Origin of the sequence: Kitasatospora sp. NPDC127111, from assembly GCF_042677465.1 — a bacterium.
GTDB lineage: Bacteria > Actinomycetota > Actinomycetes > Streptomycetales > Streptomycetaceae > Kitasatospora.
This window is the reverse complement of the sequence record NZ_JBHXTG010000001.1, coordinates 1-51720: the sequence shown is the minus strand read 5'-3', so window position 1 is coordinate 51720 and position 51720 is coordinate 1. Positions and strand designations below refer to the sequence as shown.

57 protein-coding genes are annotated in these 51720 nt (G+C 73.5%); 21 read left to right on the top strand and 36 right to left on the bottom strand.

Annotation, left to right across the window (positions count from 1 at the left end; genetic code table 11):
- Window positions 1–93: 93 nt before the first annotated feature.
- From ACFVHB_RS00285 to ctaD, 5 genes are all read right to left on the bottom strand, one after another.
- A complete protein-coding gene (locus ACFVHB_RS00285; RefSeq protein WP_380313988.1) occupies window positions 94–1332 on the bottom strand; it encodes a hypothetical protein in 1239 nt (412 codons plus the stop codon).
- Window positions 1333–1334: 2 nt separating this feature from the next.
- Window positions 1335–2159 carry a hypothetical protein gene (locus ACFVHB_RS00280; protein WP_380313987.1) on the bottom strand — a complete coding sequence of 275 codons (825 nt, stop codon included), beginning with the start codon at window positions 2157–2159 and terminating at the stop codon, window positions 1335–1337.
- An 88-nt stretch (window positions 2160–2247) separates the two neighbouring features.
- Complete coding sequence (locus ACFVHB_RS00275; RefSeq protein ID WP_380313986.1) at window positions 2248–3207, bottom strand: M56 family metallopeptidase; 960 nt, start codon at window positions 3205–3207, stop codon at window positions 2248–2250.
- A gap of 16 nt (window positions 3208–3223) precedes the next feature.
- Entirely contained in the window at window positions 3224–3646 is a 423-nt protein-coding gene (locus tag ACFVHB_RS00270; protein ID WP_380313985.1) for a BlaI/MecI/CopY family transcriptional regulator, read from the bottom strand.
- A gap of 77 nt (window positions 3647–3723) precedes the next feature.
- On the bottom strand, window positions 3724–5382 hold the full coding sequence (gene ctaD / locus ACFVHB_RS00265) for a cytochrome c oxidase subunit I (protein ID WP_380314252.1): 1659 nt from the start codon (window positions 5380–5382) through the stop codon (window positions 3724–3726).
- A 321-nt stretch (window positions 5383–5703) separates the two neighbouring features.
- Here ctaD and ACFVHB_RS00260 point away from each other — a divergent pair, with 321 nt between their 5' ends.
- The gene (locus ACFVHB_RS00260; RefSeq protein ID WP_380313984.1) at window positions 5704–6171 is read left to right on the top strand and encodes a hypothetical protein; all 468 of its coding nucleotides are present in this window, start codon (window positions 5704–5706) and stop codon (window positions 6169–6171) included.
- 153 nt (window positions 6172–6324) lie between these two features.
- Here the strand turns inward: ACFVHB_RS00260 and ACFVHB_RS00255 are convergent, their stop codons facing one another.
- Window positions 6325–7269: a DMT family transporter gene (locus ACFVHB_RS00255; RefSeq protein ID WP_380313983.1), complete on the bottom strand. Its 945-nt coding sequence runs from the start codon at window positions 7267–7269 to the stop codon at window positions 6325–6327.
- Here ACFVHB_RS00255 and ACFVHB_RS00250 point away from each other — a divergent pair.
- Complete coding sequence (locus tag ACFVHB_RS00250) at window positions 7268–8722, top strand: PLP-dependent aminotransferase family protein (RefSeq protein ID WP_380313982.1); 1455 nt, start codon at window positions 7268–7270, stop codon at window positions 8720–8722. The genes ACFVHB_RS00255 and ACFVHB_RS00250 overlap by 2 nt on opposite strands.
- Window positions 8723–8741: 19 nt before the next feature.
- Here the strand turns inward: ACFVHB_RS00250 and htpX are convergent, their stop codons facing one another.
- The 11 genes from htpX to ACFVHB_RS00195 all read right to left on the bottom strand — a co-directional run bounded on the left by htpX (window position 8742) and on the right by ACFVHB_RS00195 (window position 19881).
- Window positions 8742–9605, bottom strand: coding sequence for a zinc metalloprotease HtpX (htpX, locus tag ACFVHB_RS00245; RefSeq protein WP_380313981.1), 864 nt, complete (start codon window positions 9603–9605; stop codon window positions 8742–8744).
- A gap of 189 nt (window positions 9606–9794) precedes the next feature.
- The gene (locus ACFVHB_RS00240; RefSeq protein ID WP_380313980.1) at window positions 9795–11408 is read right to left on the bottom strand and encodes an NADH-quinone oxidoreductase subunit N; all 1614 of its coding nucleotides are present in this window, start codon (window positions 11406–11408) and stop codon (window positions 9795–9797) included.
- Window positions 11409–11410: 2 nt separating this feature from the next.
- Window positions 11411–12967 carry a NuoM family protein gene (locus tag ACFVHB_RS00235; RefSeq protein WP_380313979.1) on the bottom strand — a complete coding sequence of 519 codons (1557 nt, stop codon included), beginning with the start codon at window positions 12965–12967 and terminating at the stop codon, window positions 11411–11413.
- Between the two features lie 72 nt (window positions 12968–13039).
- Window positions 13040–15091, bottom strand: coding sequence for an NADH-quinone oxidoreductase subunit L (locus ACFVHB_RS00230; RefSeq protein ID WP_380313978.1), 2052 nt, complete (start codon window positions 15089–15091; stop codon window positions 13040–13042).
- The gene (nuoK, locus tag ACFVHB_RS00225) at window positions 15088–15459 is read right to left on the bottom strand and encodes an NADH-quinone oxidoreductase subunit NuoK (RefSeq protein WP_380313977.1); all 372 of its coding nucleotides are present in this window, start codon (window positions 15457–15459) and stop codon (window positions 15088–15090) included. The genes ACFVHB_RS00230 and nuoK overlap by 4 nt, the downstream gene beginning before the upstream one ends.
- A complete protein-coding gene (locus tag ACFVHB_RS00220; RefSeq protein WP_380313976.1) occupies window positions 15459–16154 on the bottom strand; it encodes an NADH-quinone oxidoreductase subunit J in 696 nt (231 codons plus the stop codon). Before ACFVHB_RS00220 ends, nuoK begins: the two co-directional genes overlap by 1 nt.
- Window positions 16151–16708: an NADH-quinone oxidoreductase subunit I gene (locus ACFVHB_RS00215; protein WP_360190153.1), complete on the bottom strand. Its 558-nt coding sequence runs from the start codon at window positions 16706–16708 to the stop codon at window positions 16151–16153. The genes ACFVHB_RS00220 and ACFVHB_RS00215 overlap by 4 nt, the downstream gene beginning before the upstream one ends.
- On the bottom strand, window positions 16705–17658 hold the full coding sequence (gene nuoH, locus ACFVHB_RS00210; RefSeq protein WP_380314251.1) for an NADH-quinone oxidoreductase subunit NuoH: 954 nt from the start codon (window positions 17656–17658) through the stop codon (window positions 16705–16707). The genes ACFVHB_RS00215 and nuoH overlap by 4 nt, the downstream gene beginning before the upstream one ends.
- Before the next feature lie 2 nt (window positions 17659–17660).
- Window positions 17661–18833 (bottom strand): NADH-quinone oxidoreductase subunit C, encoded by a 1173-nt coding sequence (locus tag ACFVHB_RS00205; protein WP_380313975.1) that lies wholly within the window; start codon window positions 18831–18833, stop codon window positions 17661–17663.
- Entirely contained in the window at window positions 18830–19474 is a 645-nt protein-coding gene (locus ACFVHB_RS00200; protein WP_380313974.1) for an NADH-quinone oxidoreductase subunit B, read from the bottom strand. The genes ACFVHB_RS00205 and ACFVHB_RS00200 overlap by 4 nt, the downstream gene beginning before the upstream one ends.
- On the bottom strand, window positions 19465–19881 hold the full coding sequence (locus ACFVHB_RS00195; RefSeq protein WP_380313973.1) for an NADH-quinone oxidoreductase subunit A: 417 nt from the start codon (window positions 19879–19881) through the stop codon (window positions 19465–19467). The genes ACFVHB_RS00200 and ACFVHB_RS00195 overlap by 10 nt, the downstream gene beginning before the upstream one ends.
- Before the next feature lie 382 nt (window positions 19882–20263).
- Here ACFVHB_RS00195 and ACFVHB_RS00190 point away from each other — a divergent pair, with 382 nt between their 5' ends.
- Complete coding sequence (locus ACFVHB_RS00190; protein ID WP_380314250.1) at window positions 20264–21403, top strand: sensor histidine kinase; 1140 nt, start codon at window positions 20264–20266, stop codon at window positions 21401–21403.
- Between the two features lie 187 nt (window positions 21404–21590).
- Here the strand turns inward: ACFVHB_RS00190 and ACFVHB_RS00185 are convergent, their stop codons facing one another.
- Complete coding sequence (locus ACFVHB_RS00185) at window positions 21591–22661, bottom strand: S1C family serine protease (RefSeq protein WP_380314249.1); 1071 nt, start codon at window positions 22659–22661, stop codon at window positions 21591–21593.
- Window positions 22662–22857: 196 nt separating this feature from the next.
- On the opposite strand from ACFVHB_RS00185, the gene galE reads away from it, so the two are divergent.
- Window positions 22858–23844, top strand: a complete 987-nt coding sequence (gene galE / locus ACFVHB_RS00180; RefSeq protein ID WP_380313972.1) for a UDP-glucose 4-epimerase GalE — start codon at window positions 22858–22860, stop codon at window positions 23842–23844.
- A 117-nt stretch (window positions 23845–23961) separates the two neighbouring features.
- On the opposite strand, the gene ACFVHB_RS00175 is transcribed toward galE, so the two are convergent.
- On the bottom strand, window positions 23962–26385 hold the full coding sequence (locus ACFVHB_RS00175) for a PQQ-binding-like beta-propeller repeat protein (protein ID WP_380313971.1): 2424 nt from the start codon (window positions 26383–26385) through the stop codon (window positions 23962–23964).
- A 396-nt stretch (window positions 26386–26781) separates the two neighbouring features.
- Between ACFVHB_RS00175 and ACFVHB_RS00170 the strand changes: the two genes are divergently transcribed.
- Window positions 26782–27429, top strand: a complete 648-nt coding sequence (locus ACFVHB_RS00170; protein ID WP_380313970.1) for a TetR family transcriptional regulator — start codon at window positions 26782–26784, stop codon at window positions 27427–27429.
- Between the two features lie 227 nt (window positions 27430–27656).
- Here ACFVHB_RS00170 and ACFVHB_RS00165 read toward each other — a convergent pair whose 3' ends face one another.
- The 6 genes from ACFVHB_RS00165 to ACFVHB_RS00140 all read right to left on the bottom strand — a co-directional run bounded on the left by ACFVHB_RS00165 (window position 27657) and on the right by ACFVHB_RS00140 (window position 33772).
- Window positions 27657–28601, bottom strand: a complete 945-nt coding sequence (locus ACFVHB_RS00165) for a beta-ketoacyl-ACP synthase III (RefSeq protein WP_380313969.1) — start codon at window positions 28599–28601, stop codon at window positions 27657–27659.
- A gap of 119 nt (window positions 28602–28720) precedes the next feature.
- A complete protein-coding gene (locus ACFVHB_RS00160; RefSeq protein WP_380313968.1) occupies window positions 28721–30148 on the bottom strand; it encodes a L,D-transpeptidase family protein in 1428 nt (475 codons plus the stop codon).
- Between the two features lie 127 nt (window positions 30149–30275).
- A complete protein-coding gene (mqnE, locus tag ACFVHB_RS00155) occupies window positions 30276–31439 on the bottom strand; it encodes an aminofutalosine synthase MqnE (RefSeq protein WP_380313967.1) in 1164 nt (387 codons plus the stop codon).
- 84 nt (window positions 31440–31523) lie between these two features.
- The gene (locus ACFVHB_RS00150) at window positions 31524–32486 is read right to left on the bottom strand and encodes a threonine/serine dehydratase (protein ID WP_380313966.1); all 963 of its coding nucleotides are present in this window, start codon (window positions 32484–32486) and stop codon (window positions 31524–31526) included.
- A gap of 14 nt (window positions 32487–32500) precedes the next feature.
- Window positions 32501–32962: an Lrp/AsnC family transcriptional regulator gene (locus ACFVHB_RS00145; RefSeq protein ID WP_380313965.1), complete on the bottom strand. Its 462-nt coding sequence runs from the start codon at window positions 32960–32962 to the stop codon at window positions 32501–32503.
- A 129-nt stretch (window positions 32963–33091) separates the two neighbouring features.
- On the bottom strand, window positions 33092–33772 hold the full coding sequence (locus tag ACFVHB_RS00140; RefSeq protein WP_380313964.1) for a UbiX family flavin prenyltransferase: 681 nt from the start codon (window positions 33770–33772) through the stop codon (window positions 33092–33094).
- A gap of 66 nt (window positions 33773–33838) precedes the next feature.
- Here ACFVHB_RS00140 and ACFVHB_RS00135 point away from each other — a divergent pair, with 66 nt between their 5' ends.
- From ACFVHB_RS00135 to ACFVHB_RS00120, 4 genes are all read left to right on the top strand, one after another.
- Window positions 33839–34582 carry a cyclase family protein gene (locus ACFVHB_RS00135; protein ID WP_380313963.1) on the top strand — a complete coding sequence of 248 codons (744 nt, stop codon included), beginning with the start codon at window positions 33839–33841 and terminating at the stop codon, window positions 34580–34582.
- 109 nt (window positions 34583–34691) lie between these two features.
- Window positions 34692–35408: an MOSC domain-containing protein gene (locus tag ACFVHB_RS00130; RefSeq protein WP_380313962.1), complete on the top strand. Its 717-nt coding sequence runs from the start codon at window positions 34692–34694 to the stop codon at window positions 35406–35408.
- Between the two features lie 134 nt (window positions 35409–35542).
- On the top strand, window positions 35543–36595 hold the full coding sequence (locus tag ACFVHB_RS00125; RefSeq protein WP_380313961.1) for a helix-turn-helix domain-containing protein: 1053 nt from the start codon (window positions 35543–35545) through the stop codon (window positions 36593–36595).
- Window positions 36596–36621: 26 nt separating this feature from the next.
- A complete protein-coding gene (locus ACFVHB_RS00120; RefSeq protein WP_380313960.1) occupies window positions 36622–37002 on the top strand; it encodes a peptidoglycan-binding protein in 381 nt (126 codons plus the stop codon).
- 82 nt (window positions 37003–37084) lie between these two features.
- Here ACFVHB_RS00120 and ACFVHB_RS00115 read toward each other — a convergent pair whose 3' ends face one another.
- A complete protein-coding gene (locus tag ACFVHB_RS00115) occupies window positions 37085–37456 on the bottom strand; it encodes a VOC family protein (RefSeq protein ID WP_380313959.1) in 372 nt (123 codons plus the stop codon).
- A gap of 94 nt (window positions 37457–37550) precedes the next feature.
- Between ACFVHB_RS00115 and ACFVHB_RS00110 the strand changes: the two genes are divergently transcribed.
- A complete protein-coding gene (locus ACFVHB_RS00110) occupies window positions 37551–38132 on the top strand; it encodes a hypothetical protein (protein ID WP_380313958.1) in 582 nt (193 codons plus the stop codon).
- An 89-nt stretch (window positions 38133–38221) separates the two neighbouring features.
- On the top strand, window positions 38222–38614 hold the full coding sequence (gcvH, locus tag ACFVHB_RS00105; RefSeq protein WP_380313957.1) for a glycine cleavage system protein GcvH: 393 nt from the start codon (window positions 38222–38224) through the stop codon (window positions 38612–38614).
- On the opposite strand, the gene ACFVHB_RS00100 is transcribed toward gcvH, so the two are convergent.
- Window positions 38604–39476: a RimK family alpha-L-glutamate ligase gene (locus tag ACFVHB_RS00100; protein WP_380313956.1), complete on the bottom strand. Its 873-nt coding sequence runs from the start codon at window positions 39474–39476 to the stop codon at window positions 38604–38606. The two genes, gcvH and ACFVHB_RS00100, sit on opposite strands and share 11 nt — an antisense overlap.
- 66 nt (window positions 39477–39542) lie before the next feature.
- On the opposite strand from ACFVHB_RS00100, the gene ACFVHB_RS00095 reads away from it, so the two are divergent.
- Window positions 39543–40046 carry a GNAT family N-acetyltransferase gene (locus tag ACFVHB_RS00095; protein WP_380313955.1) on the top strand — a complete coding sequence of 168 codons (504 nt, stop codon included), beginning with the start codon at window positions 39543–39545 and terminating at the stop codon, window positions 40044–40046.
- A 5-nt stretch (window positions 40047–40051) separates the two neighbouring features.
- Here ACFVHB_RS00095 and ACFVHB_RS00090 read toward each other — a convergent pair whose 3' ends face one another.
- The gene (locus ACFVHB_RS00090) at window positions 40052–40678 is read right to left on the bottom strand and encodes a DJ-1/PfpI family protein (protein WP_380313954.1); all 627 of its coding nucleotides are present in this window, start codon (window positions 40676–40678) and stop codon (window positions 40052–40054) included.
- 97 nt (window positions 40679–40775) lie between these two features.
- Complete coding sequence (locus ACFVHB_RS00085; RefSeq protein ID WP_380313953.1) at window positions 40776–41636, bottom strand: hypothetical protein; 861 nt, start codon at window positions 41634–41636, stop codon at window positions 40776–40778.
- A 172-nt stretch (window positions 41637–41808) separates the two neighbouring features.
- On the opposite strand from ACFVHB_RS00085, the gene ACFVHB_RS00080 reads away from it, so the two are divergent.
- Entirely contained in the window at window positions 41809–42249 is a 441-nt protein-coding gene (locus tag ACFVHB_RS00080; protein WP_380313952.1) for a DUF5959 family protein, read from the top strand.
- A 55-nt stretch (window positions 42250–42304) separates the two neighbouring features.
- The gene (tsaA, locus tag ACFVHB_RS00075; RefSeq protein ID WP_380313951.1) at window positions 42305–42709 is read left to right on the top strand and encodes a tRNA (N6-threonylcarbamoyladenosine(37)-N6)-methyltransferase TrmO; all 405 of its coding nucleotides are present in this window, start codon (window positions 42305–42307) and stop codon (window positions 42707–42709) included.
- A gap of 33 nt (window positions 42710–42742) precedes the next feature.
- On the opposite strand, the gene ACFVHB_RS00070 is transcribed toward tsaA, so the two are convergent.
- Genes ACFVHB_RS00070 through ACFVHB_RS00060 form a run of 3 tightly spaced genes read right to left on the bottom strand, consistent with a single transcriptional unit; the run spans window position 42743 to window position 44208 of the window.
- A complete protein-coding gene (locus ACFVHB_RS00070; RefSeq protein ID WP_380313950.1) occupies window positions 42743–43222 on the bottom strand; it encodes a diadenosine tetraphosphate hydrolase in 480 nt (159 codons plus the stop codon).
- 51 nt (window positions 43223–43273) lie between these two features.
- The gene (locus tag ACFVHB_RS00065) at window positions 43274–43717 is read right to left on the bottom strand and encodes a MarR family transcriptional regulator (protein ID WP_380313949.1); all 444 of its coding nucleotides are present in this window, start codon (window positions 43715–43717) and stop codon (window positions 43274–43276) included.
- On the bottom strand, window positions 43714–44208 hold the full coding sequence (locus ACFVHB_RS00060; RefSeq protein WP_380313948.1) for a MarR family winged helix-turn-helix transcriptional regulator: 495 nt from the start codon (window positions 44206–44208) through the stop codon (window positions 43714–43716). Before ACFVHB_RS00060 ends, ACFVHB_RS00065 begins: the two co-directional genes overlap by 4 nt.
- A gap of 153 nt (window positions 44209–44361) precedes the next feature.
- Between ACFVHB_RS00060 and ACFVHB_RS00055 the strand changes: the two genes are divergently transcribed.
- The 3 genes from ACFVHB_RS00055 to ACFVHB_RS00045 all read left to right on the top strand — a co-directional run bounded on the left by ACFVHB_RS00055 (window position 44362) and on the right by ACFVHB_RS00045 (window position 45870).
- The gene (locus ACFVHB_RS00055) at window positions 44362–45156 is read left to right on the top strand and encodes an alpha/beta fold hydrolase (RefSeq protein ID WP_380313947.1); all 795 of its coding nucleotides are present in this window, start codon (window positions 44362–44364) and stop codon (window positions 45154–45156) included.
- Window positions 45157–45223: 67 nt separating this feature from the next.
- Window positions 45224–45472 carry a hypothetical protein gene (locus ACFVHB_RS00050; protein ID WP_380313946.1) on the top strand — a complete coding sequence of 83 codons (249 nt, stop codon included), beginning with the start codon at window positions 45224–45226 and terminating at the stop codon, window positions 45470–45472.
- Window positions 45469–45870 carry a DNA-binding protein gene (locus ACFVHB_RS00045; RefSeq protein ID WP_380313945.1) on the top strand — a complete coding sequence of 134 codons (402 nt, stop codon included), beginning with the start codon at window positions 45469–45471 and terminating at the stop codon, window positions 45868–45870. Before ACFVHB_RS00050 ends, ACFVHB_RS00045 begins: the two co-directional genes overlap by 4 nt.
- Window positions 45871–45925: 55 nt before the next feature.
- Here ACFVHB_RS00045 and ACFVHB_RS00040 read toward each other — a convergent pair whose 3' ends face one another.
- Window positions 45926–46123 carry a DUF397 domain-containing protein gene (locus ACFVHB_RS00040; protein ID WP_380313944.1) on the bottom strand — a complete coding sequence of 66 codons (198 nt, stop codon included), beginning with the start codon at window positions 46121–46123 and terminating at the stop codon, window positions 45926–45928.
- Window positions 46110–46943 carry a Scr1 family TA system antitoxin-like transcriptional regulator gene (locus ACFVHB_RS00035; RefSeq protein WP_380313943.1) on the bottom strand — a complete coding sequence of 278 codons (834 nt, stop codon included), beginning with the start codon at window positions 46941–46943 and terminating at the stop codon, window positions 46110–46112. The genes ACFVHB_RS00040 and ACFVHB_RS00035 overlap by 14 nt, the downstream gene beginning before the upstream one ends.
- Before the next feature lie 169 nt (window positions 46944–47112).
- Between ACFVHB_RS00035 and ACFVHB_RS00030 the strand changes: the two genes are divergently transcribed.
- Window positions 47113–47751 (top strand): DUF998 domain-containing protein, encoded by a 639-nt coding sequence (locus tag ACFVHB_RS00030; RefSeq protein WP_380313942.1) that lies wholly within the window; start codon window positions 47113–47115, stop codon window positions 47749–47751.
- 50 nt (window positions 47752–47801) lie between these two features.
- A complete protein-coding gene (locus ACFVHB_RS00025; RefSeq protein ID WP_380313941.1) occupies window positions 47802–48014 on the top strand; it encodes a DUF4287 domain-containing protein in 213 nt (70 codons plus the stop codon).
- Window positions 48015–48031: 17 nt separating this feature from the next.
- Here ACFVHB_RS00025 and mqnP read toward each other — a convergent pair whose 3' ends face one another.
- The gene (gene mqnP / locus ACFVHB_RS00020; protein WP_380314248.1) at window positions 48032–48940 is read right to left on the bottom strand and encodes a menaquinone biosynthesis prenyltransferase MqnP; all 909 of its coding nucleotides are present in this window, start codon (window positions 48938–48940) and stop codon (window positions 48032–48034) included.
- The gene (locus ACFVHB_RS00015; protein ID WP_380313940.1) at window positions 48937–50394 is read right to left on the bottom strand and encodes a menaquinone biosynthesis decarboxylase; all 1458 of its coding nucleotides are present in this window, start codon (window positions 50392–50394) and stop codon (window positions 48937–48939) included. The genes mqnP and ACFVHB_RS00015 overlap by 4 nt, the downstream gene beginning before the upstream one ends.
- Window positions 50395–50508: 114 nt before the next feature.
- Between ACFVHB_RS00015 and ACFVHB_RS00010 the strand changes: the two genes are divergently transcribed.
- Together ACFVHB_RS00010 and ACFVHB_RS00005 are read left to right on the top strand one after the other, a co-directional pair.
- Entirely contained in the window at window positions 50509–50916 is a 408-nt protein-coding gene (locus tag ACFVHB_RS00010; protein ID WP_380313939.1) for a PLD nuclease N-terminal domain-containing protein, read from the top strand.
- A gap of 439 nt (window positions 50917–51355) precedes the next feature.
- The coding region (locus ACFVHB_RS00005) for a carboxyl transferase domain-containing protein (protein ID WP_380313938.1) at window positions 51356–51720 on the top strand (365 nt) is incomplete at its 3' end.

Genomic DNA, 51720 nt, shown 5'->3' with positions numbered 1-51720 from the left:
GCGCGACGGCCCGCTTTCGGCCAATCCCTGCGCCCCCGGGGCCCGTCTTCGAACTCCCGCCGTCCGCCCGGCAGGCGGGAGTTCGAAGACGGGCTAGAACCCGAGGGCCGCGAGCAGCGCCCGGCCGGCCGCCGCGTCGCGCTCCGGGGCGTCCGCGCTCCCGGCCCGGCCGGCCGACCGCGCGGTGTCCGGGCGCAGGGCGAGCACCTCGGTGAGCACCCGCTCGTCCACCCTCGCCCGCAGGTGACCGGCCGGGTCCCGGCGGAACGCGGTGGCGGCGGCGGCGAGCACCCCGCCCACCGTCGCACCGCCGCTGGACCGGCCCGCCAGCAGCCGCGCGGCGCCCTCGTCGGCGTCGCCCGGGGCCGGCCCGATCACCTCGTCCAGCCGGAGCCCGCCGAACTGCGGATAGCCCTCGGTCAGCAGCGCCGCGGCCACCGCGGCCGGCTCCCCCGCCCCCGGGCCGGGCGCGGGCCCGCCGCCGGCGACCAGGCGGCAGAACGCGACGCGCAGCGCCGGCGGCGGGTGCGGGCCCTCGCCACCGTCGTCCGGCAGCCCGGCCAGCCGGTCCTCCAGGACGTCCGCGAAGGCGGCCCCGCAGGCCAGCGCCCCGCAGGCGTCGGCGAACACCTCCCCCGCCCAGCGGGCCCAGTGCGCGGCCCGGTCGCCCGGCAGGCCGGCGCCGGCGATCCGGGCGGCGAGTTCGCCGGTGAGCCCGAAGTCGTCCTCCAAGTGGTGTCCGGCCTCGTGCGCGACGGTCAGCACGGCGGGCAGGTGCCCCTGGTACCACCAGGGCACGTCGATCACCGGGAACGGCAGCCGGGCCACCAGGTCCCGCCCGGCCCGGGTGTGGACGCCGCCGCGCGGCAGCAGTTCGCGGTACTGCTCGCCGCGACGGTGGGCGAGCGGCGCGACCGCCCGGCCGAAGCCCGTCAACGGCGGCTCGCGGGGCGGCATCCGGCCGGCCGCCGCGTCCAGGGCGGGCCGGTACACGGCCCAGGCCAGCTCGTCCGCCGCCTCCAACCAGCGCCGATGGGCACGGGTCTGACGTAGCGTCAATTTGTTGCGGAAGAAGTCCCAGACGTGGAAGAGGTCCTGGACGAGCACCAGCACCCCGTCCGCACCCGTCCCGCCCGCGCCCTCCTCGATCGCCGCCTCCGCGCGGGCGACGGCCGGGGCGAGCATGGCCAGGACCGCGTCCACCTGGCTGCCGTGCCCGGGCAGCGAGGCGCCGGGCCGGGTGAGCAGCCGCCAGTGCTCGGCGTCGGCGCGCAGCCCGGCCAGCGCCCGCCGGCGCTCCGCCCGCCGGCGCTCGGCCGGCTCCGGCGCCATGCTCAGCCCGCGGCGGGCAGCGGCCCGGGCTCCGCCGGGCCGACGGCCTCCAGGACGGCGCGCGGGTCCTCCGCGGCCTCCTCCAGCAGCAGCGGCGGGACGGACGCCCCGGCCAGCCCCCGCCCGGGCTGCACCGGCCCGTACTCGGCCTCGACCCCCCGCAGCCAGCGCTCGCGCAGTCGCACCACCCGGTAGAACGGCGTCACCGGCCCGGAGACCCACCGCAGGCCGAGGTTGCGGGACGCGGCCAGCGCCACCCCGCCCGCGAGATCGGCCAGCCCCGGCGCCCCGGCCCCGGCGGCGGCCGTGATCGAGAGCTCGGCCGCGGCCTCACCCCCGGCGGCCACCAGCACGGTGCCGGACTCGGCCCGGGCGGCCTCCGTCACCGCCAGCAGTTCGCGCTCCCAACGCCCGAGCGCGTACTGGCGGACCAGCTCCCCGGCCAGCCGGCGCGTGTCGGCCAGGCCCCGGGTGGTGATCCCCCGGTAGACGACCAGCACCCCGGAGCCCGCCCCGAACCGGACCAGCGCCCCGGCCTCGGCCGCCGCGACCGAGGAGAAGGCCGGGTCGGTGGCGCCCGCGGCCTTGAAGCGCAGCTCCACCCCGCCGGCCGCGTCGTAGGTGTAGTCGCCCCGGCGGCCGGGCCGGCCCGGTTCCACGGCGACGCCGCGGTCGGCCAGGGTCCCGGCGCTGCGCACCGCGTCGCCCTGGGCGAGCAGCACGTCGCCGAGCCCGACCGGCTCGGTCAGCGGCCAGGTCGCCCACCAGTCGCGCCAGACGTCGGCCACTGCTGCCCGGTAGGCCCGGTAGACCTCAACCATCGACACCCGCCCGTGAGTCGGACCGCCAGAGGGCCTCCACCGTAGCAGCGGCCGCGCGCCGACTGACCGTCATCATCCTTGCGGCGCCGGAGCGTTACAGCGGCGTGACCGCCTTCAGCACCAGCAGCAGCGCCACCGCCGCGTTGAGCGCGCAGAGCGCCGACGCCGCCGTGCCGATCGCCGCCACCATCGCGGCCAGACCCGCCGGGGTGTGCGCCGGCGGCCAGTTCCGCTCGGCCGGGACGGGCCCGAGCAGCGCGGCCACCCGCCGCGGCACCGGGCCCGGTGCGGCGGCCGGCGCGGCGAAGGCGGCGAACCCGGGCGCCGGGGCCCGGTGCGAGACCAGCGCCGCCCGGGCCACCGCGCGGGCCGTGATCCGCCGGTCGCCGACCGCCCGGGCCGACTCCTCGTCCGCCCAGCGCTCCGCGCTGTACGCCACGGCGTGCTGCAGCGGCCGCAGGAACGGGTTGACGCAGCCGGCGAGTTGGGTGACCAGCAGGTAGCGGTGGTGCCGGTGGGCCAGGTGCGCGCGCTCGTGGGCGAGCAGCGCCTCGCGTTCGTCGGCGGCCAGCCCGGCCAGCATGCCGGTGGAGACGACGACCCGCCCGGGGGTGCCGGGCAGCGCGTAGGCGTACGCGGTGTCGTCGGGCAGCACCGCCACGTCGGCGTCGGGCCGGCGGGGGTCCAGCAGGTCGCGGCCGAGCGCCCGCCGGGCCCGGGCCCGGACCCGCAGGTGCCGCAGCACCGTGCGCAGCCCGGCCACCGCCACCGCCGCCAGCAGGCAGATCGCCGCCGTCCCGACCGTCTCGTGGCAGGGCAGCGCCGCCCGCACCTCCGGGTCGGACCAGCTGTCGGGCAGCGGGTTGCCCGGGATCTGGGCGGTGCCCACCACGCCGGTCAGCCCCAGGCAGACGGCGCTGCACAGCGCCATCACCGCGCTGATCACGGTCAGCAGCCGGGCCGTTCCGCGCGGGTGCAGGTGCTGCTCGGCGAGGCGGGCGATCGGTACCGCGGTCAGCGGCAGGACGAGCGGGAGGAAGACGAAGACGCCCACGGTGCGGTTCTCGGGTTCAGTTCTGGCGGTCGGGCGTCGAGGGTTCGGCGGCGCTGTCCAGCAGCGCCCGCAGCAGCTCCTCGTCGTGCGGGAGCAGGGCGGTGACGAAGCTGGCCAGCACCGCGTCCCGGTCCGGCTCGCCGTCGAGCATCCGGCGCATCCGCAGGGCCGCCAGTCCGGCGGCGTCGGAGTCGGCCTGCCACAGGTAGGCGCGGCCGGAACGCGTCCTGGAGACGGCGTTCTTGGCGTGCAGACGGGAGAGGATGGTCATCACGGTGGTGTACGCGAGGTCGCCGTCCAGCCGCTCCTGCACCCAGCCGGCCGTGGCCGGGCCGGGCGCGCGCTGGAGCACCGCGAGCACCTGCGCCTCCAGTTCGCCCTGGCCGCGCCGCCGGGCGCGCGGGTCCCCGGCCGTCGGGGAGTTGGTGTCCTCTGCCATGACCGCCATCCTAACGAGCAGGTAAAGAACCGGTGCACGGCCCGGCCGTTCGCGCCCGCGCGGCCGGGGATCCGTGCTCAGGCCGACGGCTCGCGCGCGTTGTGCCGCCGGTCCAGCTCCGCGATCGCTGGGTGGTGCAGGTCGAACGCCGGGGACTCGGAGCGGATCCGCGGCAAGGTGACGAAGTTGTGCCGGGGCGGCGGACAGGAGGTGGCCCACTCCAGCGACCGCCCGTAGCCCCACGGGTCGTCGGCCGTCACCCTCTCCCCGTACCTGGCGGTGCGCCAGACGTTGTAGAGGAACGGCAGCGTGGAGATCCCCAGCAGGAACGAGCCGATGCTGGAGACGGTGTTGAGCGTGGTGAACCCGTCCGAGGCCAGGTAGTCGGCGTACCGGCGGGGCATGCCCTCGGCCCCCAGCCAGTGCTGCACCAGGAAGGTCGCGTGGAAGCCGACGAAGAGCGTCCAGAAGTGGATCCGCCCGAGCCGCTCGTCGAGCATCCGTCCGGTGAACTTGGGCCACCAGAAGTGGAATCCGGCGAACATCGCGAACACCACCGTCCCGAACACCACGTAGTGGAAGTGGGCGACCACGAAGTACGAGTCGGAGACGTGGAAGTCGACCGGCGGCGCGGCCAGCAGCACCCCGGTCAGCCCGCCGAGCAGGAAGGTGACCAGGAAGCCGATCGTCCAGAGCATCGGCGTCTCGAAGCTCAGCGAGCCCCGCCACATGGTGCCGATCCAGTTGAAGAACTTCACGCCGGTCGGCACCGCGATCAGCATCGTCATGATCGAGAAGAACGGCAGCAGCGCCTGCCCGGTGACGAACATGTGGTGCGCCCAGACCGTGATCGACAGGCCGGTGATGGCGATCGTGGCCGCGATCAGGCCGGAGTAGCCGAAGACCGGCTTGCGGCTGAAGACCGGGATGATCTCGGTGACGATGCCGAAGAACGGCAGCGCGATGATGTACACCTCGGGGTGGCCGAAGAACCAGAACAGGTGCTGCCAGAGCATCGCGCCGCCGTTCGCCGCGTCGAAGACGTGCGAGCCGAACCGGCGGTCCGACTCCAGGCAGAGCAGCGCGGCCGCCAGCACCGGGAAGGCGAACAGCACCAGCACCGCGGTGAGCAGGATGTTCCAGACGAAGATCGGCATCCGGAACAGCGTCATCCCGGGCGCGCGGAAGCAGATGATCGTGGTGATGAAGTTGACCGAGCCCAGGATGGTGCCGAAGCCGGAGAAGGCCAGGCCCATGATCCACAGGTCGGCGCCGAGGCCCGGGCTGTACTCGGCGCTGTTCAGCGGCGCGTAGGCGAACCAGCCGAAGTCGGCCGCGCCGTCCGGGGTGAGGAAGCCGTACACCGCGATCAGCGAGCCGAACAGGTAGAGCCAGTACGCGAGCGCGTTGAGCCGGGGGAAGGCCACGTCGGGCGCCCCGATCTGCAGCGGCATGATCCAGTTGGCGAACCCGGCGAACAGCGGCGTCGCGAACATCAGCAGCATGATCGTGCCGTGCATGGTGAAGAGCTGGTTGAAGGTCTCGTTGGAGAGCAGCTGCATCCCGGGTCGGGCCAGCTCGATCCGCAGCAGCATCGCCATCAGGCCGCCGGCCAGGAAGAACAGGAACGCGGTGGTGATGTAGAGGGTGCCGATCCGCTTGTGGTCGGTGGTGGTCAGCCAGCCCACCAGGGCCCGGCCGCGCCGTCGGCGGGCGGCCGCCCGCCGACGGTCCAGCCGGGGCGTGCGCGACGGGTGCGGGGCCTGCTCCACGACGTCCTTCGGCAGAAGAGTCACGCAGCGCGCCTTCCGTGCTCGGGCCGGGCGGCGGGCGGCCCGCCGAGGCGGACGGACCGGGCCCGGACAGTGGTCGCCCCACCACTACCAGGCACCGGCCGCACGGCCCGGCGGCGCGCGGGGCCCGTCACCCGAACAGGCGCGGCCGGATTGCCCGCCCCCCGGCACCGGTGGACGGTCGAAGTCCACACGCCTTTCCCGTACGTCCGTTCGGCCCGCGGCGCCTTCGCCCCCGGGCCCGGCTACGGCTCAGGAGGAGTCATGAGCACCGCGTCTCCCAGCCCCGACCAACCGCCGCCCTGGCGTTCCGGCACCGGGGCACCACCACCGCCGGCCTCCCACAACCGGTTCAGCGACTGGGCCCCCGGGTTCGTGGTCTTCGCCGGCGTCCTCATGCTGATCAACGGCTGCATCGAGGCCTTCCGCGGCATCATGGCGATCGCCGACGACGACGTCTTCGTCTCCACGCCCCGCTACGTCTTCCGCTTCGACCTCACCGGCTGGGGCTGGATCCACCTGATCATCGGCGCGGTGGTGGCCCTGGTCGGTGTCTTCCTCCTGCTGGGCAAGAACTGGGCCCGCTGGGCGGGTGTCGTCATCGTCGCGGTCAGCATCCTGGAGAACTTCCTGGCGCTGCCGTACTACCCGTTCTGGTCGATCATCGTGATCGCGATGGACGTCTTCATCATCTGGGCGCTCTGCGTCTACCACCCGCAACCGGCCTGGTGACGGTCCGGCCCGGACCGTCACGCCCCGCCGCTCGCGCCCGTCCCCCGCGTCCGGGGGGCGGGCACGACCCGTCGTCCGCCGTCGGGCCGCCCGCGGCAGCGTCCCCGCCCGCCGCAGCGTCCCCGCCCTCGGCCGCGGGCCCGGCCGCCGTCCTCAGCTGCGGGCCCGCTGGGTGACCGCGATGCAGACCAGCACCGCCACCGCCGTGACCGGAGCCGCCGCCGGCAGCTCCTCGCCCAGCAGCAGCACCGACCAGAGCAGCGTCAGCAGCGGCTGTGCCAGCTGGAGCTGACTGGCCCGCGGCACCCCGATCGCCGCCATCCCCCGGTACCAGACCACGAACCCGCCGAACTGCGAGACCACCGCCGTGTACGCCAGCCCGGCCAGCGCCTTCGCGCCGAGGTGCACCGGCTCGGCGGGCAGCGCGAGCAGCACGGTCAGCCCGGTCACCGGCAGCGCCGCCACCGCCGCCCAGCCGATCACCTGCCAGCCCGGGAGCTCCCTGGAGAGCCGCCCGCCCTCCGCGTACCCGGCCGCGCACACCAGCAGCGCGGCGAACAGGTAGAGGTCCGCGCCGGTCGGCCGCCCGTGGCTCTGCAGCAGGGTGAACGCGAGCACCGCCGCCGCGCCGGCCAGCGCCGCGCCCCAGAAGGTCCGGGACGGGCGGCGGCCGGTGCGCAGCGCCGAGAACGCGGCCGTGGCGAGCGGCAGCACGCCGATGACGACGGCCGAGTGCGCCGTCGAGGAGGTCCGCAGCGCGAGCGTGGTCAGCAACGGGAAGCCGAGCACGCAGCCGGCCGCGACCACCAGCAGCCCGGGCCAGTACCGCCGCGCGGGGAGCGGGACGCGGGCCGCGGCCAGGCAGCCGGCGGCCAGCAGCCCGGCCAGTACGCCGCGCAGCCCGGTCGCCGCCCAGGGGCCGAAGCCGGTCAGGGCCCAGGCGGTGGCGGGGAAGCTGAACGAGAAGGAGAGGACGCCGAGCGCGGCCAGGGTGGTGCCGGACCGGCCGGCGCCGGAGGCGGCGGGGGTACCGGGTACGGGGCTGGTCGTCTGCGCCGCTATCGTCGCGGGCCGGATAGCGCTATCTTGTGCCGTCATGAACGAGCGTAGCAGCGTGGCCGAACTCGCCGAAAGCCTGCGCCGGGAAGTGGAGCGCTATCCGGAAGGACGGAAGCTGCCGTCCAGCCGGGCGCTGATGGAGCGCCACCAGGTCAGCCCGGTGACGGTCTCCCGGGCCATCGCGGTGCTCGTGGCGGAGGGGCTGGTGGTCTCCCGGCCCGGCGCCGGCGTGTTCCGGGCGGCGGCCTTCGCGGGCGGCTCCCCCGCGGTCGCCCCGCCCGCGCCCCGCCCGGGCGACCTCTCCTGGCAGGAGATCGCCCTGAGCGCCGACTCCGGCCCGCGTGACCTGCTGGCCGCCCCGGTCTTCGCCACCCTCCGGGTGCCGCCGCCCGACGTCATCGACCTCAACAGCGGCTACCCGCACGCCTCGCTGCTGCCCGAGCGCCTGCTGGCCGCCGCCCTCGCCCGGGCCGGCCGCCGCCCCGGCGCCTGGGACCGGCCGCCCACCGACGGCCTCACCGAGCTCCGCGGCTGGTTCGCCCGCGACATCGGCGGGCCCAGCGGGCCGATCGGCGCCGGGGACGTCCTCATCACCTCCGGCGGGCAGAGCGGGCTCACCGTGGCGATGCGCTCGCTCGCCGCGCCCGGCACGCCCGTCCTGGTGGAGTCGCCGACGTACCCGGGCATCCTGGCGGTCGTCCGGGCGGCGGGGCTGCGGCCCGTCCCCGTCCCGGTCGACGCCGACGGCGTCCGCACCGATCTGCTGGCCGCGGCCTTCGATGCCACCCGGGCCCGGGTCTTCGTCTGCCAGCCGCTGTTCCAGAACCCGACCGGCGCGGTGCTCTCGCCGTCCCGGCGCGCGGAGGTGCTGCGGATCGCCCGGACGGCCGGCGCCTTCGTCGTCGAGGACGACTTCGCCCGGCTGCTCGTCCACGCGGACGCCCCCGTGCTGCCGCGCCCGCTCGCCGCCGAGGACCAGGACGGGGTCGTGGTGCACCTGCGCTCGCTCACCAAGGCCGCCTCGCCCAACCTGCGGATCGGCGCCCTCACCGCGCGCGGCCCGGCCCTCGCCCGCCTGCGCGCCACCCAGGTGGTGGACAGCTTCTTCGTGCCCCGGCCGCTCCAGGAGGCCACGCTGGAGCTCGTCGCCGACCCCGGGTGGGCCCGCCACCTGCGCACCCTCGGCGCCGAACTGCGCACCCGCCGCACCACCGCCGTCGCCGCCCTGCGGCGCGAACTCCCCGGGCTGCTCGGCACCCACCGCCCCGGCGGCTACCACCTGTGGCTCCGCCTCCCGGACGGCCTCGACGACGGCGCCCTCACCGCGGCCGCCCTGCGCGCCGGCGTCCAGGTCACCCCCGGCGGCCCGTACCACGCCGCCGAGCCCCCGGCCCCCCACCTGCGCCTCAGCTACGCCGCCGCCGAGAACCCCACCCAGCTGGCCGAGGGCGTCCACCGGCTCCGCCGGGCGTACGAGGAGGTCGCGGGTTGACGCCCGCGGTGGCGCCGGCTCAGCGCCGGTAGCCCGCCATCCGCTCCAGGCGGGCGATCCGCTCGGCCATCGGCGGGTGCGTGGAGAACAGCTTCGCCCCGGCCTCGCCGGGCCGGAACGGGCTGGCGATCATCATGTGACTGGCCGTCTGGAGCTGCGGCTCGGGCGGCAGCGGCAGCTGCCGGGTGCCGACCTCCAGCTTCCGCAGGGCGCTCGCCAGGGCCAGCGGGTCGCCGGTGATCCGGGCGCCGTCGGCGTCGGCCTGGTACTCGCGGGAGCGGCTGACGGCCAGTTGGATCAGCGAGGCGGCGATCGGCCCGAGGATCATGATCGCGAGCAGCCCGAACAGCCCCGGCCCCTCGTCGTCGTCGCTCCGCCCGAACGGGATCAGCCAGGCGAAGTTCACCAGGAACATCACCACCGAGGCGAGCGCCCCGGCGACCGAGGAGATCAGGATGTCCCGGTTGTAGACGTGGCTCAGCTCGTGGCCGATCACGCCCCGCAGCTCGCGCTCGTCCAGCAGTTGCAGGATGCCGTCGGTGCAGCAGACGGCCGCGTTGCGCGGGTTGCGGCCGGTGGCGAAGGCGTTCGGCGCCGGGGTGGGCGAGATGTAGAGGCGGGGCATCGGCTGCCGGGCGGAGGTGGAGAGCTCGCGCACGATCCGGTACAGCCGCGGCGCCTCGATCTCGCTGACCGGCCGGGCCCGCATCGCGCGCAGGGCGAGCTTGTCGCTGTTCCAGTAGGCGTAGGCGTTGGTCGCGAGCGCGACCAGCAGGGCGATCACGAAGCCGGTGCGGCCGAAGAAGCTGCCGATCACCAGGATCAGCGCCGAGAGGCCGCCGAGCAGTGCTGCGGTCCTCAGTCCGTTGTGCCGGCGGTGCACGGCAGGCCCTCCAATGGTGCGGCGGGGAAGCCCTCTCTGCCTCGTCCCTCTGCCCGCTCAACGGGCGGGGCCGTCGGCCTTGTTCCCTTGTGACCACCGTGACACCGGCACCGCGCCGGCGCCGCCCGACCGCCGCCGTCCCGGGGAGGCCGGGCCCGGCGGCCCCCGGGGAGGGCCGCACCGCCGGGCTCAGAACAGGGTGCCGGCCACCACCTGGAGGACCAGCTGCGGGGCCACCGAGAGCACCACGGCCGCGGCGGCGGTGAGCCCCAGGGTCGCCGTGAGCGAGGCGGGCAGCCGGTGCTCGGCGCCCGCGGTGGCCGCCGGCTCCGCCCCGGCCGGAGCGAACAGCCGCGCCGTCCAGAGCAGGTAGTAGTACAGCGCGATGACCACATTGACCGCCATCACGACCGCCAGCCAGCCCAGCCCGGAGTCGACCGCGGCCTGGAAGACCACCACCTTGCCGAACAGGCCGACCACGCCCGGCGGCAGCCCGGCCAGGCAGAGCAGGAAGAAGGCGAGCGCCAGGGCCGTCCAGCGGCGCCGGGCGAACAGGCCGCGGAAGTCGTCCACGCTGGTCCCGGCCTTCCGGCCGACCGCGGCGACCACCCCGAAGGCGCCCAGGTTCACCACGCCGTAGATCAGCGCGTACGCGGCGGTGGCGCCCAGCGGATCGGTGCCCGTCGGCGCGTAGCCGGCGGCGGCGAGCGGCACCAGCAGGTACCCGGCCTGACCGACCGACGACCAGGCGAGCAGCCGCACCGCGCTGTACCGGGTGTCGAAGCGCTGCCGCAGCGCACCGACGTTGCCGGCCGTCATGGTGACGGCGGCCAGCACCGCGAGCACCAGGCCCCAGGTGTGCGCGTACGGGCGGAAGGCGATCGTGGTGGCCAGCGCCAGACCGGACAGGCCGGCCGCCTTCCCGACCACCGAGAGGTAGCCGGCCACCGGCAGCGGGGCGCCGGTGTAGGTGTCGGGCACCCAGAAGTGGAACGGCACGGCCGCGACCTTGAAGGCGAAGCCGACCAGGGTGAGCACCGCGCCGGCCTCGGCCAGCGGCTTCAGCTGGGCCGGCGCGTGCTCCAGGCCCTCGGCGACCGCGCCCAGGTGCAGGCTGCCGCTCGCGGCGTAGACGAAGCCCACGCCGAGCAGCATCACCGCGGTCGCGGTGACCGAGGAGAGGAAGAACTTCAGCGCGGCCTCGGCGCCCCGGCCGTCCCGGCGCAGCGCGACCAGCGCGAAGGCCGGCAGCGAGGCCACCTCCAGCGCGATCACCAGGGTGGCGAGGTCGCGGGAGGCGGGCAGCAGGGCGGCGCCGGTGGCGCTGGAGAGCAGCAGGAACCAGTACTCGCCGGCGGGCAGCCCCGCGGCGGAGCCGCTGTTCGACGCCGCGCCGTCGACGGTGTGCATCGAGAGCAGCGCGGCGATCAGCGCGCCGCCGAGCGCGATCAGCTGGAAGACCAGGGCGAAGTGGTCGGCGACGTAGGAGCAGCCCGCGTTGTCGGTGACGCCTGTTACGTTCTGCGCACAGAAGGTGGCTCGGGGTGAGCCTCCGGTGAGCGGGAGGAGCGAGATGAGCGCGAGGGCGAGTCCGGCCGCGGTCAGGGCGCCGAGCACCTTCTTGTGGCGCGCGGGCAGGAAGAGGTCGAGGACCAGCACCGCGAGGGCGGCCAGTGCGGCGATCAGCGGGGGCGCGATCGCCGCCCAGTCCACGGACTGGATCAGGCTGCCCGGGTTGGCGACGGCGAGGGAGGTCACAGTGGGCTGCCCCGTGGTGTGAGGTCCGAGCGTGGTGCCGAGCATGATCAGCCACCCCCGAGGAGGTGCTGGACGGCGGGGTCGGAGAGACCGAGCAGGAGGGCGGGCCACAGGCCCGCGAGCAGGGTGAGGGCGGCCAGCGGCGTCCAGCTGACCGCCTCGTACGGGCGCAGGTCGGCGAGCTCGGCCACCGGGGCGTGCTGCTTCGGGTCGCCCATGCAGACGCGCTTGACCACGACCAGCAGGTACGCGGCGGTGAGGAGGGTGCCGAGACCGGCCAGGACCATGTAGGTGACGAACGCGGGCCGCGAGAGGCCGTCGGCCGGGTCGAACGCGCCGAACATCGCGAGCAGCTCGCCCCAGAAGCCGGCCAGCCCGGGCAGCCCGAGGCTGGCGACGGCGGCGAAGGCGAGCAGGGCGCCGATCCGCGGTGCCCGCCCGTAGAGGGCGGCGCCGGTGGAGCCGGCCAGGGTGTCGAGGTCGGCCGTGCCGTAGCGGTCCTTGAGCGCGCCCACCACGAAGAAGAGCAGACCGGTGATCAGACCGTGGGCGATGTTGGCGAACAGCGCGCCGTTGACGCCCACCGCGGTGAGGGAGGCGATGCCCAGCAGGACGAAGCCCATGTGACCGACGGAGGAGTACGCGATCAGGCGCTTGAGGTCGCCCTTGGATCCGGGGCGGGACAGCGCCAGGCAGGCCAGCGAGCCGTAGACGATGCCGACGGCGGCGAACGCGCCCAGGTAGGGGGCGAGCGTCGCGGTGCCGTCGGGGACGACCGGGAGGAGGACGCGGACCAGACCGTACGTGCCCATCTTCAGCAGCACGCCGGCGAGCAGGACGGAGCCGACCGTCGGGGCCGCCGTGTGCGCGTCCGGGAGCCAGCTGTGCAGCGGCCAGGCGGGGGCCTTGACCGCGAGCCCGACCATGATCGCCAGCGCGGCGATCACCTGGGTGGTGTGGCTCAGGCCGTCGCCGTGCGCGGCGGCCAGGGCCTGCATGTCGAAGGTGCCCGCCTTGCTGCCGACCAGCAGGAAGCCGAGCAGCATCACGGCCGAGCCGAGCAGCGTGTACAGGATGAACCGGTTGGCGGCCGGCACCTTCGCGCCGCTCCCCCAGCGGGCGATCAGGAAGTACATCGGGATCAGCACGACCTCGAAGGCCAGGAAGAACAGCACCAGGTCCAGCACCGCGAAGGTGGCGAGCATGCCCACCTCCAGGAGGAGGAACAGGCCCACGAAGGCCTTCGCCGTCGGCACGCCGTCCCCCGACGGCAGCCGCTTCTCCGAGTACAGCGCGCAGAGGAAGGTGAGCAGCGAGGTCAGCACGATCAGCGGGAGCGAGATGCCGTCCACGCCGAGGTGGAAGCGCACGCCGATGGCGGGGATCCAGGACACGTCGGTGGTGGCCTGCATCCGGCCGGGCTCGTCGTGGTCGAAGCCGGCCGCCAGGACGACGGTCAGCGCGAGCACGGCGCCGGTGACGACGGTGTTCAGCCGCAGCGCGCGCCGGTCGGCGGCGGCCGCGTCGGGGCCGAACACCGGCGCCAGGGTGAGCGCGGCACCGGCCAGCGGCAGCATCAGGAGGGCGATGAGGACCGCGTTCATCGGGGGCTCCTACGGGCGGTGCGGGCTGCGGTGGACATCGGGGGGACCAGCTGGGCGGGGTGCGGCATCCGGCTACACCGCCACCAGGACGGCCAGCAGGACGACGCCGGCGAGCAGTGCGCTGAGGTAGGTCTGCACGTTGCCGGTCTGCGCGAGCCGGACGGCCCGGCCGAGCAGGTTGGCGCCGACCCCGCTGCCGCGCACGTACGTCTCCACGACCTCGCGGTCGAGGAAGCGGACCAGCTGCGCGGCGGCGGCCACCGGGCGGACGAACAGCGCGCTGTACAGCCGGTCGACGCCGAAGCCGTGCCGGGCCGGGCCGAACAGCGGCCCGAGCAGGGTGCGCCCGGGGTCGGCGACGATCACTTCGGCGGCCGGGGCTCCGGCCTGCTCGGGGACCCTGCCCGGCGCCGCGGGGGCGGGGCGGCCGGCGCCGAGCCGCGCGGTGGCGGAGCGCCAGGCCCCGTAGGCGAGCAGCGCGCCGACCACGGCGAGAGCGGTGCCCGTCACGGCGGTGACGCCCGAGGGGCGCAGCGAGCCGCCGTCCAGCAGCGCGGGCAGCCAGTCCGAGCGCACGCCGACGACGCCGAAGCCCATGGTCGGGATCGCCAGCACCCAGAGCGGCCAGCGCATCGCGGGCGGTTCGGCGGTGGCCGGGTCGGCCTCGTCGACCTCGGGCGAGTACGGCGCGTCGGCCTCGTGGTCCAGCGGTTCCGGGCCGGCGGCGGCACCGACCGCCGGACCGGCCACCCCGGCCGCCGGGCTGTGGAACGCCACCAGGAACAGCCGGGCCGCGTACGCCGCCGTGAGCAGCGCGGTGAGCGCGGCCGAGATCAGCACGATCCACCCGGCGGCCTGCGGGACGGCCGAGGCCGGGCCGACGCCGTTGGTCAGCGCCTCGCCGTTGGCGGCGTGCTCGGCGGCGGTCAGCACCGCCTCCTTGCTGAAGAAGCCGGAGAACGGCGGCAGCCCGATCAGGGCGACGAGGCCGATGCCCATCGTCCAGTAGGCGTCCGGGACGCGCCTGCGCAGCCCGGGCATCCGGGACATCGCGGAGATCGAGTTGGTGTGCGCGGCGTGGATCACCACGCCGGCCGCGAGGAACAGCAGCGCCTTGAACGCGCCGTGGCTGACCAGGTGGAAGACGGACGCCTCGCGGTCGCCGCTGGCCAGTGCGCCGGCCATGTAGCCGAGCTGGCCGACGGTCGAGTACGCGAGCACCCGCTTGAGGTCGTCCTGGGCGAGCGCGCAGAGCGCCGATCCGATCATCGTCACGGCGGCCATCACCGCCAGCACCACGAGCGCCGCACCCGACAGCAGGAAGACCGGCAGCAGCCGGGCGACGAGGTAGATGCCGGCCGCGACCATGGTGGCGGCGTGGATCAGCGCGGACACCGGTGTGGGGCCGGCCATCGCGTCCGGGAGCCAGGTGTGCAGCGGGAACTGCGCGCTCTTGCCGGCCACGCCGGCGAGCAGCAGCAGCGCGACCAGCGTCGGGTGGCCGATCCGCCCGTCGGTGGCGGCGGCCAGCACGTCCGGGATCCGGAAGCTGCCGGCGTCGGCGCCGAGCAGGAAGAGGCCGAACAGGAACGGCACGTCGCCGAGCTTGGTGACCAGGAAGGCCTTCAGCGAGGCCGAGCGGGCGTCGGCGGTCTCCCAGTGGTGGCCGATCAGGAAGTACGAGCAGATGCCCATGACCTCCCAGCCGACCAGCAGCACGATCAGGTCGCCCGAGTAGACGACCAGGAACATCGCCGCCGTGAACAGCGAGACCAGCGCCGCGTACGAGGGGTAGCGCGGGTCGTCCTTGAGGTAGGCGGTCGAGTACACCTGCACGCAGGTGGCGACCACGCCGACCAGGACGGAGATCAGCGAGCTGTAGCCGTCCAGGAAGAAGCCCAGCGCGATCTCGGGGCCGCCGGTCGGGGTGAGCCGGGTGGCGGTGTCCAGGACCTGGCCGGTGCCGAGCTGGAGGGCGACGACCAGGGCGAGCACCGCCGAGACGGCGACCGGCACGACCGCCAGCGGCCGGGCCGGGCCGGGCGCCTTCCGGCCGGTGGCCAGGGTGGCGGCCGCGCCGAGCGCGGGCAGCGCGGGGACGAGGACGGGGAGGGCGAGGTTCATGCGGCGGCCTGGCCCTTCAGCGCCTCGGCTCCGGCCGGCGTCTCCTCGGCGGCGGACTCGGCCGGGTCCCCGAGCGCGGTGACCTTGTCGACGTCCGCGGTGCCCCGGGCCCGGAACAGCAGCAGGACGATGGCGAGCCCGAGACCGATCTCGGCGGCGGCGATGGTGATGGTGAACAGGGTGAGCGCCTGGCCGGCGTGCAGGGAGTCCCGCAGCCAGGCGTCGAAGGCGACGAGGTTGAGGTTGACGGCGTTGAGCATCAGCTCGACGGACATCAGCACCAGGATGACGTTGCGCCGGGCGAGCACGCCGTAGACGCCGACGCTGAACAGCAGCGCGGCGAGCACGGCGGGGTAGGCGAGGTGCATCAGCTCTCCTGCTCGGAAGTCGTCGCGGAGGCCCCGGCGTCGGGGGCGGGCTTCGGCACGGTCGCGGCGACCGTCCCGTTGGAGCCCACCGGCCGGCCGGCCCGGATCCGCCCGGCCCGGGGCGCCGGCACCCGCCGTCCCGTCCCGCGCGACAGCACGATCGCGCCGACCAGCGCGGCCAGCAGCAGCACCGAGAGCGCCTCGAAGGGCAGCACCCAGGTGCGGAACAGGCTGGCGCCGGTCACCGCCGCCGAGCCGCCGCCCGCACCGAGGTCGATCCAGGACGTCCGGAAGGCGTCCACGACCAGGGTGACCAGGGTGCCGGCCGAGGCCAGCGCGACCACCAGGGCGACCCAGCGGTTCTTCGAGTCGGCATCCGGCGAGCGCCCGATCGGCGCCTTGGTGAGCATCAGCCCGAAGAGCACCAGCACGACCACCGAGCCGAGGTAGATCAGCACCTGCACCCAGGCGATGAACTCGGCGGTGAGCAGCAGGAACTCCACCGCCAGCCCGCCGAGCGCGGCGACCAGCCAGAGCGCGGCGTGCACCAGCTGCCGGGTGGTGACGGCGACGACCGCCGAGCCGAGCACGGCGATGCCGACCAGCAGGAAGACGATCTCGGCCCCGGTCGGGGAGAGGAACGAGCGCGCGGCCGGGTCCAGCGACCCGGTCGCGGCGAGCAGGGTGGCACTCACTCCGCGTCACCCTCCTCCTCGGCCGCCTTCGCCGCGGCCGCCGCCAGCTTGTCCGCCGCCTTGCGGGCGGTGGCGATCTCCTTCGGTTCCTCGGCCGCCGGGTCCAGGGCCGGCGGCGCCGGGACGGTCCACATCCACTCGCGGAGCTTCTCCCGCTCGTGGGTCAGCTCCAGGATGTCGGTCTCCGCGTACTCGAACTCCGGCGACCAGAACAGCGCGTCGAACGGGCACACCTCGATGCAGATCCCGCAGTACATGCAGAGCGAGAAGTCGATGGCGAACCGGTCCAGCACGTTGCGGGTGCGGGCGCGCGCGTTCGGGTCGGCGGCCGGCAGCGTCTCCTTGTGGGAGTCGATGTAGATGCACCAGTCCGGGCACTCGCGGGCGCAGAGCATGCAGACCGTGCAGTTCTCCTCCAGCAGCGCGATCACGCCGCGCGAACGCGGCGGCAGCGCGGGCTGGACCTCGGGGTACTGCGCGGTGATGCTCTTCTTCGTCATCGTCCGCAGGGTCACGGCCAGGCCCTTGGCCAGGCCGGAGCCGGGAAAACTCATGAGATCGCCACCTTGATGACACCGGTGAGGGCGAGCTGGACGAGGGCGAGCGGGATCAGCACGGTCCACGCGAACTTCATCAGCTGGTCCTCGCGCAGCCGCGGGTAGGTCACCCGCAGCCAGATCACCACGAAGGCCAGCGCGAGGGTCTTCAGGACCGTCCACAGCCAGCCGAGCTCGTCCGGCATCGGGCCGTGCCAGCCGCCCAGGAAGAGCACCGCGGTCAGCCCGGACACCACCAGGATGCCCGCGTACTCGGAGAGCAGGAAGAGCGCGAAGCGCAGGCCGGTGTACTCGGTGTACGCGCCGAAGATGATCTCCGAGTCGGCCACCGGCATGTCGAACGGCGGACGCTGCAGCTCGGCCAGGCCGGCCGTGAAGAAGACGAACGCGCCGATGACCTGCCACGGGATCCAGTACCACTCCCAGGCGTCCACGATCCCGGGCAGCGAGAGCGTCCCGGCGGCCATCGCCACCGAGGCGGCGGCGAGCACCATCGGCAGCTCGTACGACATCAGCTGCGCGGCCGTGCGCAGACCGCCGAGCAGCGAGAACTTGTTCGCCGAGGCCCAGCCGGCCATCAGCTTGCCGATCACGCCGACGCCCATCACGGCGAGCACGAAGAAGAGGCCGGCGTCCACGGCCTGGCCGACGAAGCCGTCCGGGCCGACCGGGATCGCCAGCAGCACGAACAGATAGGGCAGCAGCGAGACGGCGGGCGCCAGCTGGAAGACCCGCCGGTCCGCGCCGGCCGGGACGATGTCCTCCTTCTGCGCGAACTTCACGCCGTCGGCGACCAGCTGCGCCCAGCCGTGGAAGCCGCCGGCGTACATCGGGCCGAGCCGGCCCTGCATGTGCGCCATCACCTTGTGCTCGGTCTGGCCGATGACCAGGGGGAAGGTGAGGAAGACGACGAGCGTGGCGACGCAGCGCAGCAACGTGTCGAGCAGGTTCACGCGCTGTCTCCGTCCTGGCCGGCCGCCTCGGCCGACGTCTCGTCCTTCTCCTCCACGGGCCGCTCCGGCTCGGGCTCCGGCTCTTGCTGCGCGGACCCGGTCGGCTCCGGCGCCGCCTGCTTCGGCTCGGGCTGCTTGAGTTCCGGCTGCTCCGACTCCGGCCCGCCGTGCGCGGGCACGGGCGTGTGCCACGGCGCGTCGGCCGACTGCGTCCGGGCCGGGGCCTGCCGCTCGGGCTTCACCGCGGGCGTCGCGGCCTCACCGGCGGTCCCGGCGACCTGGCTCGCGGAGCCCTCACCGGCCGTCCTGGTCCGCCGCGGCCGGTCCGCCCGCACCGGCGGGGCCGTGGTCCCGGCGGCACCCTCGACGCTCCCGGCCGCCTCCGCGGCACCGGCCGCCTCGGCCGCCTGGCTGACCGACCCCTCGCCGACCGTCCTGGTCCGCCGCGGCCGGTCGGCCCGCACCGCGGGCCCGCCTTCGGCCCCGGCACCGGCGGCACCGGCAGCCCCGGCACCCGCCGCCCGGGGCGTACGCGCCGCCCCCGCCGCCCGGGCACCGCGCGCGGGCCGCTCGGCGACCGGCGGCAGGGTGCCCTTGAGCGGCCCCCACTCGTTCGGGTCGGGCACACCGGCCGGCTGCATCTTGCGCCGCGCCGGCCCGTCGCCGTGGTCGGACTCGCCCGGCTCCTTCGCGCCCGGCCAGGCCTTGGCGACCCGGGCGGCGAGCACGAACTCCTTGCGCAGCGGGTGCCCCTCGAAGCCCTCCGGCAGCAGCAGGGTGGCCAGGTAGGGGTGCCCGGGGAAGTCGATGCCGAACATCTCGTGCGTCTCGCGCTCGTGCCAGGCGGCACCGGCGTACACCGGCACGGCGCTCGGCAGCGCGGCCCCGTCCCGCGGCACCCGGGTGCGCAGCGCCAGGTGGCGCACGCCCGGGGCGTCGGCGGAGGCCAGGTGGGCGACCACCGAGAAGCCCTCGGCCAACTCGTCGACGGCGCTCAGCCAGTCGAAGAAGGCGAGGCCCAGCGCGTCCCGGGCCGCGGTGAGCGCCTCGGTCCAGTGCGCGGCGGGCACGTCGACGGTGATCAGCCCGTACGCCTCCGCACCGGTGGCCCACTCGCCGACCGCCGCCGCGTACTGCTCGGCGGTGCGCCCCTCGCTCTGCCCGGTCACGAGGCACCTCCCCCGGCGTTCGGCCCCGGCACCAGCGGACGGCGCAGCGCCGTGGCCGGCGCGGTGTACCGGCCCGGCAGCGACTCCGCGGCGATCTTCTCCTGGAGCTTGAGGATGCCCTGGAGCAGCGCCTCGGGCCGCGGCGGGCAGCCGGGCACGTAGACGTCGACCGGGATGATCTGGTCCACGCCCTTGGTGACCGAGTAGGAGTCCCAGTACGGGCCGCCCGAGTTGGAGCAGGCGCCGAACGAGATGACGTACTTCGGTTCGGGCATCTGCTCGTAGAGGCGCTTCACGGCGGGCGCCATCTTGTCGGTCACGGTCCCCGAGACGATCATCAGATCGGCCTGGCGGGGGCCGGGCGCGAACGGAATGACACCCATTCGGATGAAGTCGTGCTTGGCCATCGACGCGGCGATGAACTCGATCGCGCAGCAGGCCAGGCCGAAGTTGAAGCACCAGAGGCTGTAGCGGCGGCCCCAGTTGAGGACCACCTTGACCGGGTCCGGCGCGAGCCGGGCCAGCGGGCCGATGCCGCGCCGTTCGACGGCGGCACCGGGACGCGCCGGGTCCGGCAGGCCCAGCGGGACCGGGCCGCCGGCGGCACCGTGCGCGTGCGCGTGGTTGTGCGTCACGTCCATTCCAGAACGCCCTTCCTCCAGGCGTAGAGCAGCCCGACCGCGAGGAAGCCGATGAAGACGAACATCTCGATCAGCGTCCCGGCGCCGTATCCGGCGGAGGCGAAGACGGTCGCCCACGGGAACAGGTAGATCGCGTCGACCGCGAAGATCACGTACAGAAAGGCGTAGACGTAGTAGCGGATCTGGGTGTGCGCCCAGTCCTCCCCCACCGGGTCCACGCCGCACTCGTAGGCGAGGAGCTTCTCCGGCGAGTACACCACCGGCCGCAGCAGCCGGTTGGCGGTGAACGCCACGGCGACGAAGAGCACGCCGACGACGGCGAGCAGGCCCATCGCGGCATACGCGTCGAAGTAGCCGCTGCCGACCGCCGGGTCGGCAGCGACGGCAGCTGCCGGCTGCCCCTCCATGCCACTCGCCTCCACATCGGCCGTGGAACCGCCCCTCGAAGCAGTTCTACGACGTTTCTTTACACGGTCATAACCATCGCCAATGCGTGAGTCTAAGTGCACTGGCCACGAGCCCAGCACGGTGCCCGATCCGCAAGACGCCCCCGGGCGGCCCGTGGACACCGGCGCACCGCCCGTGCGCGTCCCGGGGGTGGGGATAACCCCCGCCCGGGAGGACGTAACAACCCCATGGCCCCGGCGGCCGCTTTGCGGGGAAGCTTGGATCACCAGCTCGACCGAACAGGAACGGTAGATCCAGATGAGACCTCTGCACCGCCGCGCCGTGGACGCCTTCGAGGAGCAGGAAGCCCGCTCGGAAGGCGTCCCGCCGTACGGCGCGCGGATGTGGCGGCAGGCCGGGCAGCTGATGCTCAACCTGCCGCTGGGCATCGCGGGGTTCGTCTTCGCCATCGTGATGCTCTCGGTCGGCCTCGCCCTCGCCATCACCGTGATCGGCCTGCCGCTGCTGGCCGCCGGGCTGTCCGGCTGCCGGGGCATGGGCGCCTTCGCCCGCGCCCGGGCCCGGTCGGTGTACGGCTCCGAGCTGCACGAGCCGGAGCCGGTGCACCGAACCCGCCCCGGGATCACCGGCTTCACGACGGCCCACCTCACCGACGCGCTGAGCTGGCGCTCGGCCCTGTACAACGTGCTGCGGCTGCCCTGGGGCATCCTCAGCTTCAGCGTGACGCTGATCTGCGTGATCGTCGGCTGGCCGGTGCTGCCCTGGGTGATCCGTTTCGGGTCCGCGGTCGACCGGATGCTGCTGGAGGCGCTGCTCGCCCCGGGCGCGCTCTCCGAGCGGGTCCGGGAGCTGGAGGACGACCGCGGCACGGTGGTCGACACCGCCGCCGCCGACCTGCGCCGGATCGAGCGGGACCTGCACGACGGCGCCCAGGCCCGCCTGGTGGCGCTGGCGATGGACCTCGGCCTGGCCAAGGAGCGGCTGCGGGAGACCGAGTCGGCCGAGGACGTGCGGGCCGCCGCCAGGATGGTCGACAACGCGCACGGCGAGGTGAAGCTCGCCCTGCAGGAGCTGCGCGACCTGGCCCGCGGCATCCACCCGGCGGTGCTCACCGACCGCGGCCTGGACGCGGCGCTCTCCGCGGTGGCCGCCCGCTGCACGGTGCCGGGCGGGGTCAAGGTGCACGTCGAGCTGAGGGCCGCGGACGGCACGGTTGAGCGGCCGGACTCGGCGGTCGAGGGCATCGCCTACTTCACCGTGAGCGAGCTGCTGACCAACGTCTCCAAGCACTCCGGTGCCCGTTCCGCGACGGTCGACGTCTGGCGGGCCGGTGACCAGCTGATGGTGCTGGTCCAGGACGACGGCAAGGGCGGCGCGGCCCCCTACCCGGGCAGCGGCCTGGGCGGGCTGGCCGAGCGGATCCGGGCGGTCGACGGCGTCTTCCTGGTGGAGAGCCCGCACGGCGGCCCGACCACCGTCACCATCGAGCTCCCCTGGCGCACCCGCGCCGCCCGCCGCTGATCCCCGCCCCCGGGCACGGCGGAACGACGGAACAGCGGAACAGCGAACGGCGGAACAGGGCCGGGACCTCGTCGAGGCAGTGGACGAGGTCCCGGCCCGTACCCGACGGCGGCCGCCCGCCAACCCTTGCGCGGTGTGCGGCCGGCCGCCGCCGGGGGCCCGGGCGGCTGTCGGGAAGCCGGGGCGGCTACGGCGTCTGGAGGGTGCCGAGGGTGACCTCGGCGGTCTGGTCCCGGCCGTCGCGGGTGTAGCCGACCGTGGTCTTGGCCCCCGGGGTGAGCGAGGCCAGCGCGGTGGTGAGCGAGTTCAGCGAGTCGACCGGGGTGTCGCCGACCTTGGTGATCACGTCGCCGACCTGGATCCCGGCCGAGTCGGCCGGGCCGCCCGCGGCGACCGCGACGACGACCGCGCCGGCCGGGCGGAAGTTCTGGTCGAAGTACGTCCGGGCGGTGATGCCGAGCGCGGCCCGGCCGGAGTTGGTGACCTTGCCGTCCTTGATCAGCTGGTTCGCGATGTTGGTGACGGTGGACGCCGGGATGGCGAAGCCGATGCCGGGCGCGGCCGCGCCGTTGGTCTCCGGCTCGGTGGCGGCGAGCGTGTTGATGCCGATCACCTGGCTGTCCAGGTTGACCAGCGCGCCACCGCTGTTGCCGGGGTTGATCGCGGCCGAGGTCTGCACCATGTTGCCGATGACGGCGCCCGGCGAGCCCGGGCTGTTCGGCTCGGAGACGGTCCGGCCGGTGGCCGAGACGATGCCCTCGGTGACGCTGCTGGAGAGCCCGAGCGGGCTGCCCATCGCGAGCGTGATCTGCCCCAGCTGGACCTTGCCCGAGTCCCCGAAGGTGGCCGGCTTGAGGCCGCCCGGCGGGCTGCTCAGCTTGATCACCGCGAGGTCGGAGTCCGGGTAGCTGGCGACCAGCGCGGCGTCCAGCGGCTTGGTGCTGTTGGCCAGGGTGACGGTGAAGGTGGTGGCGGTGCCGACCACGTGGGCGTTGGTGACGATGTCGCCCTTGTCGTCGTAGACGATCCCGGAGCCGAGGCCGGTGGCGGTGGTGATCTGCACCACCGAGGGCAGCACGTCGGCGATCACCTTCTGGTAGTCGGCCTGGAGCTGGTTGGCACCGGCCGGCGCGGCGGCGCCGGAGGCCGCACCCGCGGCACCCGCGCCGGCCGAGGTGGCCGAGGAGGAGGACGAACCGCTGCTGCACCCGGCCACCGCGAGCGCGGTCAGCGCGGCCACCGCGCCGGGCACGACCAGGCGCCCACCGAACGCCTTCGGCCCGGTGGGCCGCGGCCCGGCCGGGATCGGGCGGGTGGGCCCCTTCTTGCGGTTCACCTTGGCTGGCTCCGATTCCTTCACCGGGCAGAGATATTTGTCAGCATTTCACCGTTATGCCCGTATCTCCGCCCCGACGCGCCCGATCGTGGCAAACCGGGACCTTAGGATTCGGCCCATGACTTGGTTGCTCACCGGTGGTGCCGGCTACATCGGCCGGCACGTGGTGCACCAGCTCGTCGCGGCCGGCGAGCGGGTGGCGGTGCTGGACGACCTCAGCACCGGCGACCGCACCCGGCTGCCGTCCGGCGTCGCGCTGATCGAGGGCTCCACCCTGGACCGGGCCGCGCTGGACGCCGCGCTGCGCGCCCACGACGTCCGCGGCGTGCTGCACTTCGCCGCGAAGAAGCAGGTCGGCGAGTCGGTCGAGCGCCCGTTCCACTACTACCGGGAGAACCTCACCGGGCTCCAGAACGTGCTGGAGGCCGCCACCGGGGCCGGGGTGAAGCGCTTCCTCTTCTCGTCCTCCGCCGCCGTCTACGGCATGCCCGACGTCGAACTGGTCACCGAGTCCGCCCCCTGCGCGCCGATGAACCCGTACGGCGAGACCAAGCTGGCCGGCGAGTGGCTGGTCGCGGCGGCGGGCCGGGCGTACGGGCTCTCCACCGTCTCGCTGCGCTACTTCAACGTGGCCGGCGCCGCCTCGCCCGAACTCGCCGACGACGGCGTGTTCAACCTCGTCCCGATGGTCTTCGAGCGGCTCACCGCCGGGCGGCCCCCGCGCGTCTTCGGCGCCGACTACCCCACCCCGGACGGCACCTGCGTCCGCGACTTCATCCACGTCGCCGACATCGCCTCGGCCCACGTGGCGGCCGCCCGGCGACTGGCCGACGACCCGGAGGGCGAGACCTCCCTGGTCCTCAACATCGGCCGCGGCGAGGGCGTCAGCGTCCGCGAGATGCTCGACGTGATCGGCGAGATCACCGGTTACGACACCACCGGCGAGATCGCCCCGCGCCGCCCCGGCGACCCGGCCCGGGTGGTCGCCTCCGCCGAACTGATCCGGCGCGAGCTGGGCTGGACCGCCCGGTACGGGATCGAGGAGATGGTGGCCTCGGCCTGGGAGGGCTGGTGCGCCCGCCACCCGGAGGCCCGCCGGCGGTAGGGCCGCCCGCGGGTACGCCCGTCCGCGGCCGGGCCGCGGACCACCCCGGGCGGGGCGGCCCGCGGAGGACCGGCGGACGACCTGCGGACGACCTGCGGACGACCTGCGGACGACCGCTCAGTGCGAGGGCACCGCCGTGCCGTAGAAGGCGTCCAGCGCGTAGACGCAGCGGTCCTTGCTGCCGACGAAGACCTTCCCGCCGACCGCCACCGGCGAGCCGGTCAGCTCACCCTTGGTGCCGAGCTCCCAGCGCAGCTGACCGCTCGCCAGGTCCAGCGTGTGCAGCGAGTGGTCCCGGCTGCCCAGGTGGACCAGGCCGTCGGCGATCGCCGGGGCGCCGACGATCTCGCCCCGCGCGGTGTACCGCCAGCGCTCCCGGCCGGTGGCCGCCTCGAACGCGTACAGCACCTCGCCGCTGCCGACCAGCGCCATGCCGTCCCCGACCACCACCGGCTCGGCACCCTGCCGGGCGCCCGTGACGCCGCGCCAACGGTCCCGGCCGGTGGCCGCGTCCAGCGCGTACACCGTGCCGAGGTAGTCGGCGACGTACACCGCGTCCGCGTCCAGGGCGGGCGGGGTGAACAGCACCACCGGGGCGTCGAACCGCCAGCGCTCGGCACCGCTCGCCGCGTCCAGGGCGAACACCCGGGTGCCGGCCGTCACGTACAGCACCCCGGCCCGCTCCACCGGGCGGGAGGGCACGTCCTCGCCGACCGGGAAGGACCAGCGCAGGCCCGCGCCGCGCGGGTCCACGCAGCGCAGCCGCCCGCCGCCGTAGTAGTACGCGGCGCCGCCCACCAGGGCCGGACCGGACTGCGGGTTCTCGTAGTCCTGCTGGGCGTCGTCGGCGCGCCACAGCTCGGCCCCGCCGGCCGCCGAGCGCAGTTGCACCCCGCCGCCGCGGACGCCGCAGCAGAGCACGCCGTCGGCGGCGTCCAGCGAGTAGACCCAGCCGTCCAGCGACTGCCGCCAGCGCTCGGTGCCGTCGGCGACGTCCACCGTGTAGAGGTGCGGGCCGTCGGCGGCGTGCACCCGGCCGGCGTCGACCGCGAGCGCCCAGGCGACGTCCCGGGTCTTGTAGCGGCGCTGGCCGGAGGCGATGTCGAGGGCGTGCACCTCGAAGCTGGAGACGAACAGGGTGCCGTCGGCGATCACCGGGGTGCCCCAGACGTCGTTGGACATCCGGAACCGCCACGGGCGCCAGCGGGCCGCCCGAACCGGCGGCGGAGTGGCCCGGCGGACCCAGTCGGTCTCGGCGGGCGCGGTGCCCGGACCGGACTGCTCGGCACGCGGCCCCGGGCCTATCCGCACCGCGGCGCCGGGCAACTGCACCTCGGCGGCGCCCTCCCCGGCGACCGGGGCGCGGTGCCGGCTGGGGGCGGCGAGCTTCTCGGTGGCGGCCTCGGTGTCCGGCCCCGGGAGCGCCGGCGCGGCGTGCACCGGCCCGGTACCGGGCTGGGCGTGCCGGCCGGCCGGGTGGTGGGTGCGCGGATCCTCCCGGACGGGGCGCTGCGGGGGCACCGGCGGCTGCTGCCGGTGCTGCGGCCCGGCCTGCGGGGGGACGGGCTGCGGGGGGACGGGCTGCGGGGCCACCGGCTGCGGCGGCACCGGGGTGGGCGGCACCGGGGTGGGCGGCACCGGCGCGGCCTGGCGGCGGCCGCGCTTGCGCTCGATCAGCTCCAGCGCGTTGGGCGGCAGCCAGTCCCCCGCCTCGCCGGAGGCGTCGTCCCGGGAGAAGAGGTGCGGGGCCAGCTCGACCTGGATCTGGGCCGGCGAGGGCCGGTGCTCGGGCGCCGGCCGCATGCAGGCGCGCACCAGGTCCACCAGCTCGGCCGGCAGGCCGGAGAGGTCGGGCTGCTCGCGGAGCAGCTGGAACACCGTCTCGACCGGGTTGGCGCCCCGGTAGGGCGGGTGGCCGGTGGCGCAGAAGACCAGCAGCGAGCCGAGCGAGAACACGTCGCTGGCGCCGGTGACGCCCCGGCTGTCCCGGGCCTGCTCCGGCGACATGTACGCCGGGGTGCCGACCGCGACGTTGGTCATGGTGAGCCGGGTGCTGGAGACGCCGGCGGCGATGCCGAAGTCGATCACCCGCGGGCCGTCCTCGACCACCAGCACGTTGGAGGGCTTGAGGTCGCGGTGGACCAGCCCGGCGGCGTGGATCGACTGCAGCGCCTCGGCGATGCCGGCCACCAGCCAGCGCACCGCCCCCACCGGGAGCGGCCCGCACTCGGTGACCAGGTCCTCCAGGGACGGCGCCGGCACGTACGCGGTGGCCAGCCAGGGCACCCGGGCGTCGGCGTCGGCGTCGACCACGGCCGCGGTGTAGAAGCCGCCGACCGTCTTGGCGGCCGCGATCTCGCGCGCGAAGCGGACCCGGAAGAGCTCGTCCTCGGCCAGCTCCCCCCGGACGGTCTTGATGGCCACCCGCCGGCCGGCGGGCGACCGTGCCAGGTAGACCAGGCCCATCCCGCCCGCGCCGAGTCGCCCCAGCACCTCGAAGGGCCCGATCCGCCTCGGATCGTGCGCCGTCAGCTGGTCCACTCCGCTGCCACCTCCCCGTTTCCGCACCCGCCGCGTGGTGCCGGACCCGATTCTCCAATGCCGCCGGGCCCATCTCCAACCTCCCCCGCCCGGAGCGGGGGCGGTGCCCGGTCAGCGGCTCCGGAACGGCCGGATTCTGACGTCCGCTCCGGCACCGGCCCCGCACGGCCCGCCCCGCCCCCTCCGGCCCGACCGTCACGCTCTGTCACCCGACCACCCCTCAGCGGAGGGGCCGTCACGCTGTGGGGTCAAAAGCACACGGGGGGGCTTCAAGAGGGGTGCCGGAGTGCGGTGAATATCCGTCCGAAGTGGTGGAGATCCCGATAGCAACCCCCGTGCGGAGTAATTGTCACATCACCGAATCGCGCCAAGATCGGGCCACGGTAAGCTGACGGCATGACAGGACAAGTTCGCACCGTCGACGGTCGCGTCGCCGGGCGACGCGGACAGGAGACGCGGCAGAAGCTGCTCGACTGCCTCCGCGAGATGCTCAGCACGTCGCCCTATCGGGACGTCAAGGTCATCGACGTCGCCCGTATGGCGGGTACCTCCCCCGCGACCTTCTACCAGTACTTCCCGGATGTCGAGGGCGCCGTCCTCGAAATCGCCGAGGAAATGGCCAAGGACTCCGACACCCTCAAAGAGCTGGTGGCCGGAAAGTCCTGGGCAGGGAAGTCCGGCACGGCCACTTCGGAAGAACTGGTCGACGGATTCCTCGCCTTCTGGCGCAAGAACGACGCCATTCTCCGAGTGGTCACGCTCGGTGCCGCCGAAGGGGACAAGCGGTTCTTCAAGATCCGCATGACGGTCCTCAACGCGGTCGCCAAGCCGCTCACGGATGCCGTCAAGGAACTCCAGGCGAAGGGACAGGCCGACAAGTCGCTCGACCCGGCCGCCGTCGCCGGCTCTCTGGTCTCGCTGCTCGCATCGGCGGCGGAGCACCAGAAGGCCTTCACCTCCTGGGGCGTCAAGGTCAAGGACCTCAAGCCCAACCTCGCTCCCCTGGTGTACCTGGGTGTCACCGGCAAGAAGCCGCCCAAGTAGACCGTCCCACCAACCCACCCATCCGCTCCGCGCGCAGCCCCGGCCTCCTGTCCGGGGAACGACGGACGGCGGCCGTGTCCTCGGGGGAGGTCCGCCGGCGGTCCGCAGCGCGCCAGACATGCCGGTGGGCGGGCACCCACTGCGGGGTGCCCGCCCACCGGCATGAGCGTTCTAGAGGCCGTCCACGGGGCGCTCCCCGGGGCTTCCGGCCCTCGGGGACAGCGGAATCACGGGCAGCGGACGACCTGGCCGGCGTAGGCGAGACCGCCGCCGAAGCCGAACAGCAGCACCGGGTCACCGGGCGACAGCTCGCCGCGCTCGACCAGCTTGGAGAAGGCCAGCGGGATGGACGCGGCCGAGGTGTTGCCGGACTCCACCACGTCCCGGGCGATCACCGCGTCGGGGGCGCCCAGCTTGCCGGCGATCGCGTCGATGATCCGCAGGTTAGCCTGGTGCGGCACGAATCCCTTGAGCTCCGAGGGGTCGATTCCGGCCTTCTCGCAGGTCTGCCGGGCCAGCGGGGCGATCCGGGTGGTGGCCCAGCGGAACACCGACTGCCCCTGCTGGCTGATCACCGGGTCCCAGCCCGTGATGACCACGGCGTCGCCCCTCTCCGGCTCCGAGCCCCAGACCACCGGCCCGATGCCCGGCTCGGCGCCCTCCTCCTGGGCCTCCACCACCGCGGCGCCGGCGCCGTCGCCGAAGATCACGCAGGTGCTCCGGTCGGTCCAGTCGAGGGTGTCCGACATCCGCTCGGCGCCGATCACCAGGGCGGTGCGGGCCGCGCCGGCCCGGATCGCGTGGTCCGCGGTGGCCAGCGCGTACGAGAAGCCCGAGCAGACCGTGTTGATGTCGTAGGCGGCCGGCGAGCTGACGCCGAGGCGGGCGGCGACGGCGGCGGCGGTGTTGGGGCTGCGCTCGATCGCCGTGCAGGTGGCGACCACGACCAGGTCGACGTCGGCGGCGGTGCGGCCGCTCTTGGCCAGTGCCTTCTGGGCCGCCTCGGTGGCGAGGTCGACCAGCGTCTCGCTCTCGGCGATGTGACGGGTCCGGATCCCCACCCGGCTGCGGATCCACTCGTCGTCGGTGTCGACCAGCGCCGCCAGGTCGTCGTTGGTGAGGACCTTGGGGGGCTGGTAATGGCCGAGTGCCACAATGCGCGAACCGCTCATACAGCCACTCAACCGGGTTACCCGCTGGTCAGCGGGGCGCGACCGGCTACAGGATCCACCCCCGGAAGCTGTAGGAGACCGACAAGGGCCGTTGCGGCGCCTGGGCCGTGACCTGCGGCTCAGGCCGCCAATGAGGCCGCGTCGCCCATCACGATCACCGGGTGGGCGGCCGGGTCCAGGGTGCGGATCAGCTGGGCCATCTTGTCCTCGGGTATCGAGACGCAGCCGTGGGTGGGGCCGTCGTGGTCGACGTGGATCCAGATGCCGCCGCCCTTCTTGGAGCCCATGGGGCGGCGCGAGTCCAGCGGCGAGTTCCCGGGGACGCGGTTGTAGTTGATCGCGACCACGTAGTCGAAGGAGCCCTCCAGCTGGTCGCCGAAGAAGCCCGTCCCGGAGACCACGAAGCTCGGGTCCTTGTCGTACGGGAGCTTGCTGCCCGGGTCGGCCTTGCGGCCGCCCGCGTCGGTGAGGCTGAAGACGCCGATCGGGCTGCGCAGGTCGCCCTCGTTGTGGTCGGTCGTCCAGCCGTTGTTGCCGTTGTGGCCCTGCCAGGTCTCGCCGGCCAGCCAGCGGCCCTCGGGGGTGCGGGTCCAGAGGGTGACGGTGTTCTTGTTGGCGTTCTTGTCCTGCCCGGAGGCGAGCACCACCTGGGTGGTCTCGGCGGGTATCCGGGCGGTGAAGGCGGCACCGAGGCCCGGTATCGCGGCCACCGAGCCGTCCGGCCGGGTCTGGCTGCGGTCGGCGGCGGGCGCCTCGGTCTGCCGGGTGTCGGCGGCCTGGGCGGCGCCGGCGGCGGCCGCCGGGGCGGCGCCGGCCGGGGCGGGCTGGTCCGGCGTGGAGACGCCCTCGGGGCCGGGGCCGTCGGCGGTGGTCAGGCCGGGCTTGGCGGAGTCCTGGCCGACGGTGTACCAGCCGGCGGCGGCCGCGAGCAGCAGCGCGGTGCCGGCGGTCACGGCCTTGCCGGTGCGCTTCTTCTGCTTGGCCTTGCGGCGGTGGCCGCGGGCGGCCGCCCGGCCGCCGACCGCGGCGGGCACGGTGGGCGCCAGGGTCGTGACGACCGGCTCGGCACCGGCCTGCGGCTGCGGCTCGGGCTCGAACACGGGCTCGGGTCCGGCGGAGTAGGGCTGGAAGGGCTGGTCGTACGCGTCGTAGCCGCCGGCGTGGTCCTGGAACCCGTCCTGGAACCCGCCCTCGAACGGCTCCTGATACGGGTTCCGCCGGCCGTCCCGGGCCTCGTGGTCCCCGTGGTTGCCGTGGTCCCCGCGGCCACCGCCGTAGCCCTCGAAGCCCTCGTAGCCCTCGTAGCCCTGGTAGCTCTCGTACCCCGGGTAGCCGCCCTGCTGGACCTGCCGGACCGGCTGCTCCTGGTACCCGTAGTACGACCGGTCCGCATCGGCGGCGTACGTCCCGGCCGTGTCGTACTCCGGGTACGACGCCTGCTCGTAGACCCCGGGGGACTGCTGCGGCACGTCGTACCCCGGCTGGTACGCCGGCTCGTGCATCGGCTCGTACGGCGGGTACGTGGTGGCGCGATGGGAACCGGACATGTGGCCGATCCTGCCAAACCAACGGCCCGTTGGGAAACCCGGGGCCTGTGCGGGGCCGGTGAAGACTCTCCCGGACGCGCCGCCGCCCGGGCCGGAGTGCGGCCCGGGCGGCGGAGAAAGACGCTGGTCAGAGGCGCATCGCCTGCGGAGTCTCGCGGCGCGTCAGATCCGGGCCGTCGTACTCGCGGATGACCTCGTAGCGGGTGTTGCGCTCCACCGGGCGGAAGCCGGCGTCCCGGATCAGGCCCAGCAGGTCGTCCCGGCCGAGCTTGTTCGGGGTGCCGAAGTTGTCCGCGTCGTGGGTGATCTTGTACTCGACCACCGAGCCGTCCATGTCGTCCGCGCCGTGGCTGAGCGCCAGCTGCGCGGTGGTGACGCCGTGCATCACCCAGAAGACCTTGACGTGCGGGACGTTGTCGAAGAGCAGCCGGGAGACCGCGAAGGTCTTCAGCGCCTCGGCGCCGGTGGCCATCTCGGTGCGGGCCATCAGCCGGTTGCGCACGACGCCGTCCTTGGAGTCGTGGAAGTCGTGCTGGTAGCGCAGCGGGATGAAGACCTGGAAGCCGCCGGTCTCGTCCTGCAGCTCGCGCAGCCGCAGCACGTGGTCCACCCGGTGGCGGGGCTCCTCGATGTGGCCGTACAGCATGGTGGACGGCGTCTTGAGGCCCTTGCTGTGGGCGAGGCGGTGGATCCGCGACCAGTCCTCCCAGTGGGTGTCGTGGTCGACGATGTGCTGGCGGACCTCCCAGTCGAAGATCTCCGCGCCGCCGCCGGTCAGCGACTCCAGGCCGGCGTCGATCAGCTCGTCCAGGATCTCGTCGGCCGACAGGCCGCTGATCTTCTCGAACCAGTGGATCTCGGTGGCGGTGAAGGCCTTCAGCGAGACGTTCGGCAGAGCGGCCTTCAGCTCCCGCAGCGAGCGCGGGTAGTAGCGCCACGGCAGGGTCGGGTGCAGGCCGTTCACGATGTGCAGCTCGGTGAGGGACTCCACCTCCATCGCCTTGGCCAGCCGGACGGCCTCCTCGATGCGCATCGTGTACGCGTCCTTCTCGCCCGGCTTGCGCTGGAACGAGCAGTACGCGCAGGACGCGTTGCACACGTTGGTCATGTTGAGGTGGCGGTTGACGTTGAAGTGGACGACGTCGCCGTTCTTCTGCGTCCGCACGTGGTGGGCCAGGCCGCCCAGCCAGGCCAGGTCGTCGCTCTCGTAGAGCGCGATCCCGTCCTCGCGGGTCAGCCGCTCACCCGCGTAGACCTTCGCCTCCAGCTCGCGCTTGAGCCCTGCGTCCATGCGGTGCCCCGCCTCCTCCGACTTCGAATCGTTGCCGGAACGAGCGTACGCCCCTGTACCGCCCGGCCTGGGCGCGCCCCGCTCTCAGCCGGCGAGCAGCTCGGCCAGCAGCGCCGGCTCGATGTTGCCGCCGCTGACCACGGCCGCCACCGCCTGGCCGCCGAGCTCGGCCGCCCGGTGGAAGTACGCGGCCGGGGCGACCGCCCCGGAGGGCTCCGCGACCAGCCGGCCGCGACGGGCCAGCAGGGCCACGGTGGCGCGGATCTCGTCCTCGGTGACGGTGACGATGTCGTCCACGTAGGCGGTGAGGTGGGCGAACGGCAGCTCGCCGACCGAGGGGGTGCGCAGCCCGTCCGCGATGGTCCGGTAGGTGTCGGCGACCGGCCAGGCGAGCCGCTCGCCGGCCCGCAGGCTGGCCTGGGCGTCGGCGGCCAGCTCGGGCTCGACGCCGACCACCCGGACGCCCGGACGGGTGAGCTTGAGCGCGGCCGCCGTCCCGGAGATCAGGCCGCCGCCGCTGACCGGCACCAGCACGGTGTCGAGGCCGGCCGGGGCGTCCTCGGCGATCTCCAGGCCGACCGTGCCCTGGCCCGCGATGATGAACGGGTCGTCGTACGGCGGCACCCAGACGTAGCCGTGCTCCTCCGCCAGCTCCGCGGGCAGGGTGTCGCGCTCCTCCGGGGCGACCAGCAGCACCTCGGCGCCGAACGCGCGGGTGGCGTCGACCTTGACCGCCGGCGAGGTGTCCGGCATCACGATCACGGCCTTGACGCCGAGCAGCCCGGCCGCGTACGCCACCGCCTGCGCGTGGTTGCCGCTGGACTGGGCGACCACGCCGCGGGCGCGCTCGGCGTCGGTGAGCGCGGCGAGCCGGTTGTAGGCGCCGCGGGTCTTGAAGGCCCCGGTCGGCTGGAGGTTCTCCGGCTTGAGCCAGAGCCGCCGCTCGCCGTCGGCCGCCCAGGGGGCGGGGACCAGCGGGGTCCGTACCGCCACCCCCGCGATCCGCTGCCGGGCCGCGCGCAGCTCCTCCAGACCGACCAGTGCCATCCTGCTGCTCCCCTTTACTCGCCTTCGGCCAGCGGGAGTTCGCTCACGCGGTTCTCCCACTTCGTGGAGAGTACGACGGTGGTGCGGGTCCGGGCCACGCCTTTCGTCCCGGAGATCCGCTTGACCACCGACTCCAGGCCGGCCACGTCGGCCACCCGGACCTTGAGCATGTACGAGTCGTCACCGGCGATGAACCAGCAGTCCTCGACCTCGTTGAGGTCCTTCAGCCGGAACGCGACGTCCTCGTGGTCGGCCGCGTCGGTGAGCTGAAGGCCGATCAGGGCCGTGACGCCGAAGCCGAGCGAGGCCGGGTTCACCGTCGCGCGGTAGCCGGTGATGACGCCGGCCTGCTCCAGACGGTTGATCCGGTCCGTGACGCTCGGGCCGGAGAGGCCCACCAGTCGGCCCAGCTCGGCGTAGGACGCACGGCCGTTCTCCCGGAGCGCCTGGATGAGCTGTCTGTCCACCGTGTCCATATACCGTCCGCGTCCTTCCGAACCTCACCAGACCCACAGATCATTATCCGGATTCAAAGGCGCCATGCGCGGAACAACCCGGATATCGCAGAGAACATACTCTCCCCCCTCCGCCCGCCCCACTCCCCCTCACTTCGGTCGGCCGTCGTGGCGCGCCGCCGCGCCCAACTCACCCTCCCAGCGCCGGTAGAGCGTGTGCGGTACGCCGACCGCGTCCAGGACCCTCCCGGCCACGAAATCCACCAGTTCGCGGACGGTGGAGCCGCCGGCGTAGAAACCGGGAGAGGCGGGCAGCACCACGGCGCCCTGCGCGTCCAGCTCCACCAGGTGCTTCAGCGTCACCCCGTTGAGTGGCGCCTCGCGGACGCAGACCACCAGGGGGCGGCGCTCCTTGAGGGTGACGCTGGCGACCCGCTGCAGCAGGTCCTTGCTCAGGCCGAGCGCGATCCCGGCCACCGCGCCGGTGGTGGCGGGCACCACCAGCATGCCCCTGGCCGGGTAGGAGCCGCTGGACGGGCCGGCCGCGAAGTCCCCGGCCGGCCAGTAGCGGACGTCCTCCAGCCGGGCGGGGTCGAAGGCGCGGTCGTCGGTGGCCAGCCAGGCGGCGAGGTCGGTGCGCCAGTGCGCGTCACGGAAGGAGATGCCGGTCTCGTCCAGGATGGTGAGCCGCGCGGCCCGACTGACGATCAGGTCCACCGGCTCCCCGGCCGCGAGCAGCGCCCGGATCACGGAGGCGGCGTACGGCGTGCCCGACGCGCCGGAGACTCCTACGACCCAGGGCTGGCGCACCGGCTGCTTCGCATTGTCCATGTGCCCAGTCTCGCCGCTCCCGCACTCCGCGGAACCCCGGGGCCGGCCCCTGGGAGGATGGGCGGCATGGCAGCGACCCTCGTCGACCTCACCCATCAGGTGACCACCGCGATGCCGGTCTACCCCGGCGATCCGGCCGTCGTCCTGGAGCCCGCGCTCACCACCGCCACCGCCGGGGTGAACGTGCTCGCCCTGCACCTCGGCTCGCAGTCCGGCACCCACGTGGACGCGCCGTACCACGTGGACGTCACCTGGCCCACGCTCGACGGCCTGCCGCTGGAGCGGTTCACCGGCCCGGCGGTGGTCGCCGACCTGCGCGGCCTGGAGCCGCGGACGGAGGTGACGCCCGGACTGCTCGCCCCCGCGCTGGAGCAGGCCGGGCCGGGCACCGTCCTGCTGCTGGCCACCGGCTGGGCCCGGCACTGGGGCACCGACGCCTACCTCGCCCACCCCAGCCTGACCGCCGACGCGGCGGAGGCGATCGTCGCCGCCGGGGTGCGGACGGTCGGGGTGGACGCGCTGAGCGTCGACCCCACCCCCGATCCGGGCCCGGGCGACCCGGCGGTGGCCGCGCTGCTGGCCGACCTGACCGACGAGCACGACCAGCCGACCGCCGGGGAGCCCACGCTGGCCGCCCACCGGGTGCTGCTCGGCGCGCCCGGCGGCGGGGTGATCGCCGAGAACCTGACCGACCTGCGGGTGCTGCTCGACGCCCAGCGGGCCGGGCGGCCGGTCGAGGTGTCGCTGTTCCCGCTGCGGCTGGTCGCCGCCGACGGCGCGCCGGTGCGGGCGGTGGCGCGGGTGGGTTGAGCGGCTTGCGCGGGCCGGGTGGAGCGGTTGTGGAGACCGGCTCGATCCGGCCGCCCGCACCGGACTTGGTCTAGACCATCCCCGGCGGCCGCCGCTACGCTTTGCCGCCATGGCAGAGATCATCGGAGTGGTCGAGCAGCTCTGGCGCTACCCCGTGAAGTCCACCGGCGGCGAGCGGCTCGACTCCGTCGAGGTGGACGGGCGCGGCCTGGCCGGCGACCGCCTGTACGCCGTGCGCGACGGCGCCGGCAGACTCGGCTCCGGCAAGAACACCCGGCGCTTCCGCCGGATGGACGGCCTGCTCCGCCTCTCCGCCCGGCTCGGCCACCGGCTCGACGGCCCCGAACTCTTCGACCCGCTCGGCCGGCCGGTCGCCGATCCGACCGCCTTCCTGCGCGCCTACCTCCAGCGCCCGGACGTCGTGCTCGCCCGCGAGGACGCCGTCTCCCACTTCGACCAGCTCCCGGTCAGCGTGCTCACCACCGCCACCCTCGACTGGGTGCGCGGGGCCGCCCCGGACGCCGTGGTGGACGAACGCCGGTTCCGCCCCAACATCGTGCTGCGCACCCCGCCCGGCACCCCGCCCTTCGTCGAGGACACCTGGTTCGGCCGGGAGGGGCGCGGCGGCGCCCGGTCCGGCGCCCGGCTGGCCTTCGTCCGGGCCGGCGAGCGCTGCGCGATGACCACCGCGGCCCAGCCCGGGCTGCCGCACGCACCCGAGATCCTCAAGGTCATCACCCGGGCCCACGCCGGCCGGCTCGACGCCCTCGCCGAGGTGGCCCGCCCGGGGCGCCTCGCCGTCGGTGACGCCATGTCGCTGCACTGAAGTCCGGCCGCCCCCGCCGCGCTCCTCCGCCGCGCTCCTCCGCCGAACCGGACGTGCGGCCGGAAAACTACACTGTCGGCTCGGCCGTCCCGCACGGCCGCGCTGACGGGGGGTCATGACGCATGTGGTCGACGATGTCCAACGCCGGTCTACCGGCGGCCGACCGGTTCGAGTGGTTCACCGACATGGTCGCCCGCGATCTGGTCCCGGTGACGGTCACCAGCCCGAAGGCCGCCGACTTCCGCGCGGACGCCGGCGTCCTGGACCTCGGCCCGGTCAGGGTGTCGGCCCACGCCCACCCGCCGCTGCGCTCGCGCCGGCCGCCGGCCCTGACCCGGCGCAGCGACCCCGAGCAGTACCAGCTGGCCCTGGTCAACGGCGAGAACCCGATGTGGATCTCGCAGCGCGGCCACGACTCCGGACCGGTCACCGGCGAGCTGGTGCTCTGGGACACCTCCCGGCCGTTCGAGGCCGGGACGAGGGACGAGCGCGGGACCAGTCGCGCCCTCGTCCTGCACATCCCCAGGGCGGCGCTGCCGGTCCACGCCGACAAGATCGACCGCCTGCTCGCCCGGCGGATCCCCGCCCGGCACGGGACGGGGGCCATCCTGGCCCGCTTCCTCACCTCCCTGGGCGACCACGCCGCCGAGTGCGGACCGGACGAGCTGGAGCAGTTGGGACGGATCGCCCGGGACCTGGCCGCCGTCTGCCTGGCCGAGCACGCCGACGCCACCCGTGAGGTCGACGCCGAAGCCCGCTCACGCGCCCTGCTGGAGCGGATCAAGACGTTCATCGAGCACAACCTCGACGATCCCGGCCTGGCGCCCGGGGCGATCGCCGCACGCCACCACATCTCCGTGCGCTCGCTGCACCTGCTGTTCCAGGGCGAGCAGGAGAGCGTCGGCCGACTGATCCGCCGGCGCCGCCTCGAACGCTGCCGCGCCGACCTCGCCCGGCCGGAGCTGGCCCACCACCCCGTGCACGCCATCGCCTCCCGCTGGGGCTTCAGCAGCGCGGCGGTCTTCAGCCGGGCCTTCCGCGAGGCGTACGGGCTGACGCCCCGCGAACACCGCCGCCAAACCTCGGAAGGCGCCTCCCGCGCGGATCGTCAAGGAAGCCTGCGCACCGGGCAAAGCCCGCCGGACGGTTCGCTCCTAGCGTGGTTGAACAGATCACCGGGCGACTGACGCCCGACCGACCTTCAGGGGGAGCCTTGATACTGAAGCGAACCGGCGGCCTGGCCCTTGCCATGGGCCTCGCCTTCGGCACCGCCCTCGTCGCGGCGCCGAACGCGTCCGCGCTCAGCGGCATCCGCGGGTGTTCGTACTCCAACAGCGAGGCCACCGTCTCGTACGGGGCCCAGGGCCCCGTCGTCAGCCAGATCCAGTGCGAGCTCAACCGCGCCATGGCCCCGTGGGAGTTCCCGAGCCTCACCGTCGACGGCCACTGGGGCCCGGCAACCGATCAGCGGGTGCGCAAGTTCCAGAGTTGCGCGGGGCTAAGCACCGTCGACGGCATCGTCGGCCCGGAGACCTGGAAGTGGCTCAACTACTGGGCCGTCAACGATCAGTACGAGCCGAGCCACGACTGCTGACCGGCCGGCAGGAGATCGGCGGCCCCGGGCCGCCGCCCGGTCGCCCGCGCACGGGGGTCGTGGGCGGCCGGTCATCGGCCGGTCAGCGGGCCGGGAGCAGGCAGAACGGGTGCCCGGCCGGGTCGGCGTAGATCCGCCAGCCGCCGGCGTCGGACAGCCGGGTGGCGCCGAGCGCGAGCACCTCGCGCTCGGCGGCGTCGAGGTCCGCCACGTCGACGTCCAGGTGCAGCTGCTGCGGGTGCGCCGCGTCCGGCCACCGCGGCGGGCGGTGGTCCTCGACGCGCTGGAAGCAGAGGACCAGCCCGCTCGCCGTGTGCAGCGTCGACCACCCCTCGCCCAGCCCCCACCGCCGGTCCGGGCGGTCCACCTCCCCGCCCAGCAGTGCCGCGTAGAACCGCGCGAGCACGGCCGGCTCCGGACAGTCGAGGACGATGCACTGCAGCGCGCCGATCACGTTCGTCGTCCCTCCCGAGGGTCTGGTCTGCCGTCATTCTCGGCCATCGGCTGCTGGACAGCGGGCGCGGGGGCTGCTGACGCCCGGGGAGCTGATGGAGCTCGCCGACCAGGGGGTCGTGGTGCTGGATCCGTGTTCGGTGATCGTCTCGCGGCGGGTCCGGCTGCATCCCGGGAACGTGCTCTACCCCGGTGTGATCATCGAGTGCGACGAGCACAGCGGTTGCCTGGTCCGGCAGGGGAACGTGCTGCACGGCGGCACCCGGATCGCCGCGACCGGCGGCGGGACCATCGCCATCGGTGAACGCTCGGTGATCGGCGAGGGCGGCGCGCAGATCAAGGCGGCCGGCACCGACACCGTCGAGGTCGGCGACGAGACCCGGCTCGCCGACGGCGCCGAGGTGACGGGCTCCAGCCGGCTCGGCTCCGGCGCCCAGGTGCTCGGGCCGGTCTCCGCCCGCTCGGTCACCCTGGCCGCCGGCCGCCCGCACACCTACCCGGACCCGGACGCCCGCGGCGGCGTCCTCAAGGGCTTCGGCCGGGCCCAGGGCATCCGCGTCGGCGTGGGCGAAGTCGTCAACGGCTGCGGCGACTTCCGCGACACCCCGGTCGAGCGGCAGCGGACGTACCACCCGGACGCCCCACGGCTCGACGCGGCGGCTCACCCGGCCGGGTGAACGTCCTGTCCGGGAGCGGGAATCTGCGGCAGGCTCATCCCCGCGACTGACGCACCGTCAGCCAGCAGGATGATTCGACGGAGGCTCCCATGACGTCCACCCCGGACGACCGCAAGTACACCAAGGACCACGAGTGGGCCCTGCCCGTGGGGCAGGACCGGGTGCGCATCGGCATCACGGACTTCGCCCAGAAGCAGCTCGGGGACATCGTCTTCGTCGAACTGCCGGAGGTGGGTCGCAAGCTCGACACGGGCGAGCCGTTCGGCACCGTGGAGTCGGTGAAGTCGGTGAGCGAGCTCTTCATGCCGCTCGCCGGGTCGGTCGCCGCGGTGAACGACGAGCTGACCAGCGGCGGCGTCCCCGAGGACATCAATCACGACCCGTACGGCGACGGCTGGCTGATCGAGATCACGATCACGACCCCCTCCGAGCTGAACGGCCTGCTCACGGCGGCCCAGTACGACGCTTACCTCAACAGCTAGCGGCCACGGCGGCCACGAGGCGCTGCAGGCCTTCCGGGCTGTGCCCGAGGAACAGGTTCGGCTCGATGAGCTCCAGTTCCATCACCGCGGGCTCCCTGGCCTGGTCCAGCGCCAGGTCCACCCTGGCGAACAGCAGCTCCGGGGAGGACGGGGCTGCCGCCAGGGCCGCCCGGGCGGTCCGGAGCTCCGCCTCCGTCGGCCGGTAGGAGGCGACGTCGGGGTGCGGCATCCGGCAGTTGTCGATCACTCCGGGCTCGGTCAGCACCGGCCCCTTGCGGATCGCGTGGCTGAAGGCGCCGCCGATGAAGACCAGCGCCCGCTCGCCCTCCTCCACCAGGGGCAGGTACGGCTGGACCATGACCGTGCGGCCCTGGTCCAGCAGCATCCGGGCGTGGCGGGCGGCGTCCGCGGCCCGGCCGGGCTCGTAGCGCGCGGTGTCCCGGGCCCCGGCGGAGACCGCGGGCTTGACCACCACGCCGTCCGCGTCATCGAAGTCGCTCTCTCCGTAGGGCGTTCCCGGGTCGACGATCCGGGTCGGCACGACGGGGACGCCGCGCCCGGCCAGTTCCAGCAGGTAGCGCTTGTCGGCGTTCCAGCGCACCACCGGCGCCGGGTTCCGGAGCCGGGTGGCGCGGGCCGTCGCATCGGCCCAGGCCAGGAACTCGCCGAGCCGCTCCGCGTAGTCCCAGGTCGACCGGATCACCGCCAGGTCGAACCGTTCCCACCCCGGCACGTCGGCGTCCCAGGCCACCGGATCCGCCGCCAGGCCGTCGGCCCGCAGCGCGTCGACGAGCAGCGGGAGGTCGGAGTCGAGCTCCGCGCCGGCGAGACTGGTCACCACCGCGATCCTGGCTGCCCCCATGGAACTCTCCTGTCACAAAAGGCCGGTGGGCCCTCAGTGTAGGGACGATCGGGCCCGGGGCCACCTATGCTGGCCGACGTGATCGCGATCAGGCTGGAGCGGCTGCGGGCCGACCATGCGGACGCCGTGCTGGCGTTCGAGCGGGCGAACCGGGAGTACTTCGCCCGGTCGGTGCCGGACCGCGGGGACGCGTACTTCCACCGGTTCGCCGAGCGGCACGCCGCGCTGCTCGCCGAACAGGACGCCGGCATCTGCCACTTCCACCTCGTCGTGGACGAGGGCGGGGCGCTGCTCGGCCGGGTGAACCTGGTGGACGTCGAGCACGGCGAGGCCGAACTCGGCTACCGCATCGGCGAGCGGGCCGCCGGCCGGGGCGTGGCGACGGCCGCGGTGCTGGAGGTCTGCCGGCTGGCGGCGGCCGAGTACGGGCTGTCCGCGCTCACGGCGCGGACCACGCTGGACAACGCGGCCTCCATGGCCGTGCTGCGCCGCACCGGCTTCGCCGCCGTCGGGGAGATCGCCATCGGCGACCGCCCGGGTGTCCGGTTCCGGCGCGGCCTGACCGGCTGAGCCTCTCAGCCGAGGGTGCGGGTGCGCTCCACCACGGCGGCCGGCGCCTTGGCCAGCGAGCCGGAGTCGAACGGCGGCTGCGGGTCGTACTCGGTGCAGAGCTGGATCGCCTGGGCGGTGACGTCGTCGGTGAGCAGGGCGGCGAGCCGGACGGCCATGTCGATGCCGGACGACACCCCGGCCGAGGTGATGATCCGCTCGTCCTCGTGCCGGACGACGCGCTCGGCGGTGTAGGTGGCGCCGTGGCTCTCCAGGGCGTCGGCGGCGCCCCAGTGGGTGGTGGCGGTGAGCCCCTTGAGCAGGCCGGCGGCAGCGAGCACGAGGGAGCCGGTGCAGACCGAGACGGTGAACCGGGTGGTGGCGTGCACGGCCCGCACCCAGTCGAGGAAGTCCGGGTCGGCCACCAGGGCGTCGGTGCCGTGCCCGCCGGGCACGAGCAGCACGTCGCAGGCGTCCACCTCCGAGTACCTGGTCGGCACCTCCACCGTGAGCGCGCCCAGCGCATCGGTGACCCGGCCCGGTTCGGGAGCGACGAAGCGCACCCGCGCGCCCGGCACGTACCCGAGGATCTCGTACGGGCCGACGGCGTCCAGGGGCTCGAAGCGGTCGAAGAGCGGGATCACGATGTCCATGCCCCGGAGCCTAGAGGCGAGTTGAGCGACTCGCCCGGGCCGACGGGGAAGTTCACGGGATCGGGTGGCGTCCCCCGCCACCGGGAATACGGGCGTCTCAGCCCAGGGCCGGGGCGGCTCCCTCGGCGAAGCGGCGGCCGCGCAGGGCGAGGCGGGCGCGGGCGGCTCCGGCGGCGGTCGCCTCGTGGCCGCCGCCGACCGTGAGCGGTCGCGGTGCCAGGCCCGCGCAGGCGCGGCAGATGCCCGGGTGGGACACCGGATCGTGGCACCTGCCGCATTCGGCGTACCGGGCGGGCGGCGTACCGGGGGTCCCTCGTTCGGGCGGCATCTTCCGCTCCAGGCGGCTGCGGAGCACGCCCACCGGGGATTGCACGGTCGCCGGCAGGTCGGACACCAGGGCCCGGGCCAACTCCGCCTCGGTGGTGCCGCGTCGCAGCCACTCGGCGACGAGCGGCGCGAGGGCGAGCGCCTCGCGCTCGCCCAGCCACAGGCGCGGCTCCGGCCGGATCGCCCGGTACAGCGCGGCGACCGAGGCGCGGGTCTGCTCGTCGGGCAACTCGGCCGGGAGGGTGGGTGCTTGTTCCCGTTCCTTTACGGGAGGGCCGACACGGCCACCGGCCTTCGCCCCACCGGCGACCGGACGGGCGGTACACGGCGCCGCCGCGAGCTGCGGGGTGTCGTAGACGTGCGCCTGCGAACGCACGGTCCCGTCCGGCATCCGCACCCGGTCCACGCGGTAATACCCGGCCGCCGTCAGCTCCTTGAGCGCCCGTCGGACGGTGCCGCGCCCCTGCGGGCTGGCGTCGGCCATCTGCCGTCCGTCCTCGCGCCAGCCGTCGGGCCGGGAGAGCAGGTCGACGAGAAGGCCTCGGGCGGTGTAGCTGAGCCGGCGGTCCTGCAACAGACCGTTCGGCAGCACGGTGAAAGAGCGCGCATGCGCGCTACGATGAATCTGCATCTGGAGTTGCTGCTCCTGGTGCCAGACCCCGGGGTGTTGCTGCACCGCTGGGGTCTTCCTCTTTTCGGCTGACGTCGCGGACGGTAACACGCCGCTGACGCAGCGCGGTAGTCGGTCTGCGAAACAGTCAACTCCTCGCCGGAATGGGCAGATTGTGACCACGAACGGTCCAGTGGACCTCGTCCGCCTCGCCGACGACGAGAACAGCGTCGTCGTCCGCGTGACCGGGCCGACGACCACCAACGGCCCCTTCTGGGACGGCTGTTTCGAGGCGGACATCACCGTGGCCAGCGAGTTCGCGAACGGCCGCCTCCGCGAGGTCTACCTGCTCCCCGAGGACCTGGACGACTGGGCGCAGGCCCTCGACCGGCTCGCCGCCGGCGAGCCGGTCGACTGGATGGACGACGGCCGCAACCCGGAGATCCGGATCACCCCGCGGGGCACCTACGGCACCCCGCACGGCCCCCTCAACGCGATCGAAGTGACGGTCCGGGACGCGGCGGCGTCGCTCACCTCGACCACCGTGCTGGTACGCCTGCCCGACGACTGGATCGACGCCCAGCGCCGGCAACTCGCCCACGTCCGCTCGACCTGGCCGTTCGAGCCGCACTGACGGACGAGGCCGGGACAAGACGCCGCCACACCCACCGGGGAAGGATCGAGAGCTCTTGACCGAATACACACTGCGCCCGGTCGGACGCGTCGAGTCGACGCTGACCGAGCGGGCGGCGGCACCCCGGCAGCCCGACGAGGGCGCTCCCGACGCCTGGCTCGCCTTCGACGACCGGTACGCCCCGGCCCTGGACGGCCTGACCCCGGGCACCGACGTCCTGCTGCTCACCTGGCTCGACCGCGCCGACCGCCACACGCTCACCGTTCGCCCGCGCGGCGACACCGGTCGTCCGCTCACCGGCGTCTTCGCCACCCGCGCACCCGACCGCCCCAACCCGATCGGGCTGCACACCGTCCACATCCTCGCCGTCGCCGGCACGCGCGTCCACGTCCGCAATCTCGAAGCGCTCGCCGGGACCCCGGTCCTGGACATCAAGCCCCTCCTCACCCCGGACCGCTGACAGCCCGGGGCGGGCGGGACCGGCGGGTCGGAGTCAGCGCAGGGCGTCGAGTTCGGCGGTGATGGCGGCGCGGATCGCGTCGTGCCGCGGGCCGAGGGCGTACCGCTCGTCGCGCCAGTGGTCGGGCGGGTAGAGCCAGACGGGCTTGCGCACCAGGTGCTCCGGCTCCCAGTCGAAGCGGGGCCAGACGTGGGCGTGCAGGAAGGCGTCCTGGTTGCCGAGGATCTCCAGGTTCACCCGCCGGAACGCCGGATCGGCGGCCCGGCAGGCGCGTTCGACCGCCTCGCCGAGCCGGTCCATGTCCGCGAGGTACGCGAGCCGGCGCGGCCGGGGGAGGTCGGACAGCCGCTCGACGCCCGGCTCGTCGGTGAGCAGGATCGAGTACCCGGGCAGGAACTGCACGTCCCCGATCACGGCGAACCCGGCGTCGAGCCGGCGCATGACGGTGGGGTTCTCATCCCGGAGCGCGCTGCCGATCCGGTCGGAGCGGAAGTCGGTGGCCTTGTCTATCATGCGCCGATGCTAGGACCTGCGCCGGGGCCCGCGCCGGGCCGGGCCGGGTGCTCAGGCGGTCAGCGCCGCGAACTCCGCGTTCGCCCGCTCGGCGACCAGGGCGAGGACGCGGCCGGCGGCGGCCAGGTCCTCCGCGGGAATCCCGCCCCAGACGCGGGCGGTGACGGGAGCGGTGTCCGCGGCGACGGCGGCCAGCAGCTCGCTCCCCGCGTCCGTGGGGAGCAGGTGCGCGCCGTCGGCGACGAGCAGCCCCTGGGCCAGCAGCTCGTCGAGCGTGGCGCGGATGTCGGCCCGATCGGCCTTGAGGGAGCCCCGGACCTGGTCGACGAGCTCGTCCGGCGTCCGCGGCGCGTCGGCGGTGATGGCGGCGCGCAGGGCGATCTGCTGCTGGAACGTGACGCCGTGCCGGGCCAGGACGAGCTCCAGGACGCCGCGGGCGGCGTAGTGGGCCAGGCCGAGGAGGCGGGCGTCGGCAACGGGTGCGGTGGTGGTCATGGTGTTGTCTCCTGCGTGCTCTCGTCGTTCGGTACGGATGGAGCGAGACGTGCGTCGAGCAGGGTCCTCAGCTCGTCGGTGAACGCCCGCGTCCGCGGGGCGTCGAGGCCACCGAGCGGCTCCAGCAACTGCTGGTGCAGGTCCTGGACCACCGCGATGGCCTGCCGCGTGACGGTCTCGCCCTGCTCGGTGAGGGCGAGCTGCACGGCACGCGGGTCGCGGGGATCGCGGGTGCGCTCGATCAGGCCGGCCGACTCCAGGGCCCGCGCCAGCTTGGAGACGTACAGCGCCTCCAGGCCGGTGTGGTCGGCGAGGCGGCGCTGACTCGGCCGCTCGCCGGCGCGCTGCATGCCGTGCAGCGACGCGACCAGTGAGTACTGCGCGTGGGTGAGGCCCAGCGGAGCCACCGCCCGATCGACCGCGACGCGCCACTTGTTGGCGAGCCGCCACACCAGGAAGCCGGGCGTGGGACCCGGTGAACCCTTGCTCATGCGAATAGAGTACATGGACATTATGTCCATGGCTACTATTCCGACTACGAGTAGCCTGAGACGAGTGTCTTAAACGGTCGTCTTGCACATTCGTCCAATCACTCCTAGAGTTGTCCCCGTCAACCACACCAGGGGGTTTCCGCAATGAACGACATGACCGCGACCGACACCGGCGCCACCCGCTCCGAGCTGTTCATCGACGGGCGCCGGCTCTCCTACCTCGACTTCGGCGGCACCGGCCGGCCGCTGGTCGCACTGCACGGGCACCTCTCCGAGGGCGCCACCTTCGCCCACCTCGCCCGGGCACTCGGCCCCGAGTGGCGCGTGATCGCCCCGGACCAGCGCGGCCAGGGCGAGTCCGACCGGGCCGCCGACTACGCGCGGGAGGGCTACCTCTCCGACCTCGAAGCCCTCCTGGACCACCTGCAGTTGGACCAGGTCGTGCTGCTCGGCCACTCCCTCGGCGCCATCAACGCCTACCAGTTCGCCGCCCGCCACCCCCAGCGGGTCAGCGCCCTGGTCAACGCCGAGGGCGCCGCCGCGCTCGGCCTGGACGGATCGAACCCGTTCGGCTTCCTGCTGAACCTGCCGTACGACGCCCCCACCCGCGAGGCACTGATCGCCGGCCTGGGCCCGGCCGCGCCCTACTTCTCCGACCGGCTGCGGGAGAACCCGGACGGCAGCTGGCGGCTGCCCTTCCACCCGCAGGAGATGTACCGGTCCGAGGACCAGGTGCACGGCGACCACTGGGCCGACTGGACGGCCACCGGCTGCCCGGCCCTCCTGGTCCACGGCACCAAGGGCGTCATCCCGCCGGAGCAGGTCCGTGACATGGTCGAGCGCCGCCCCGGCACCACCGCCGCCGAACTGGACGCCGACCACCTCGTCCACACCGCCGCCCCCGACGCATTCGCCACCGCCGTCCGCGAGTTCCTCGCGGCAGTCTGAGCGGGGCCGGGCGACGAAGCCCGGCGACCGCGCCGACGCGTGGCGCATATTGCAGTATGCTCGCCCCATGGGAGCCACTACCCGCATCACGGTCACCCTGCCGACGGAGCAGGTCGCGGAGCTCAAGAAGCTCACGGACAATGTCTCCGGCTACGTCGCCGAAGCGGTGGCCCGGCAGATCAGGAACCAGCTGCTCGGTGAGGATCTCCGCCGCTACCAGGAGGAGCACGGAGCTTTCACCGAGGAAGAGCTCGCCCAGGCCCGCGCAGAGATCTTCGGATCGGAAGGCCCGGGACGCCCGGCGAACGCCGCGTGACCGAGCGATTCGAGACCCTGGTCCTGGACTCCCAGGGGCTGTCCACCTGGATCGCGCAGGATCGGCACACACTGGCCAAGCTCCAGGTGTTCCAGGCCATGGCCGCCGACTTCGTCGTCTGCGCCAACACCATCGTCGAAGTCATGCACGCCCGCGTGAACCTGGCCCGCCTGAACTGGGCGCTGTCCCGAGTCAAGGTCGAGGCGGTCACCGAAGACACCGCCAAGGCTGCAGCAGACCTCCTGAAGCGCGTCGGCCTGCACGGGCACGAGTACGCAATCGACGCGACCGTCGCCGTGACGGCACTGAGGCAGCCGGGGCCAGTGGCCATGCTCACCTCGGACATCGATGACATGGCCAGACTCTGCGAGGGCCGGGTGCGCCTCATCGCCACCTGAAAGCCGAAGGCCGCCTCCCGGCTGACCGGGAGGCGGCCTCACGTCGAATGGTGCGTCAGGCGGTACCGAACTCGCCGTTGACGGTGGCGGTCACGAAGGCCTGCCAGGCATCCGGAGTGAAACGGAGACGCGGGCCCTCGGGGTCCTTCGAGTCACGGACCGAACCCGGGCGGGCGTCGTCCACCTCGATGCAGTTGTCGTTTGCGTTGCCGCTGCTGTAACTGCTCTTGCGCCACTGCTCAGTTCGATGCATCCGCGTAGTCCTCAGCTGCCGATTCGATCATGGCTCGGGACGCCTCCGGCGGCAATGCGGCGGCCCTGGCCAGATCGTAGGCCAGCGAGCACTGGTCGACGAGCGCCGGGTCGTCGATCAAGTTCCCCGTGTACAGCCCATCAACATAGGCCGTGGGCGGCGCGTCCTCGAAGGTCATCAGGCAGAGCGAACCAACCAACAGCGCATGCGCGCCGGCGGAGTAGGGCACGACTTGAATGAGCACCTTCCGGTCTTGGATCAGCTCGACCAGATGGCTCATCTGTCGCACCATCACGGAGGCCCCACCGACAGGCCTCCGCAACACCGCCTCATCAAGGATCACCCAGTACAGCGGGGCGTTCGGCCGGTTCAGGAGCTCGTACCGAGCGATCCGGGCCGCGACCATCTCCTCGTTGTCGGCAGCCTTCCGAAGCGGCTGCGCCGCCTCGAAGAGCGCACGCGCATAGTCAGGCGCCTGCAGCAGCCCCGGCACCAGAAGCGGTGAGAACTCGCTGATGGTCAGCGCCATCGACTGCAGCTCGACAGCATGAGCGAAGTAGTCGGCGTACCGCGACGACTTCCGCACCATCTCGTACACCCGCAGGAAGTGCCCGTCCGTCTTGAGTACTTGGTCCAGCCGCTTCGACAGGTCCTCCTGCGGCTTCCGCACCGCCACTTCCATCTGCCCGATGTAGCCGCCCGAACAGAAGACCAGCTGCCCCAGGGCCTCCTGACTCAGTCCTGCCAACTCTCGGAGGCGCCGCAGCTCCGCGCCGTAGTACGCGCGGGGCGAGTGCGAGGGGTCGTGCTCGACAGCCATGCCATGCTCCTTCAAGGAACCGGTGTTTGGGCTTCAGGCCGCCCACGGTAGCCAGCCTCCGCGAACCTCGGAACCCAAACGGCGATAGTGGGCTTGTCCCACTATCGCCGTGACCCGGATCACATCCGCACCGCCGATGAGTTCCGTTCACGCGCCCGGTCTTACTGGCATGACCAACACGCTCCCCCCGCTGACCGCCTCCACCCCCGCGACCCGCACGCTCCTCGCCGCAGGCGCCGTCGCCGGACCGCTGTTCCTCGCCGTCGGCATCGCCCAGGGCCTCACCCGCGAGGGCTTCGACTTCTCCCGCAATGCGATCAGCCAACTCGCGCTCGGCGACGCGGGCTGGATCCAGACCGCGAACTTCCTGCTCGCCGGCGTCCTCACGATCGCCGGTGCGGCCGGCCTCCGCCAGGCCCTGCGCAACACCCACGGCGGCACCTGGGCGCCGCGCCTGATCGCGGTGTTCGGCGCGACCTTCCTGCTCAGCGCCGCGTTCGAGGCCGACCCCGGGGCCGGCTTCCCGGTCGGCGCGCCCGAGGGGCGGGTGACCGAGCTGAGTGCCCACGGCACCGTCCACATGATCGGCGGCTCGGTCGGCTACCTCGCGCTCTGCGCCGCGTTCCTCGTTCTGGCCCGCCACTTCGCCGCCACCGGCCGGCGCGGCTGGGCGCTCGCCTCCCGCCTGATGCCCGTCGGCGTGCTGGCCGGCTTCGTCGGCTCCGGCGCCACCGTCCTGGCCTTCACCGCGGGCGCCGCGCTCGGGCTCGGCTGGCTGAGCACTCTCGCCGTCCGGCTCTCCGCGTGAGAATCACCCCCGGCACGATCGAACTGACGAAACGACAGGAGAGCACCACCATGAGCACCGACGCCGTCAAGGGCCCCGCCAGCTACTTCCCCTCCATCGAGCAGAAGTACGGCCACCCGATCGCGCACTGGAAGGAGCTGATCCGCTCCTCCCCGCTGGCCAAGCACATGGAGCTCGTGGCCTGGCTCAAGGCCGAGCACGGCCTCGGCCACGGGCACGCGAACGCCCTCGTCAAGCACACGCTCGACGAGGGCGCCAAGTAGCCGCGCAGGAGCTGGCGTCAGATCCCGAGGCCGCGCACGACCAGGTCCACCAGCGCGAAGAAGAACAGCGAGATCCCGACGAACCCGTTCGTCTGGAAGAACGCCCGGTTCAGCTTCGACAGGTCGCCCGGCTTCACGATGGTGTGCTCGTACACGAAGGCGCCGGCCACCACCGCGAGGCCGAGCCAGAACGCCGCCCCGGCGTCGGTCAGCACCGCGTACCAGCCGAGCAGCAGCGTGGTCAGCACGTGGCAGACGCGTGCACCCCACACCGCCGCCGGGACGCCGAACCGGGCCGGCACCGAGCGCACCCCGCCCTCGCGGTCGGACTCGACGTCCTGGCAGGCGTAGATCAGGTCGAAGCCGCCGATCCAGATGCCGACCGCCGCGCCGAGCACCACGGCCTCCCAGGACCAGGAGCCGGTGACCGCCAGCCAGGCACCGACCGGGCCCATCGCCTGGGCGAGGCCGAGGATCGCCTGCGGGAAGTCGGTGAACCGCTTGCCGTAGGGGTAGACGACCATCGGCACGACGGCCACCGGGGCCAGCGCCAGGCACAGCGGGTTCAGCAGGGCGGCGGCGCCGAGGAAGACCACCAGCGCGATCGCCGAGCCGACGTACGCGGTCTTCACCGACACCGCGCCGGTGACGAGTTCGCGTCCCGCGGTGCGCGGGTTCCGGGCGTCGATCTCGCGGTCGATGATCCGGTTGGCGGCCATCGCGAAGGTCCGCAGGCCGACCATGCAGACGGTGACGATGAACAGCTCGCCCCAGTGCACCCGCTCGTCGGCGAGGAACATCGCCGTGAGTGCGGCGATGTAGGCGAAGGGCAGGGCGAAGATCGAGTGCTCGATCATCACCAGCCGCAGGAACGCCTTGACCTTGCCCGGCGGGACCTCCGGTAGCGCGGCGGCGGTACTCATCAGAGCCCGTACTCCTTCCAGCGGCGGTCCACCAGGGCGGCCGTGGCCGGGTCGGAGGAGACCATCTCGGGCCAGCCGCCGTCCCGGGTGTAGCCCTCCTCGGGCAGCTTGCGGGTCGCGTCGATGCCCGCCTTGCCGCCCCAGAACTGCTGGTAGGAGGCGTGGTCGAGGTGGTCGACCGGGCCCTCGACGACGGTGAGGTCGCGGCTGTAGTCGACGTTGCCGAAGGCGCGCCAGGCCACTTCCTGGTAGTCGTGGACGTCGCAGTCGGAGTCCACCACGATGATCAGCTTGGTCAGCGACATCATGTGGGCGCCCCAGATGGCGTGCATCGTCTTCTGGGCGTGCTTGGGGTACTTCTTGTCGATCGAGACGATCACGCAGTTGTGGAAGCCGCCGGCCTCGGGCAGGTCGTAGTCGACGATGTCCGGGATGATGACCTTCAGCAGCGGCAGGAAGAACCGCTCGGTGAACTTGCCCAGCGGGCCGTCCTCCGTCGGCGGGCGGCCGACCACGATGGACTGCAGGATCGGACGGCGGCGCATCGTCACGCAGTCGATCGTCAGCGCCGGGAACGGCTCCTGCGGCGTGTAGAAGCCGGTGTGGTCGCCGAACGGGCCCTCGGGCAGCATCTCGCCGGGCTCCAGCCAGCCTTCGAGCACCACCTCGGCGTCGGCCGGGACCTGCAGCGGCACCGTCTTGCAGTCGACCATCTTCACCCGCTCGCCCGCCACGAAGCCGGCGAACAGGTACTCGTCGATGTCACCGGGCAGCGGCGCGGTGGCGGCGTAGGTGACGGCCGGCGGGCAGCCGAAGGCGATCGCGACCGGCAGGCGCTCACCGCGCCTGGCCGCCACGGCGGCGTGGTTGCGGCTGTCCTTGTGGATCTGCCAGTGCATGCCGATGGTGCGCCGGTCGTGCCGCTGGAGCCGGTAGAGGCCCAGGTTGCGGATGCCGGTGTCCGGGTCCTTGGTGTGGGTGAGACCCAGGTTGAAGAAGGAGCCGCCGTCCAGCGGCCAGGTGAAGAGGGCGGGCAGCTCGTCCAGGTTGACGTCGTCGCCGGTGAGCACGACCTCGTGCACGGGCGCGTCGCCGGACTTCACGTGCTTCGGCGGCACGTGCGCCATCGAGGCGAGCTTGCCGAAGGCGTCCCGGAAGCCGGTGAAGCCCTGCGGCAGCTCCGGCTTCAGCAGGCCGGCGATCTTCTCGGCGATGTCGTCCGGGCCCTTGAGGCCGAGGGCCTTGGCGAGCCGGCGCTCGGTGCCGAAGACGTTCATCGCCAGGGGCATCGACGAGCCCTTGACGTTCTCGAACAACAGGGCCGGGCCCTTGGCCTTCTGCACCCGGTCGACGATCTCGCCGATCTCCAGGTGAGGGTCCACCTCGGCCTTGATGCGCTTGAGGTCGCCCTCGCGGTCGAGGGCCCGCAGAAACGAGCGAAGATCGTCGTATGCCATGCGAGACAGTATCCGCCACCCGATAGCCTGGCCCGTGTCAAGGGCCCCCTTGAAGCCCCCACGCTTCAGGCACCCGGCCCGCCGCCATCGCCGTCGCCGGGGGAGATCGCCGCCGTGCCGAGGATTCTTCTGACCATCGTGCTCCCGCTCATCCTGTGGGTGTGGGCGTTCATCGACTGCCTGACCACGCCCGAGGACGAGGTGAAGCACCTGCCCAAGGTGGTGTGGGTGATCATCGTGCTGCTCTTCCCGCTGGTCGGTTCGATCGCGTGGCTGGTCGCGGGCAAGCAGCGCGGCGCCCTGCGGACCCGCCCGGCGGGGCGCACCACCGGCTACCCGGAGTACGAGCGTCCGCGCGGCGGCCGCCCGCTCGCGCCGGACGACGACCCGGAGTTCCTGGCCTCGTTGAAGAAGGACGACAAGCAGCACGAGGACATGCTCAAGCGGTGGGAGGCCGACCTGCGCCGCCGCGAGGAGGAACTGCGCGGCAGGGACGAGCCGGAGGACGGTCGCAAGAGCTGACCCGCATCCCTCGGACAGCCCACCCGGAGCCCCTCCGGGTGGGCTTCGGCGTTTTTGGCGTATCCCTACGACTGATCAGCTCTCGGAGCGGTTCCGCGCCACCTGCACACCGCGCTGAAGACCGGCTTGAAGGCGGCTAGAGCCGCTCGGCCGCCCGCTTTAGGGGCAGGCTCTGACCTGCAAGTTTCCACCGAAGCAGATCATCCGGAGACATTCGGGCGGAACATTCCGTGTAATCGAACGGCCACGTTCCGCGCATGGCCATCCGGGCCGGTTTCTGTACACCTTCGACATCTAATCGGACGCGACCTTGTACGGATTCGACGCCGAATCCAGCGCGCGGCCCCTCGTACAGTCATAAGTGAAGAAGTGATTCGCAGCCGGGGGCAATGCAGACGTTGGCTGTCGGACAGTTCCCTCACCCTTGGAGTGGTTCGAGATGACGGTTGTGCACGAGGCGCCGGTCGGCGACGAGATCCCGGAGATCCCGGCCGACGCCCGCGGGCGGGTCGCCGAGTTGCACGAGCTGCGCGAACAGGTCCGCCGCGGCCCGAGCGAGAAGGCCACCGAGGCGCAGCACGCCAAGGGCAAGCTGACCGCCCGCGAGCGCATCGAGCTGCTCCTCGACGAGGGCTCGTTCCACGAGGTCGAGCCGCTGCGCCGGCACCGCGCCACCGGCTTCGGCCTGGAGGCCAGGAAGCCGCACACCGACGGCGTCATCGTCGGCTGGGGCACCGTCCACGGCCGCACGGTCTTCACCTACGCCCACGACTTCCGGATCTTCGGCGGCGCACTCGGCGAGGC

Coding starts and splice junctions, on each gene's coding strand:
- ACFVHB_RS00285 (WP_380313988.1), bottom strand. CDS start 1,332: ATGGCGCCGGAGCCGGCCGAGCGCCGGCGGGCGGAGCGCCGGCGGGCG.
- ACFVHB_RS00270 (WP_380313985.1), bottom strand. CDS start 3,646: ATGGCAGAGGACACCAACTCCCCGACGGCCGGGGACCCGCGCGCCCGG.
- ACFVHB_RS00260 (WP_380313984.1), top strand. CDS start 5,704: ATGAGCACCGCGTCTCCCAGCCCCGACCAACCGCCGCCCTGGCGTTCC.
- ACFVHB_RS00250 (WP_380313982.1), top strand. CDS start 7,268: ATGAACGAGCGTAGCAGCGTGGCCGAACTCGCCGAAAGCCTGCGCCGG.
- ACFVHB_RS00255 (WP_380313983.1), bottom strand. CDS start 7,269: ATGACGGCACAAGATAGCGCTATCCGGCCCGCGACGATAGCGGCGCAG.
- ACFVHB_RS00240 (WP_380313980.1), bottom strand. CDS start 11,408: ATGCTCGGCACCACGCTCGGACCTCACACCACGGGGCAGCCCACTGTG.
- ACFVHB_RS00235 (WP_380313979.1), bottom strand. CDS start 12,967: ATGAACGCGGTCCTCATCGCCCTCCTGATGCTGCCGCTGGCCGGTGCC.
- ACFVHB_RS00230 (WP_380313978.1), bottom strand. CDS start 15,091: ATGAACCTCGCCCTCCCCGTCCTCGTCCCCGCGCTGCCCGCGCTCGGC.
- nuoK (WP_380313977.1), bottom strand. CDS start 15,459: ATGCACCTCGCCTACCCCGCCGTGCTCGCCGCGCTGCTGTTCAGCGTC.
- ACFVHB_RS00215 (WP_360190153.1), bottom strand. CDS start 16,708: ATGAGTTTTCCCGGCTCCGGCCTGGCCAAGGGCCTGGCCGTGACCCTG.
- ACFVHB_RS00200 (WP_380313974.1), bottom strand. CDS start 19,474: ATGGACGTGACGCACAACCACGCGCACGCGCACGGTGCCGCCGGCGGC.
- ACFVHB_RS00195 (WP_380313973.1), bottom strand. CDS start 19,881: ATGGAGGGGCAGCCGGCAGCTGCCGTCGCTGCCGACCCGGCGGTCGGC.
- ACFVHB_RS00190 (WP_380314250.1), top strand. CDS start 20,264: ATGTGGCGGCAGGCCGGGCAGCTGATGCTCAACCTGCCGCTGGGCATC.
- galE (WP_380313972.1), top strand. CDS start 22,858: ATGACTTGGTTGCTCACCGGTGGTGCCGGCTACATCGGCCGGCACGTG.
- ACFVHB_RS00170 (WP_380313970.1), top strand. CDS start 26,782: ATGACAGGACAAGTTCGCACCGTCGACGGTCGCGTCGCCGGGCGACGC.
- ACFVHB_RS00165 (WP_380313969.1), bottom strand. CDS start 28,601: ATGAGCGGTTCGCGCATTGTGGCACTCGGCCATTACCAGCCCCCCAAG.
- ACFVHB_RS00160 (WP_380313968.1), bottom strand. CDS start 30,148: ATGTCCGGTTCCCATCGCGCCACCACGTACCCGCCGTACGAGCCGATG.
- mqnE (WP_380313967.1), bottom strand. CDS start 31,439: ATGGACGCAGGGCTCAAGCGCGAGCTGGAGGCGAAGGTCTACGCGGGT.
- ACFVHB_RS00150 (WP_380313966.1), bottom strand. CDS start 32,486: ATGGCACTGGTCGGTCTGGAGGAGCTGCGCGCGGCCCGGCAGCGGATC.
- ACFVHB_RS00145 (WP_380313965.1), bottom strand. CDS start 32,962: ATGGACACGGTGGACAGACAGCTCATCCAGGCGCTCCGGGAGAACGGC.
- ACFVHB_RS00140 (WP_380313964.1), bottom strand. CDS start 33,772: ATGGACAATGCGAAGCAGCCGGTGCGCCAGCCCTGGGTCGTAGGAGTC.
- ACFVHB_RS00135 (WP_380313963.1), top strand. CDS start 33,839: ATGGCAGCGACCCTCGTCGACCTCACCCATCAGGTGACCACCGCGATG.
- ACFVHB_RS00130 (WP_380313962.1), top strand. CDS start 34,692: ATGGCAGAGATCATCGGAGTGGTCGAGCAGCTCTGGCGCTACCCCGTG.
- ACFVHB_RS00125 (WP_380313961.1), top strand. CDS start 35,543: ATGTCCAACGCCGGTCTACCGGCGGCCGACCGGTTCGAGTGGTTCACC.
- ACFVHB_RS00110 (WP_380313958.1), top strand. CDS start 37,551: ATGGAGCTCGCCGACCAGGGGGTCGTGGTGCTGGATCCGTGTTCGGTG.
- gcvH (WP_380313957.1), top strand. CDS start 38,222: ATGACGTCCACCCCGGACGACCGCAAGTACACCAAGGACCACGAGTGG.
- ACFVHB_RS00100 (WP_380313956.1), bottom strand. CDS start 39,476: ATGGGGGCAGCCAGGATCGCGGTGGTGACCAGTCTCGCCGGCGCGGAG.
- ACFVHB_RS00095 (WP_380313955.1), top strand. CDS start 39,543: ATGCTGGCCGACGTGATCGCGATCAGGCTGGAGCGGCTGCGGGCCGAC.
- ACFVHB_RS00090 (WP_380313954.1), bottom strand. CDS start 40,678: ATGGACATCGTGATCCCGCTCTTCGACCGCTTCGAGCCCCTGGACGCC.
- ACFVHB_RS00085 (WP_380313953.1), bottom strand. CDS start 41,636: ATGCAGATTCATCGTAGCGCGCATGCGCGCTCTTTCACCGTGCTGCCG.
- ACFVHB_RS00070 (WP_380313950.1), bottom strand. CDS start 43,222: ATGATAGACAAGGCCACCGACTTCCGCTCCGACCGGATCGGCAGCGCG.
- ACFVHB_RS00065 (WP_380313949.1), bottom strand. CDS start 43,717: ATGACCACCACCGCACCCGTTGCCGACGCCCGCCTCCTCGGCCTGGCC.
- ACFVHB_RS00060 (WP_380313948.1), bottom strand. CDS start 44,208: ATGAGCAAGGGTTCACCGGGTCCCACGCCCGGCTTCCTGGTGTGGCGG.
- ACFVHB_RS00055 (WP_380313947.1), top strand. CDS start 44,362: ATGACCGCGACCGACACCGGCGCCACCCGCTCCGAGCTGTTCATCGAC.
- ACFVHB_RS00050 (WP_380313946.1), top strand. CDS start 45,224: ATGGGAGCCACTACCCGCATCACGGTCACCCTGCCGACGGAGCAGGTC.
- ACFVHB_RS00040 (WP_380313944.1), bottom strand. CDS start 46,123: ATGCATCGAACTGAGCAGTGGCGCAAGAGCAGTTACAGCAGCGGCAAC.
- ACFVHB_RS00035 (WP_380313943.1), bottom strand. CDS start 46,943: ATGGCTGTCGAGCACGACCCCTCGCACTCGCCCCGCGCGTACTACGGC.
- ACFVHB_RS00030 (WP_380313942.1), top strand. CDS start 47,113: ATGACCAACACGCTCCCCCCGCTGACCGCCTCCACCCCCGCGACCCGC.
- ACFVHB_RS00025 (WP_380313941.1), top strand. CDS start 47,802: ATGAGCACCGACGCCGTCAAGGGCCCCGCCAGCTACTTCCCCTCCATC.
- ACFVHB_RS00015 (WP_380313940.1), bottom strand. CDS start 50,394: ATGGCATACGACGATCTTCGCTCGTTTCTGCGGGCCCTCGACCGCGAG.